At 62.9% G+C, this 55805-nt stretch carries 58 protein-coding genes (1 of these 58 running past the window's edge); 31 read left to right on the top strand and 27 right to left on the bottom strand.

What is annotated here, in order from left to right; all coding sequences use genetic code 11:
• Window positions 1–198: the 5' portion of a DUF2934 domain-containing protein gene (locus LB543_RS00290; protein WP_224612055.1), read on the bottom strand. The gene continues 75 nt to the left of window position 1, outside the view; the window shows 198 of its 273 coding nt (coding positions 1–198); its start codon is at window positions 196–198; its stop codon lies off the left edge, out of view.
• 293 nt (window positions 199–491) lie between these two features.
• On the opposite strand from LB543_RS00290, the gene ndk reads away from it, so the two are divergent.
• The gene (ndk, locus tag LB543_RS00285; protein WP_140761984.1) at window positions 492–914 is read left to right on the top strand and encodes a nucleoside-diphosphate kinase; all 423 of its coding nucleotides are present in this window, start codon (window positions 492–494) and stop codon (window positions 912–914) included.
• A gap of 175 nt (window positions 915–1089) precedes the next feature.
• Window positions 1090–1716 (top strand): class I SAM-dependent methyltransferase, encoded by a 627-nt coding sequence (locus LB543_RS00280; protein ID WP_224612053.1) that lies wholly within the window; start codon window positions 1090–1092, stop codon window positions 1714–1716.
• A 45-nt stretch (window positions 1717–1761) separates the two neighbouring features.
• Here the strand turns inward: LB543_RS00280 and LB543_RS00275 are convergent, their stop codons facing one another.
• From LB543_RS00275 to LB543_RS00250, 6 genes are all read right to left on the bottom strand, one after another.
• Window positions 1762–2526, bottom strand: coding sequence for a YbaY family lipoprotein (locus LB543_RS00275; RefSeq protein WP_224612051.1), 765 nt, complete (start codon window positions 2524–2526; stop codon window positions 1762–1764).
• Between the two features lie 78 nt (window positions 2527–2604).
• On the bottom strand, window positions 2605–3087 hold the full coding sequence (locus LB543_RS00270) for a molybdenum cofactor biosynthesis protein MoaE (protein ID WP_224612049.1): 483 nt from the start codon (window positions 3085–3087) through the stop codon (window positions 2605–2607).
• A gap of 5 nt (window positions 3088–3092) precedes the next feature.
• Entirely contained in the window at window positions 3093–3350 is a 258-nt protein-coding gene (gene moaD, locus LB543_RS00265; protein ID WP_027144520.1) for a molybdopterin converting factor subunit 1, read from the bottom strand.
• 1 nt (window position 3351) lies between these two features.
• On the bottom strand, window positions 3352–3948 hold the full coding sequence (gene pgsA, locus LB543_RS00260) for a CDP-diacylglycerol--glycerol-3-phosphate 3-phosphatidyltransferase (RefSeq protein ID WP_140761997.1): 597 nt from the start codon (window positions 3946–3948) through the stop codon (window positions 3352–3354).
• 97 nt (window positions 3949–4045) lie between these two features.
• Window positions 4046–6130, bottom strand: a complete 2085-nt coding sequence (gene uvrC / locus LB543_RS00255) for an excinuclease ABC subunit UvrC (RefSeq protein ID WP_224612047.1) — start codon at window positions 6128–6130, stop codon at window positions 4046–4048.
• Complete coding sequence (locus tag LB543_RS00250; protein ID WP_224612045.1) at window positions 6127–6891, bottom strand: SDR family oxidoreductase; 765 nt, start codon at window positions 6889–6891, stop codon at window positions 6127–6129. Before LB543_RS00250 ends, uvrC begins: the two co-directional genes overlap by 4 nt.
• A 413-nt stretch (window positions 6892–7304) precedes the next feature.
• Here LB543_RS00250 and LB543_RS00245 point away from each other — a divergent pair, with 413 nt between their 5' ends.
• Window positions 7305–7961 (top strand): outer membrane protein, encoded by a 657-nt coding sequence (locus tag LB543_RS00245; RefSeq protein ID WP_224612042.1) that lies wholly within the window; start codon window positions 7305–7307, stop codon window positions 7959–7961.
• Window positions 7962–8049: 88 nt separating this feature from the next.
• On the opposite strand, the gene LB543_RS00240 is transcribed toward LB543_RS00245, so the two are convergent.
• Both LB543_RS00240 and LB543_RS00235 read right to left on the bottom strand, forming a co-directional pair.
• Entirely contained in the window at window positions 8050–8646 is a 597-nt protein-coding gene (locus tag LB543_RS00240) for a glutathione S-transferase family protein (protein ID WP_140812555.1), read from the bottom strand.
• A 436-nt stretch (window positions 8647–9082) separates the two neighbouring features.
• A complete protein-coding gene (locus LB543_RS00235) occupies window positions 9083–9571 on the bottom strand; it encodes a histone (RefSeq protein WP_140762010.1) in 489 nt (162 codons plus the stop codon).
• Between the two features lie 549 nt (window positions 9572–10120).
• Here LB543_RS00235 and LB543_RS00230 point away from each other — a divergent pair.
• Window positions 10121–10432: a transcriptional regulator gene (locus LB543_RS00230; protein ID WP_140762013.1), complete on the top strand. Its 312-nt coding sequence runs from the start codon at window positions 10121–10123 to the stop codon at window positions 10430–10432.
• Window positions 10433–10526: 94 nt separating this feature from the next.
• Here the strand turns inward: LB543_RS00230 and LB543_RS00225 are convergent, their stop codons facing one another.
• The 4 genes from LB543_RS00225 to LB543_RS00210 all read right to left on the bottom strand — a co-directional run bounded on the left by LB543_RS00225 (window position 10527) and on the right by LB543_RS00210 (window position 13299).
• A complete protein-coding gene (locus tag LB543_RS00225) occupies window positions 10527–10979 on the bottom strand; it encodes a hypothetical protein (RefSeq protein WP_140762016.1) in 453 nt (150 codons plus the stop codon).
• A gap of 184 nt (window positions 10980–11163) precedes the next feature.
• Entirely contained in the window at window positions 11164–12030 is an 867-nt protein-coding gene (locus LB543_RS00220) for a 23S rRNA (adenine(2030)-N(6))-methyltransferase RlmJ (protein ID WP_224590493.1), read from the bottom strand.
• Window positions 12027–12638 (bottom strand): hypothetical protein, encoded by a 612-nt coding sequence (locus tag LB543_RS00215; protein WP_224590494.1) that lies wholly within the window; start codon window positions 12636–12638, stop codon window positions 12027–12029. Before LB543_RS00215 ends, LB543_RS00220 begins: the two co-directional genes overlap by 4 nt.
• Window positions 12639–12657: 19 nt before the next feature.
• A complete protein-coding gene (locus tag LB543_RS00210; protein ID WP_224590495.1) occupies window positions 12658–13299 on the bottom strand; it encodes a TetR/AcrR family transcriptional regulator in 642 nt (213 codons plus the stop codon).
• 136 nt (window positions 13300–13435) lie between these two features.
• Here LB543_RS00210 and LB543_RS00205 point away from each other — a divergent pair, with 136 nt between their 5' ends.
• Window positions 13436–13906, top strand: a complete 471-nt coding sequence (locus tag LB543_RS00205; RefSeq protein ID WP_224590496.1) for a carboxymuconolactone decarboxylase family protein — start codon at window positions 13436–13438, stop codon at window positions 13904–13906.
• Between the two features lie 140 nt (window positions 13907–14046).
• Here the strand turns inward: LB543_RS00205 and LB543_RS00200 are convergent, their stop codons facing one another.
• A complete protein-coding gene (locus LB543_RS00200; protein ID WP_224590497.1) occupies window positions 14047–14496 on the bottom strand; it encodes a DNA polymerase III subunit chi in 450 nt (149 codons plus the stop codon).
• Window positions 14497–14505: 9 nt separating this feature from the next.
• A complete protein-coding gene (locus LB543_RS00195; protein WP_224612041.1) occupies window positions 14506–16026 on the bottom strand; it encodes a leucyl aminopeptidase in 1521 nt (506 codons plus the stop codon).
• A gap of 362 nt (window positions 16027–16388) precedes the next feature.
• On the opposite strand from LB543_RS00195, the gene lptF reads away from it, so the two are divergent.
• From lptF to LB543_RS00160, 7 genes are all read left to right on the top strand, one after another.
• Window positions 16389–17591, top strand: a complete 1203-nt coding sequence (gene lptF, locus LB543_RS00190) for an LPS export ABC transporter permease LptF (protein ID WP_224612039.1) — start codon at window positions 16389–16391, stop codon at window positions 17589–17591.
• Complete coding sequence (lptG, locus tag LB543_RS00185) at window positions 17588–18673, top strand: LPS export ABC transporter permease LptG (RefSeq protein WP_181178731.1); 1086 nt, start codon at window positions 17588–17590, stop codon at window positions 18671–18673. The genes lptF and lptG overlap by 4 nt, the downstream gene beginning before the upstream one ends.
• On the top strand, window positions 18673–21093 hold the full coding sequence (locus LB543_RS00180; protein ID WP_224612037.1) for an LPS-assembly protein LptD: 2421 nt from the start codon (window positions 18673–18675) through the stop codon (window positions 21091–21093). Before lptG ends, LB543_RS00180 begins: the two co-directional genes overlap by 1 nt.
• An 88-nt stretch (window positions 21094–21181) precedes the next feature.
• Complete coding sequence (locus LB543_RS00175; protein ID WP_181183028.1) at window positions 21182–22114, top strand: peptidylprolyl isomerase; 933 nt, start codon at window positions 21182–21184, stop codon at window positions 22112–22114.
• A 13-nt stretch (window positions 22115–22127) separates the two neighbouring features.
• Window positions 22128–23144, top strand: a complete 1017-nt coding sequence (gene pdxA / locus LB543_RS00170; protein WP_224612036.1) for a 4-hydroxythreonine-4-phosphate dehydrogenase PdxA — start codon at window positions 22128–22130, stop codon at window positions 23142–23144.
• Between the two features lie 25 nt (window positions 23145–23169).
• The gene (gene rsmA / locus LB543_RS00165) at window positions 23170–24003 is read left to right on the top strand and encodes a 16S rRNA (adenine(1518)-N(6)/adenine(1519)-N(6))-dimethyltransferase RsmA (protein ID WP_224612034.1); all 834 of its coding nucleotides are present in this window, start codon (window positions 23170–23172) and stop codon (window positions 24001–24003) included.
• A gap of 68 nt (window positions 24004–24071) precedes the next feature.
• Window positions 24072–24365 (top strand): DUF1330 domain-containing protein, encoded by a 294-nt coding sequence (locus LB543_RS00160; RefSeq protein ID WP_224612032.1) that lies wholly within the window; start codon window positions 24072–24074, stop codon window positions 24363–24365.
• Between the two features lie 6 nt (window positions 24366–24371).
• Here LB543_RS00160 and gmk read toward each other — a convergent pair whose 3' ends face one another.
• The 3 genes from gmk to mltG all read right to left on the bottom strand — a co-directional run bounded on the left by gmk (window position 24372) and on the right by mltG (window position 27210).
• Window positions 24372–25028: a guanylate kinase gene (gene gmk, locus LB543_RS00155; protein WP_224612836.1), complete on the bottom strand. Its 657-nt coding sequence runs from the start codon at window positions 25026–25028 to the stop codon at window positions 24372–24374.
• Between the two features lie 21 nt (window positions 25029–25049).
• Complete coding sequence (locus LB543_RS00150; protein WP_140762051.1) at window positions 25050–25940, bottom strand: YicC/YloC family endoribonuclease; 891 nt, start codon at window positions 25938–25940, stop codon at window positions 25050–25052.
• 154 nt (window positions 25941–26094) lie between these two features.
• Complete coding sequence (gene mltG / locus LB543_RS00145; RefSeq protein ID WP_224612030.1) at window positions 26095–27210, bottom strand: endolytic transglycosylase MltG; 1116 nt, start codon at window positions 27208–27210, stop codon at window positions 26095–26097.
• Between mltG and LB543_RS00140 the strand changes: the two genes are divergently transcribed.
• Window positions 27209–27478 (top strand): hypothetical protein, encoded by a 270-nt coding sequence (locus LB543_RS00140; protein WP_224612028.1) that lies wholly within the window; start codon window positions 27209–27211, stop codon window positions 27476–27478. The genes mltG and LB543_RS00140 overlap by 2 nt on opposite strands.
• On the opposite strand, the gene fabF is transcribed toward LB543_RS00140, so the two are convergent.
• The 4 genes from fabF to fabD all read right to left on the bottom strand — a co-directional run bounded on the left by fabF (window position 27466) and on the right by fabD (window position 30947).
• Entirely contained in the window at window positions 27466–28728 is a 1263-nt protein-coding gene (gene fabF, locus LB543_RS00135; protein ID WP_224590500.1) for a beta-ketoacyl-ACP synthase II, read from the bottom strand. The genes LB543_RS00140 and fabF overlap by 13 nt on opposite strands.
• A 34-nt stretch (window positions 28729–28762) precedes the next feature.
• Window positions 28763–28999: an acyl carrier protein gene (locus LB543_RS00130; protein WP_006203723.1), complete on the bottom strand. Its 237-nt coding sequence runs from the start codon at window positions 28997–28999 to the stop codon at window positions 28763–28765.
• A 211-nt stretch (window positions 29000–29210) separates the two neighbouring features.
• Window positions 29211–29948 (bottom strand): 3-oxoacyl-[acyl-carrier-protein] reductase, encoded by a 738-nt coding sequence (fabG, locus tag LB543_RS00125; protein ID WP_140762058.1) that lies wholly within the window; start codon window positions 29946–29948, stop codon window positions 29211–29213.
• A gap of 57 nt (window positions 29949–30005) precedes the next feature.
• A complete protein-coding gene (gene fabD, locus LB543_RS00120; RefSeq protein WP_224612027.1) occupies window positions 30006–30947 on the bottom strand; it encodes an ACP S-malonyltransferase in 942 nt (313 codons plus the stop codon).
• Window positions 30948–31190: 243 nt separating this feature from the next.
• On the opposite strand from fabD, the gene LB543_RS00115 reads away from it, so the two are divergent.
• On the top strand, window positions 31191–33152 hold the full coding sequence (locus tag LB543_RS00115; RefSeq protein ID WP_140762064.1) for an LTA synthase family protein: 1962 nt from the start codon (window positions 31191–31193) through the stop codon (window positions 33150–33152).
• Between the two features lie 46 nt (window positions 33153–33198).
• On the opposite strand, the gene LB543_RS00110 is transcribed toward LB543_RS00115, so the two are convergent.
• Window positions 33199–34842: a pilus assembly protein gene (locus LB543_RS00110; RefSeq protein WP_224612025.1), complete on the bottom strand. Its 1644-nt coding sequence runs from the start codon at window positions 34840–34842 to the stop codon at window positions 33199–33201.
• Between the two features lie 465 nt (window positions 34843–35307).
• On the opposite strand from LB543_RS00110, the gene rpsF reads away from it, so the two are divergent.
• The 12 genes from rpsF to LB543_RS00050 all read left to right on the top strand — a co-directional run bounded on the left by rpsF (window position 35308) and on the right by LB543_RS00050 (window position 46453).
• A complete protein-coding gene (gene rpsF, locus LB543_RS00105; RefSeq protein WP_015318508.1) occupies window positions 35308–35796 on the top strand; it encodes a 30S ribosomal protein S6 in 489 nt (162 codons plus the stop codon).
• The gene (rpsR, locus tag LB543_RS00100; protein WP_006203718.1) at window positions 35796–36044 is read left to right on the top strand and encodes a 30S ribosomal protein S18; all 249 of its coding nucleotides are present in this window, start codon (window positions 35796–35798) and stop codon (window positions 36042–36044) included. The genes rpsF and rpsR overlap by 1 nt, the downstream gene beginning before the upstream one ends.
• A 215-nt stretch (window positions 36045–36259) precedes the next feature.
• Window positions 36260–36844 (top strand): 50S ribosomal protein L9, encoded by a 585-nt coding sequence (gene rplI / locus LB543_RS00095; protein WP_140765429.1) that lies wholly within the window; start codon window positions 36260–36262, stop codon window positions 36842–36844.
• 152 nt (window positions 36845–36996) lie between these two features.
• Window positions 36997–38307 (top strand): SAM-dependent methyltransferase, encoded by a 1311-nt coding sequence (locus tag LB543_RS00090; RefSeq protein ID WP_140812535.1) that lies wholly within the window; start codon window positions 36997–36999, stop codon window positions 38305–38307.
• A gap of 89 nt (window positions 38308–38396) precedes the next feature.
• Window positions 38397–38720 (top strand): YnfA family protein, encoded by a 324-nt coding sequence (locus LB543_RS00085; RefSeq protein ID WP_140509840.1) that lies wholly within the window; start codon window positions 38397–38399, stop codon window positions 38718–38720.
• Between the two features lie 3 nt (window positions 38721–38723).
• Entirely contained in the window at window positions 38724–39689 is a 966-nt protein-coding gene (locus tag LB543_RS00080; protein ID WP_224612023.1) for a small ribosomal subunit Rsm22 family protein, read from the top strand.
• 244 nt (window positions 39690–39933) lie between these two features.
• On the top strand, window positions 39934–41424 hold the full coding sequence (locus LB543_RS00075) for a replicative DNA helicase (protein WP_127871426.1): 1491 nt from the start codon (window positions 39934–39936) through the stop codon (window positions 41422–41424).
• Window positions 41425–41508: 84 nt separating this feature from the next.
• Window positions 41509–42912: a DNA repair protein RadA gene (gene radA, locus LB543_RS00070; RefSeq protein ID WP_140812534.1), complete on the top strand. Its 1404-nt coding sequence runs from the start codon at window positions 41509–41511 to the stop codon at window positions 42910–42912.
• A 47-nt stretch (window positions 42913–42959) separates the two neighbouring features.
• The gene (locus LB543_RS00065; RefSeq protein ID WP_224612021.1) at window positions 42960–43622 is read left to right on the top strand and encodes a CvpA family protein; all 663 of its coding nucleotides are present in this window, start codon (window positions 42960–42962) and stop codon (window positions 43620–43622) included.
• 105 nt (window positions 43623–43727) lie between these two features.
• Window positions 43728–45197 (top strand): amidophosphoribosyltransferase, encoded by a 1470-nt coding sequence (gene purF / locus LB543_RS00060; RefSeq protein ID WP_140765443.1) that lies wholly within the window; start codon window positions 43728–43730, stop codon window positions 45195–45197.
• A 48-nt stretch (window positions 45198–45245) separates the two neighbouring features.
• Window positions 45246–45986: an SDR family NAD(P)-dependent oxidoreductase gene (locus LB543_RS00055; protein ID WP_224612019.1), complete on the top strand. Its 741-nt coding sequence runs from the start codon at window positions 45246–45248 to the stop codon at window positions 45984–45986.
• 248 nt (window positions 45987–46234) lie between these two features.
• The gene (locus LB543_RS00050) at window positions 46235–46453 is read left to right on the top strand and encodes a hypothetical protein (RefSeq protein ID WP_140765447.1); all 219 of its coding nucleotides are present in this window, start codon (window positions 46235–46237) and stop codon (window positions 46451–46453) included.
• Between the two features lie 50 nt (window positions 46454–46503).
• Here the strand turns inward: LB543_RS00050 and LB543_RS00045 are convergent, their stop codons facing one another.
• Window positions 46504–47007 carry an OsmC family protein gene (locus LB543_RS00045; protein WP_140812531.1) on the bottom strand — a complete coding sequence of 168 codons (504 nt, stop codon included), beginning with the start codon at window positions 47005–47007 and terminating at the stop codon, window positions 46504–46506.
• 191 nt (window positions 47008–47198) lie between these two features.
• On the opposite strand from LB543_RS00045, the gene LB543_RS00040 reads away from it, so the two are divergent.
• The 3 genes from LB543_RS00040 (at window position 47199) to LB543_RS00030 (ending at window position 51181) form a co-directional block, all read left to right on the top strand.
• Window positions 47199–48716, top strand: a complete 1518-nt coding sequence (locus LB543_RS00040; RefSeq protein ID WP_224612017.1) for a S10 family peptidase — start codon at window positions 47199–47201, stop codon at window positions 48714–48716.
• A 181-nt stretch (window positions 48717–48897) separates the two neighbouring features.
• A complete protein-coding gene (gene aguA / locus LB543_RS00035) occupies window positions 48898–50004 on the top strand; it encodes an agmatine deiminase (RefSeq protein ID WP_224612015.1) in 1107 nt (368 codons plus the stop codon).
• A gap of 73 nt (window positions 50005–50077) precedes the next feature.
• Window positions 50078–51181 carry a polyamine ABC transporter substrate-binding protein gene (locus LB543_RS00030; protein WP_224612013.1) on the top strand — a complete coding sequence of 368 codons (1104 nt, stop codon included), beginning with the start codon at window positions 50078–50080 and terminating at the stop codon, window positions 51179–51181.
• 13 nt (window positions 51182–51194) lie between these two features.
• On the opposite strand, the gene LB543_RS00025 is transcribed toward LB543_RS00030, so the two are convergent.
• The 3 genes from LB543_RS00025 to LB543_RS00015 form a co-directional block, all read right to left on the bottom strand.
• Complete coding sequence (locus tag LB543_RS00025) at window positions 51195–51902, bottom strand: response regulator transcription factor (RefSeq protein WP_224612011.1); 708 nt, start codon at window positions 51900–51902, stop codon at window positions 51195–51197.
• Between the two features lie 164 nt (window positions 51903–52066).
• A complete protein-coding gene (locus LB543_RS00020) occupies window positions 52067–52927 on the bottom strand; it encodes a glutathione S-transferase family protein (RefSeq protein WP_224612008.1) in 861 nt (286 codons plus the stop codon).
• Window positions 52928–52954: 27 nt separating this feature from the next.
• Window positions 52955–53536, bottom strand: a complete 582-nt coding sequence (locus LB543_RS00015; RefSeq protein ID WP_224612006.1) for a VOC family protein — start codon at window positions 53534–53536, stop codon at window positions 52955–52957.
• A 337-nt stretch (window positions 53537–53873) separates the two neighbouring features.
• Here LB543_RS00015 and LB543_RS00010 point away from each other — a divergent pair, with 337 nt between their 5' ends.
• Together LB543_RS00010 and LB543_RS00005 are read left to right on the top strand one after the other, a co-directional pair.
• Complete coding sequence (locus LB543_RS00010) at window positions 53874–54761, top strand: DMT family transporter (RefSeq protein WP_224612004.1); 888 nt, start codon at window positions 53874–53876, stop codon at window positions 54759–54761.
• Window positions 54762–54815: 54 nt separating this feature from the next.
• Window positions 54816–55724 carry a DMT family transporter gene (locus LB543_RS00005; RefSeq protein WP_140765465.1) on the top strand — a complete coding sequence of 303 codons (909 nt, stop codon included), beginning with the start codon at window positions 54816–54818 and terminating at the stop codon, window positions 55722–55724.
• The last annotated feature ends 81 nt before the right edge of the window (window positions 55725–55805 follow it).

The raw sequence follows: 55805 nt of genomic DNA, 5'->3' as shown, positions 1-55805 counted from the left end.
GGCTTTTGCCTTGCCGGCGCCAGATGCCTTCTTGGCTGGCTTCTTGTCCGCCGACGGCTTCCCCGCGTCCTCCCGATCGACGTCGGCCGCCGCCTGGTGCCAGTGGCGTTCGTGGTGACCGGCCGGTTGCCCTTCCTCCTGCCAGATCTGATGTGCACGGTTGCGAATGCGCTCCTGACGATCGTCTGCCATGGTCATTTTGTCTCCATTCGGGCCGACTTCAGCGCGGCGCCGACCGAGCGACTATAGCAAGCAAACCGTTGCTTTACAGCCGTCTGATCTCGCTTCCCCGGCGCCGATCAGCCACGGAAGCACGCACCTTCCGACCCCTCGCCATCGCTCCGGACATTCATCGCTCGAAAAGCCAAGCAATCGGCTTTCTGCCCGCTTGGCGGCCGTTCCTCACCCCGCTCCTCACCCCTCTTGGCAATCAGCCGGGCGGCTTGTATAGAGCCCGCCACTCTCAATTCGAATTCAGACAAGGACGACCCATGGCGCTCGAACGCACTTTTTCCATGATCAAGCCGGACGCAACGCGGCGCAACCTCACCGGCGCCATCACCAAGATGCTGGAAGACGCCGGCCTGCGCGTCATCGCCTCGCGCCGGGTGTGGATGAGCCGCCGTGAGGCCGAAGGCTTCTACGCCGTCCACAAGGAGCGGCCGTTCTTCGGCGAGCTGGTGGAATCCATGTCCTCGGGCCCGACCATCGTGCAGGTGCTGGAAGGCGAGAGCGCCATTATCAAGAACCGCGACGTGATGGGCGCTACCAACCCGGCCAACGCCGCCGAAGGCACCATCCGCAAGGTGCATGCGCTGTCGATCGGCGAGAACTCGGTGCACGGCTCCGACGCGCCGGAAACGGCCGCGCAGGAGATCAAGTACTGGTTCTCGGACACCGAGATCGTCGGCTGAGCCGACAGTCCATATCTCACATGCAAGAAAGGCCGGCGAAATGTCGGCCTTTTTTTGTATAGGACATGGTCTCAGGCTCCGCGGCATCTCACATGATGCGAGCCGCCGCAAAGTCCGGCAAAGTACGAGATGCGTGAATAGACTGGAGCTCCGTCGCGATGGAGTCGACCCGACCATGACCAGCGCCATTCCAGGGTTCTTCCAGGGCACCGATATGCCGACCAGCGGATGGTGGGAGGCGCTGTGGCCCGACCCGGCGGCAGTGCTTGCGGCCACCGGGATCAAGCCGGGTATGGACGTGATCGATCTCTGCTCCGGCGATGGCTGGTTCACATTGCGGATTGCCAGGGTCGCGCGTCATGTCACCGCCATCGATATCGACGCCGACTTGCTCGAAGTCGCGCGCCGGCGCCTGACTGAAAATGGCCTGTCGAATTGCGACTTCGTGGCGGGCGACGCCTATGAAATTGCCAGCCTGGCAGCCCGACCCGCCGATTTCGTCTTCATGGCAAATGCCTTTCATGGTGTTCCGGATCAGCTCCGCCTGGCCCGCGCGGTCCGTGCGACACTTGGCCCGTCAGGTCGTTTTGCCATAGTCAACTGGCATCGGACGCCGCGCGAGCGAACGGTGGTGCTGGGCGAGCCTCGCGGACCGAAGACCGAGTTGAGACTGTCGCCGGAACAGACCATCGCCGCCGTCGAGCCGGCCGGTTTCAAGCTGGCTGAAATGGTTGACTTGCCGCCTTATCACTACGGCGTCATCCTTGTCCCATCGTCTGCGGCAATTCCAGGAAAAGTGTGAAACGGTTTTCCCGGGGAAAGCGCGTAGCAATTTCCCCGGAATTGCTCAGCTCGCGGCGCTGAAGCGCAGGATTTCGCGGCCGTCCTTGCCGGATATGGCGAGCTTGCCGGAATCGACCTTGTATGACGCCGCCTTGGCCAATGCATCGAACAAGGCTTTTTCCTCGGCCATCAGATCGGGCGCGCAGGCTTTGTAGGTCGAACCGATATCGCTGATCGCGATTGCCGGGCCCTCGACCTTCGCCGTGGCAAAATAGGTGTTGCAGGGACCGCTGCCACCGGCCTTGCCGTCCCCGCTGACCCTGAACGTCGCCTGCGGCGCGGTGATGGCGCCAATGCCATCGACATAGTCGACCACCCAGAGCTGATCGAAGACGGAAGCCGCTGGCTCCTTGCTGGGTGTGGCCATCTTCAGCACGATGGTCTGTGGCGCGTCGGTCAGCGGATCGAGCTGATGGCGCACATCTGAGATGAACATCAGCCTTCCGTCCACAGTGATCCGGGCCTGCAGCGCGTAGGTCATCCGCGGCCGGATGATAGAGGGGTCGAATTTTATCTCGAAGCTGATCGGCACCTGGCCGGCGGGCTCGATCTTCTGTTGCCCGATGATCTTGGCCGGCGCGTCGGCCAACGAGACGTCGGCAAGCTCGACGGAAAGCACGGCGCTGGGCGGCAAGGCGATGCGCTCGCGATAGATCACTTCCCCTTTCACCGCCTTTTCCGCGGCAACGGACAGCTCCGGCACCGCCAGGATGCCGACGACCAAGGGCACCAAACCGAAGACGAAGAACTCGGCGATCCTGTCCAGCATGACCGTCTCCCTTGCCCAAATCAGTCACGTGAGCAGTTGGCAGAAGGATTGCGGTCGTTCCGTGACGCCTACACGGTATTATTCGGACGGCGGCTGCTTCCAGCGTCGGGCCGCCTCGACGTCGGTTTCCTTGGCGTCGACCCAGCCGCCCTCGGAGCCGTCGGTGCGATGTTCCTTCTTCCAGAAGGGTGCACGAGACTTGAGGTAATCCATGAGGAAGTTCGCCGCCTCGAATGCCGCCTGGCGATGCGCCGAAGCGGCCACCACCAGCACGATGTTCGCCCCCGGCGCGATCTTGCCATGGCGATGTATGACTGTGAGGCCTTGCAGCGGCCAGCGCTCGGTGGCTTCGGTTGCGATGCGGCCGATCTCGGCTTCAGCCATGCCCGGATAGTGCTCGAGCTCAAGTGCCAAGAGTGCGCCCTGCTCGTCGCGGCACAGGCCGGAGAAGGTCACCACCGCGCCAATGTCGGCACGGCCCTGCATCAGCGCGGCGATCTCGGCGGCAACGTCGAAATCCTGGCGCTGGATGCGCACGTTCGGCACCAGGACGGCCGACATGAGTTTCAGCCCCCGGTCATCGGCGGGAACAGTGCGATCTCGCGTGCGCCCGATATCTTCTCGCGGTGATCGACATGTTCCTGGTTGATGGCGACGCGGATCACATCGGGATATTGCAGCGCGTGTTGGTAACCTTCGCCGCGCGACTGTAGCCAGCGCAAAAGGTCAGCGACCGTCTCGATGCCGGCGGGCAGTTCAACATCTTCTTGCGATGTGCCGATCCGTTCGCGAACCCAGGCGAAATAGATGAGACGGGTCGTCATCTCACTCGTCCATGATGTGCTTGAGGCCGGCGCGGAAATAGTCGTAGCCGGTGTAGAGCGTCACGAGGGCCGCGACCCACAGCAGCACGAGGCCGGTCTGCGTTGTCAGCGGAAAGATCTTGTCACCGGCCGGTCCCGCCAGCAGGAAGGCGATGGCGACCATCTGGATGGTGGTCTTCCACTTGGCAAGCTGCGTCACCGGCACCGAGACCTTGAGCGCCGCCAGATATTCGCGCAGGCCCGAAACCAGGATTTCGCGGCACAGGATGATGATCGCCGCCCAGAGCGACCAGCCGGCGATACCGGCGTGACGATCGGTGTCGGCCGCCAGCAGCAAGAGGCAGGTGGCGACCAGCAACTTGTCGGCGATCGGATCGAGCATCTTGCCGATGTTGGAGGTCTGCTGCCAGGCGCGCGCAAAATAGCCGTCGAAGTAGTCGGTGACCGATGCCAGCAGGAAAATGACCAACGCCGACCAGCGGGCGAAGTCGCTCGATTTCAGATGGCCCTCCAGAAAAAAGCACAGCACGACCAGCGGCACCGCGATGATGCGGGCGTAGGTCAGCATGTTGGGCAAGTTGAACGCGCGCTGGGCCATGTCTGGTGGACTCTTTCTGCCTGCGTACTCAAATCAGAAGCGGATGTAGGGGGTCAACAGGCCAGATTCGACTGGCCAGCTGAAAGTGGCGATTTTTTCAGCTCTCGTGGAAATGATTGTAGACCAGTTTCGCGACCTGCTCGGAAATGCCGTCGACTTTCCTCAGATCCTCGATTGCGGCACGGCTGACCGCCTTGGCGGTGCCGAAATGCAAGAGAAGCGCGCGCTTGCGGCCGGGGCCGATGCCGGCGATTTCGTCGAGCGGGCTCTTGACCATTTCCTTCTTGCGACGGGCCCGGTGTGACCCGATGGCGAAGCGGTGGACCTCGTCGCGCAGCCGCTGGACGAAATAGAGTACTGGATCGCGAACGGGCAGCGAAAACGAGTCCCTGCCCTTGACGAAGAAGCGTTCGCGGCCTGCATCGCGGTCCTGCCCCTTGGCGATGCCGATGGCGACGACCCGGTCCTCGATGCCGAGATCCGACAGGATCTTGCGCACCGCCGTCATCTGGCCCTGACCGCCATCGATCAGGATGACATCGGGCCAGGCAGGGAAGCTTCCGGAGAGATCCTCCTCGATATCGTCGCCCGCCTCGGCTGCCATCACCTCGCCCGCTGCCGCATCGTCGGCCAGGACAACATCGCCATGCTCCTTGAGCAATCGCGAAAAACGCCGCTCCATCACTTCGCGCATCATGCCGAAATCGTCGCCCGGCGTGATCTCGGTCGAGCGTATGTTGAATTTCCGGTACTGGTTCTTCACAAAGCCTTCCGGCCCCGCGACGACCATGGCGCCGACGGCGTTGGTGCCCATGATGTGCGAGTTGTCGTAGACCTCGATGCGCACTGGCGGCTTGGCCAGGCCGAAGGTCTCGGCGAAACCGGCAAGCAGCCGCGCTTGCGTCGAGGTTTCGGCCAGCCGGCGGCCGAGCGCCTCACGCGCATTCTGCAAGGCGTTGTCGGTCAGGTCCTTTTTCTCGCCGCGCTGCGGCACCGAGATCGCCACCTTGCGGCCGGCGCGGGTCGAGAGCGCCTCGGCCAGCAGTTCCTGGTCGTCGACGGCCTGCGACAGGAGAATGGCACGCGGTGTCGGCTTGTCGTCATAGAACTGCGCCAGGAACGAGCCTAGTACTTCCGATCCCTCCAGCGCCGGATCGGCCTTCGGGAAATAGGCGCGGTTGCCCCAGTTCTGACCGGTGCGGAAGAAAAACACCTGGATGCAGACCTGGCCGCCTTCCTGATGGATGGCGAAGACATCGGCCTCGTCGACGGTCGCCGGGTTGATGCCCTGATGGCTCTGCACGTGCGACAAGGCGGCCAGCCGGTCGCGATAGATGGCGGCGCGCTCGAAATCGAGGTCTTGCGAAGCCTGCTGCATGGCAGCCGAAATCTCGGTCTTCACCTTCTGGCTGCGACCCGAGAGAAAGTCCTTCGCCTCGGCGACCAGATCGGCATAACCCTGATGCGAGATTTCGCCGGTGCACGGACCGGCGCAGCGCTTGATCTGGTAGAGCAGGCATGGCCGCGTGCGGTTCTCGTAGAAGGAATTGGTGCAGCTTCTGAGCAGGAAGGCGCGCTGCAGGGAATTGATGGTGCGGCCGACGGCGCCGGCCGAGGCAAAGGGGCCGAAATAGTCGCCTTTACGCGAGCGTGCCCCGCGGTGCTTGTAGATGCCGGGCGAGACATGGTCGCCGGTCAAAAGGATATACGGAAACGACTTGTCGTCCCGCATCAGCACATTGAATCGCGGCCGCAAGCGCTTGATAAGATTCGCTTCGAGCAGCAGCGCCTCGATCTCGGTGCGGGTGACGACGAACTCCATCGTCGACGTCTCGCGCACCATGCGGCCGATGCGGTTGGTGTGGAATCTGCCTTGCGCGTAGTTGGTGACACGCTTCTTCAGGCTGCGCGCCTTGCCGACATAGAGCACGTCGCCCGCAGCGTTCATCATCCGGTAGACGCCGGGCGCATTGGGCAGCCGCTTGACCAGCATCTGGATCACCTCGGCGCCGACCATGCCTTCGGCGTCGCCCGCATGCGGCGTCCAGTCGATTGCAGTGAACGCGACATCCGGGCCAACCGGTTCGACGATCTCCTCCAGCGCCTCGTCCTCGAGGTCGATTTCGGGAGGAAGATCATCAGCGCCGCCGCGCGCCTTGTTCTTGTGATCCAAAGGACTCATTCCGCCATGCCTGTCACATCGGGCGTCTGCCATGCAAGATGCTGGCCGCCATCGAGTGCGATCATCTGGCCGGTGACCGAGCGCGCCTGCCAGAGATAACGGATGGTGGCGCCAAATTCCGGCAATTCCGGGCCGCGTCTCAGAATGAGGCCGGCGACCTGCGCGTCAAAATCCGAATCGTCCTGGCGCGCGTTCTTCAGCGTCGGGCCTGGCCCGATCGCATTGACGCGGATGCGGGGGCCGAGCGCCTGCGCCAACATCCGCGTCTGGGTCCAGAGTGCCGATTTCGACAGCGCATAGGAAAAATAACGCGGTGTCGGCCGCCAGACACGCTGGTCGATGATGTTGACGATCAGCCCCTCCTGCCCTTCCGGCAAGGAACGGGCGAAGTTCTGCGCCAAAAGCGCCGGGGTTTTCACGTGAATGGCAAAATGGCGGTCCCAGGCATGCCAGTCGAAATCCTCGACGGAATCATCGACGAAGAGCGAAGCATTGTTGACTAGCAGCGAGATTGGACCCAACGCGGCTTCCGCCTGACCGACGAGGTCGCTGACAGCGTCCATATCGGTCAGATCAGCCGCAACCGCGGCGGCGCGGCCGCCCGACCGGTTGATCGCCGCGGCCAATACATCCGCCTTATCGTGCGAGCGATTGGAATGGATGGCGACCGCAAAACCATGGCTGGCGAGGTCCTCGACGATCGCCTTGCCGATCCGTTTCGCCCCACCGGTCACCAGCGCCACGGCAGTGGCTTTGCTCATCTGCTGTCAATCCTCAATTTCGGCCCGAAAACGCGACGCCGACGAAATATGGCCCGGCATGCGTTAAACGGCGTTCGCACCTGGGGCAACATTGTGGCGAAGTGCCCGGTTCGGCATGCCGAGCCCTCTTGGACTCGGAACCGCCGGACCGCAATATAGGTCGCTGGAGTCCTTGCACCAAGCCGCGTGCAGCGCAGCATGAACTTGCTGCTGACATTTCGCTGTTGCGAAGATGCAACGTCAAGGTTCTGCCTCATTCGTGCCGGGTAATGACCCAAGTTCAGGTTCGGTTCAGCCGCATTTTGACACGACATTCGGAACCGACGAACGCCAGATCCGTTTCACCCCCCGGGCGGGTCGATGGCGATCGTGAGAAACAAGCCTGTGTCCTGTGGCTTAAGGAGTAAAGAACAATGCAAGCCAATCTCAAATTCGCACGGCCGCTGGCTGTCGCGCTCGGGCTCTTCGCCCTCGGCGGTACCGCTTATGCTGCGGACGTCGTCCAGGAAGAGCCGCCGGCACCCGCTCCGGTTGCTGAACTTCCGGTCGCCTCGTGGGCCGGCCCCTATGCCGGTATCAACGTTGGCTACGGCTTCAGCGGCAAGACCAAGGAAAAGGATCTCGGCTTCTCGACCGATACCAAGGGTTTTGTCGGCAGTGTCTTCGGCGGCTATCAGTGGCAGCAGGAGAACTTCGTGTACGGCGGTGAAGCCGAACTCGGCTACGACGGCGTCAAGGGTGACGACAACAGTGTCCACTCCAAGGGCGGCTTCGAGGGCTCGCTGCGTGCCCGTCTCGGTTACGCCGTGACCCCGGAGATCCTGCTCTATGGCACCGGCGGTCTCGCCGGCAGAAGCCTGAAGGTGGAGGACTCCGCCATTCCCGCCAGCGACACCGCCACCATGATCGGCTGGACCGCCGGTCTCGGCACCGACATCAAGCTGACCGACAACGTGTTCGGTCGCGTCGAGTATCGCTACACCGACTTCGGCAGCAAGAGCTTCGACGGCATCGGCAAGGTCAAGGCGACGGACAACCGCGTCACCTTCGGCCTCGGCATGAAGTTCTAAGACGTTCAAGCCACGACACGAAAAGCCGGGCCTCGCGCCCGGCTTTTTTATATCCGGTCGCTCAGGCCGGAACAGCAGATTTGATCGCTCAGGCCGGAACCACGGACTTCAACTCCGGGAATTTTTCGTCGAAGCGCGCCACCCAGCGGGTCAACCGGCTACGCCCTTTCTCCCACTGACCGGCAAAACGCAGCGAGAGATAGCCGAGGCAGGCACGCAACGCCAACTGACCGGCCGTGATTTTCTTCGGCAGCTTGGGCGGATTGGCGTTGAGCAGATCGAGTGCTGCCGTGATCTTCGCCCACTGGCGGTCGAGCCAGGGCTGATAGACCATCTCTTCGGGCCGGGTGCGGCGCTCGTAGACCATCGACAGCGCGCAATCGCAGATACCGTCAGCCAGCGCCTCCAGCACTTCCGCTTCCAGACGCTTGTCGGGGTTGCGTGGAAACAACGCGTTCTTCGAAATCCGGTTGAGGTGCTGGGTGATGGCTCGGCTGTCGTGAATCGAACGGCCATCGTCGAGCACCAGCACCGGGATTTTGCCGAGCGGATTGGCGCCGATCAGTTCGGCCGGCCTGTCCTCGGTCTTGACCGGCACCTCATCGATTGCGATCCCGGCATAGGCCGCGGCCATCCTTACCTTGGAGCTGTAGGGCGAGGCGGACGCGTAGAGCAGCTTCGGCATGATCGGTTTCCTGTTTGCGACCGTCCAGTGTTGACCGGACACACTCTTGCGATCAATCGCCAGAGTGCAAAATACCAACGACCAGAAACCGGCCGCGGTTTTCCATCCTGGCATCATCACAGCCTGAAGCCGGTATGCTGGAAAAGTATTAGCAGGCCTCGACAGCGAACTGCGGGGATTCGAACCTGCATTCACACTTCACAGGCGCCCATACTTCGCAGGCGCCAGGCATCGGGCCGAGATCTTCGCCAACCACGGCGAGGAGCGAAAGAGCGGGCGAGCGAGGCAGCCAACCGGCGCCTCGCTTTGCTTGCCTCTCGGCCCCTTTCCGACGTTCAGCCCAGAGGGCTGAACCCGCTTCCGAACATGCTCCGATCCAGAGCGTCTGAGCGTCCTTGCCGGATCCCGAAGGACAGGTGACGCTCCAACGATCCGTCTACTTCTTGGCCGGAGCTTTCGCTTTCGCCTTCGCAGGCGCTGCCTTTGCCTTCGGCGCCGCGGCTTTCTTCACCGCCGGCTTGGTCGCGGCCGCGGCTGCTTTCATAGCTGGCTTGGCCGCCGGCTTCTTGGCCGGTGCCGCTTTCGCTGCCGGCTTAACCGCGGCTTTCGCGGGCGCTGCCTTCTTCGCTGCCGGCTTCGCCGCGGGTTTGGCGGCCGCCTTGGCTGCCGGCTTCTTGGCCGGTGCCGCTTTCGCTGCGGGCTTCGCCGCGGCCTTCGCGGGCGCTGCCTTCTTCGCTGCCGGCTTCGCGACGGCCTTTGCCGCTACCGCGGGTTTCTTCGCCGGTGCCTTGGCCGCGGCTGCCTTCGGCTTGGCGGCAGGCGCTGCTTTCTTCACTGCCGTTGCGGCCTTCGCCGCGACTGCTTTTGCGGGTGCTTTCTTTGCCGGTGTCTTGGATGCCGGCGCTTTAGATGACTGCTTAGCCATGTCATGCCCCTTCACGTTATGCCGATGGCCGTGAATGACCCCGGCGCGCAATGCATATCTGACTCGCGTCTCGCTAGCCAGCGAAGCAATGATATGATTTTCTCAACTTAAATTTTGGTTGCGATCGACACACAATCACACTCATCATCGGAAAAATCCACTATTGATCTTCCGACGTCGCCAGCAATTTGACACCGGCATTCCCGATGCGAACTCGCTATCAAGCTCCCAAGGTTAGCGGGCAACTTCACGCATGATATTCGGCCGTGAATATCATGGCTCGCCGCCTCATCGAGACGATCATCTTTTGCAAGCGAGCGGTCCGTGCGGATCACGAGCGCGATGCGACGCCCGATCTGAAGATCACCTTGTCAAGCATGTTTCGAGCACCCTCTTTCTGATTGACGGAATACTCTGTATGGCAGAGTATTCTGTCAATCAGTGTGCTTGCGCCTTGGATTTCGGCCATACAAAGGCAGTGACACCAAGGCGGCAGAGATTGCCGAGTCACACGGCGACAGCAAGGCTTTGCCGCATTGGAGCCCATTGATGAGCGCCAACGACATTATCCACCAGAGTACGCGGCTCAGGATCATGGCCGTCCTGAACACGCTGGAAAGGCGCGAGGCCTTGGAGTTCACCCAGTTGAAGGCCATGATCGAAGCCACCGACGGCAATCTCGGGGGACATCTCGATACGCTGGCCAGAGCTGGCTATGTCGACATTGAAAAGCTTTTTGTCGGGCGTCGGCCGCAGACACGGGTCAGAGCCACGACGGCCGGGCGCCGGGCCTTTCGCGGCCACATTGCCTTTCTTCGCAAGATCATCGATCAGGCAGAGGCAACGCGGCGCGGAAAATAGCCCTGCGATTGGACGAACACCTGGCAACGCCGGCGCCAAAGCGCCTGCAACCGCTTCGGGCAGCAGGCGCGAAAAAAGGTCGGGAAAGACGCGTTCAGCGCAGGACGCGGCAACGGCCGTTGTAGACCATCCAGCGATCGAAGCCCGAGACGCAGAACTCGACATTGTCGCCGATCGAGGCAAAACCCTGGCCTTCCTCGATCAGATAGAAGATCGACCGGTCCCGGCCATCCGACAGGCTGACGGTTGCCCGGCAATAGTGACGGCCGATCGGCCATTCCTCGCTCGCCTGCTCATAGCGGTGCTGGCGAATGTCGCGAAAATCGGTGATGGCGACATCGGGCAGATGCGGCACGTGATGCACCTGGTAGGAGAACCGATGCGTGATCTTGCTCAGCACCCATGTCTCGCCACAGACGCTGCCATCGTTCTCGGAATAGACGGCGAGGTCGGCCGCATGGACCGCCTGGGTGATACCGAGAGGCGCGGCAAGGGGCGTGCAGAGCGAAATCAGGGCAGCAAGTGCGGATTTGGCGAAGCGAGTCATGGCAGCCTCTCAAGGTCGATTGCGCGCACTGTGCGGATTCGCTCGGCGGCGGTCAAGCGGTTGCCGAAACAATGGTTTCCAGAAGCCGGCGCCGGGCAGTTGCTGTAAGCAGCAACCCGCAGACAACGGCGAAGTTCCCTGCGGGCGGATCGTGCGGTCGTACGGAGCAGGCGGTCGAAGGCGGCTAGACCTGCGGCGGGGCCTGCTCGCCGGCCAGCCATTCCATCGACCAATGCGCCGGCTTTTCCACGGCAAGCAATTTGTGCAGTGCCGGTAATAGGGTTCGCAGTTCGCCTTCCAGCATGAAGGGCGGATTGACCACCACCATGCCGGTGCCATCGAGGCTGGGTTCCGAAGAGGCCGGCCTGATCTCGAATTCTATGTCGAGGATTTTCGGGATGCCGGATTGCTTCAGCGCTTTCCTGAAGGCGATGATCGCCTTGCGGTTCTTGATCGGATACCACAGCGCGTAGATGCCGCTGGGCCAGCGCCTGTGCGCTTTCGCCAGCCCCTCGACGAGGCGGCCGAACTCACCCTCTTCCTCGAAGGGTGGGTCGATGAGCACCAGGCCGCGCTTTTCCTTGGGCGGCAGGTGCGCCCCGAGCGCAAGCCAGCCGTCAAGTTCCATCACCCTTGTCTGGAAATCGCCGGCGAACTCCGTCTTCAGCTTCGCGGCGTCTTTCGGGTGCAGTTCGATCGCCGACAACCGGTCCTGCTTGCGCAGGAGATTGCGCGTGAGCAGCGGCGACCCCGGATACTTCTTGACACCGCCCTCGGGATTGAGCGAGCGCACCGCCGCCAGATAGGGCGCCAGCAGCGCCGCCGCCTTCGCGTCGAACGAGGCATCGATCAGCCTGCCGATGCCGCCCTGCCACTCACCGGTCTTTTGCGCTTCGAGTGACGACAGGTCGTATCGGCCAATGCCGGCATGGGTGTCCACGACACGAAACGCCTTGTCCTTCTGTTTGAGATAGTCGAGCAGGCGCGTCAGCACGACATGCTTGACGACATCGGCAAAATTTCCGGCATGATAGGCGTGGCGATAGTTCATGTGGGACCCCTGCCCCATCGTGGCGGCGGCGGCTGCGAGTTCGGATTTTCCGGTCGCCCGCCACCAGAACGCAAAGACAGCAGGAATCCGATCAAGCCGACCGCCATCAGCGAGAAGCCTATCGGCCGCGCGCGGCCGTCGATTTCGCCGACGCCGGAGCGCAAGACAAGGTCGACCGCCCGCATCGGTATGTCGTCGGCATCGCCCGGGCCGACGGTGAAGACGTAAGCGCCTGGGCTGACGGTGGCAATCAGGCCGGCTTCGTCGCGAAAGATCTTGTCGGGCAGTTGCGGGCTGGCCTGGCGTGGATTGTCCGCATGGTTGAACTGCAGCGTCGAGGCAAGCATCGTGCGGCCGTTGGTGGCCGCGGTCAGCGTCAGCACCGTACGCTGCTGCGAAACGATGCGTTCGGCCCTCGCGGTCAGGTCCACCAGCACCCGCACCGGCGCATCGCCCGGGGCAAGTTGAACCGTCACCGGTCGGAATTGGCCGCCCTCATAAACGCGGTATGTGCCGACCGCCCTGCCCGAGAAATTGCTCACCGCCCACGGAGAGAAAATGCCGATGGCGGCGCCGGCGATCAGAAGCAGGATGGAGAGAAAGCGCATCGAAAAACCTTGGCTATTTCTACTTCTGCTCGCTATGGCTGCCGCCCTGCGCGGACCTGTCCACGGTAGCAGTGCGGATCCGCTCCATCTCGTCCAGAAGCATCTCCAGGCCAAGATCGAAGGTTTTGTCGAATTCAGCGGTGCCGAAGTAACGTCCCGCGGTGGCGATGTTGGGGAAATCGCGCTCAAGCTGCTCACTGCCGACCGTTGTGACCGCCGACGGACCCTTTGAGTAACCGGCGGTCTCGTCGAGCACCGCCCCCGCCAGATAATACCCGACCGCACGGAACAGCCTTGCGGCCATTTCCTGATCGAAGCCGCCGTCATTGAACAAGCCCACGATGTTATTGATATAGCCAAGGCAAATGGGCGAATTCATGCGGTAGCTGAGAAAATAGCTCGCGAAGGCCGGATGCTCGCGGCCGATACGCCGATAATCCAATACCGCCATGCGCATCCTCTGGCGCCATGGCAGATCCGGATCAGGCATCTTCAACGGACCAATCAGCCTGTCGACCAGCGCCTCAAAGAGATGCGCCTGCGAGGGGAAGTGATGGTAGATGCTCATTGCCTCGCAACCAAGTGCTGCCGCCAGCTTGCGCATCGAAAAGCCGGAAAGGCCCTCCCTCTCGATCACCTCGAAAGCCGCGTCCTCGATCATTTCGCGCGACAGACGTCCGCGCGCTCTCTTTTTCTTGATTGATTGATCCATCGCGCTGCTTGACAACTTACAGTGTAAGGTTCATCTTCGACGTCACCTTACATCGTAAGGCTAACAAAGACCAGAGGAGAAAACCATGTCGTATCATCGCATCGTCAAATCCGTGCAGTCTTCATCCCAACGTGCGTTCCTGATCGCCGCCGCGGCCTGCGTGCTGTCGCTCGGCACCGCGGCGGCCCATGCCGACGACTATGATGCAACCCTCAAGGACATACAGTCCACCATGGGCGGTGTACCAAGCTTTGTGAAACAGTTTCCCAAAACCGGTCTGCCCGGTGCCTGGGCCGAGGTCAAGGCCATCGAACTCAGCGACAAGACGGCGCTGCCGCCCAAGGTCAAGTCGCTGATCTCCCTGGCCGTGGCGGCACAGATCCCTTGCACCTACTGCATCTGGTCGGACACGCAGGACGCCAAGCGCGCCGGCGCAACCGATGAGGAAATACAGGAAGCCGTGGCGATGGCGGCGCTGACCCGCCACTGGAGCACTGTCTTCAACGGCATGCAGGTCGATTTCGATACATTCAAGAAGGAAATGGGCGGGCAGTAAGCCCACCGGCAAGAAGGAAATGGGCGAGCAATAAGCCCGCCGGCAAGAAGGAAATGGCCGGGCAATAAGCCTCAAGTGCTCTACAGAGATGACTCGGCGCGCGGGTCGTCTCTGGTCTGCATCTCGGCTTCGGGTGCTGCCTAAGCCTTGCGCTCCCAGCGGCGGTCCGCGGTCTGCTGCCAGTAGGTCACGGCGTGGCCCGCCTCCTTCATCGTTTTCCAATGCGCCCGGGCCATCTCGACCTGGGCCGCGTCATGGCCATCGAACAGGAACACCGCACGCTCGTAGCCGCCAAGGTCGGGCGCCGCCGCGCCGTCGACCAGGAACCTGATCTTGGCTCCGTTGGGATTGCCGTCGCCGGTGGTCAACAGGATTGGTTGTTCATCTGGATAAGCTTCGCGATCGGTCGCGTGTGCCAGAAAGGAATCATCGCGGAAAGTCCACAGATGCTGGTCCAGCGCGTCGCGCCGCTCCTCGGTGCCGGTCTGCACCACGGCGCGCCAGCCGCGATCGAGGCTGCGCTCGAGCAGGCCTGGCAGCGCATCTTCCAGCGTCGATTCGGTCAGATGGTAAAACAGCACATCGGCCATGGATCGACGTCAGCTCTCGTAGTGATCACGCACCAGCCGGTCCAGCAGCCGCACGCCGAAACCCGAAGCCCATGACTGGTTGATCTCGTTCAATGGCGAGCCCATCGCGGTACCGGCGATGTCGAGATGCGCCCAGGGCGTGTCCTTGACGAAGCGCTGCAGGAACTGCGCGGCGATGATCGCGCCACCATAGCGGCCACCGATGTTCTTCATGTCGGCATTCTTGGAATCGATCAGCTTGTCGTATTCGGCGCCGAGCGGCATGCGCCACAGCCGTTCCTGCGTTGACTGTCCGGCCGCGGTCAGCCTTTGCGCCAGTTCGTCGTTGTTTGAGAACAGGCCGGCATGATGCAGGCCGAGCGCAACCATGATGGCGCCAGTCAGCGTCGCCAAGTTGACCATGAATTTCGGCTGGAAGCGGTCGTTGCAGTACCACAGCGCGTCGGCCAGAACGAGGCGCCCCTCCGCGTCGGTGTTGAGCACCTCGATGGTCTGTCCCGACATCGAGGTGACGATGTCGCCCGGGCGCTGGGCATGACCATCGACCGCGTTTTCGACAAGACCGATGATGCCGACGACATTGGCCTTGGCCTTGCGGGCGGCGAGCGCATGCATCAACCCGGTCACGGCGGCAGCGCCGCCCATGTCGCCTTTCATGTCCTCCATGCCCGACGCCGGCTTGATCGAATTGCCGCCGGTGTCGAACGTGACGCCCTTGCCGATGAAGGCGACCGGGCTGTCCTTGGGCTTGCCGCCGTTCCATTGCATGACCGCCATACGGGCGCCTCGGGGCGAGCCTTGCGCGACACCGAGCAGCGAGCCCATGCCGAGCTTCTTCATTTCCTTCTCGGTCAGGATCTCGACCTTGACGCCGAGCGCCTCGAGGTCCTTGGCGCGGGCGGCGAACTCGACCGGTCCCAGCACGTTTGCCGGTTCATTGACGAGATCGCGCGCCAGAAGCACACCGTCGATCACCGCCTCGGCATCGGCGAAGGCTTTCTTGGCGCCTGCCGGGTCGGCGGTATGGATGGTCACCTTGACCGGCTTTTTCGGGTCGGCTTTACCGCCCCCCTGGCCGTCGTCCTTATCCTTCCTGGTCTTGTACTTGTCGAAGGAATAGCCGCGCAAAAGAATGCCCGCAGCGAGGTTCGCGGCGTCCTTGCCATCGGGCGAGGCACCGGCCAGGTCGAGGACCACGGCGACGTCGGTTGCCTTGCGCAGCGATGCCGCAATGGTGCCGCCGAGCTTCAGCCAGGCATACTCGTCGAGCCCCGACACCCTGCCGGCGCCGACCGCGACCAACCTGTCGAGCAATGTTGCTTCCGGCGCCAGGATTTCGACAGTGCTGGCGAACTTGCCGGCAAACTCGGCGACCGGGAAAGCCCGATCCAGCGTCTTGCCCGGATCGTAAGCCCTGGCCGCATCGCTCAAGCCATCATCCGCCGACAGCACGAAGACCGTGCCCTTTCTGTTCGCCGCCGACTGGGGCGCGGCGAATTTTGCAAAGGCGATCGACGGTCTCGGGTTCATCATGTCCTGCTTTCGGGGATTGCGCGATGATGCGCGAAGCGGTTTGAAGCGATCCGCGACATTTGGTCGTTTTCCGGCATTTGGCAAGACTTTGCCAAAATGGCTACCCATATGAGACACGGAATCGATGGCGATTCGTCGCGGCACGGCCCGCTTCAAGCCGCAACCTATTGTTAACCATCGATGTTCGTCCTTTCTTATCCATTGCCGCCGACACTCCGGCCTACCGCGGCACGCGACGTGGGACGGGAACCGGCTCGCCTGCCAATGCAGCCCAACGGAGCCAGTTGTGCGGGCGTCGCCGGACAGCTACCCTTGGCGTGGTGGCATGATGCCGTTCGAGAAAATCGAGTAAAGCCTTCATGAAGGTCGTTGAACGCTACATCATGCGCCGCGCTTTCGTGGTCTTCCTGGCAGCACTGGTCTGGACGCTGGCCATCGTGTGGACGACGCAAGTACTGGCCAAGATCAACCTGGTCACCGACAGCGGTCAGTCAGCTTTGACCTTCTTCGAGGTCGCGTCTCTTATTCTCCCCTCCATCGTTCCGATCGTCGTGCCTTTCGCGCTCGTGGTGGCCGTCGCCCAGACGCTCAGTGTGATGAATTCGGATTCGGAACTCGCGGTGGTCAACGCATCGGGGGCCTCGCGCTGGACCATCGTGCGGCCGATCATGCTGCTGGCGCTGGCCGCCAGCGTCTTTTCGTTCGCCGTGGACAACGGCATCGACCCCTATGCACGACAGAAAAACCGCGCGCTCGTGGCCGAGTCGCGCGCCGACCTTTTGTCGCTGATCATCCAGGAAGGCACCTTCCGCAAGATCGAGGACGGACTGTTCCTGCAGATTGGCGAGCGGCTTCCCGACAACCGGCTGGGTGGCATCTTCGTCGCCGATTCGCGCGAGGAAGGCGTCAATCTCGTCTATTATGCCAAGACCGGCAGCATTATCGAACGCGGCGGCGAAAAGGTGCTGATGATGAATGACGGCGTCATCCATCGCAAAACGCTGACGGGCGACCTCAGTGTCATCCGGTTCACGTCCTATGCCTTCGACATGTCGGCCTTCATGTCGGCGGCCAACCAGGTGACGCTCCTGCCAAAGGACCAGACGACGCAGTACCTGCTCAATCCAAGCCCCAACGACAAGAACTATCAGCAAAATCCCCAGGAGTACCGGGCCGAGGTCGACCAGCGATTTACGGAATGGACGTACTCCATGGTTTTCGCGCTGATCGCGCTCGCGGTCGCGGGAGACGCGCGTTCGCATCGCGAGGCGCGCGTCAATCCGCTGATCACGGCCATCGCGATATCGCTGTTCGTGCGCTGGCTGGGCTTCTTCGCCGCCAGCAAGGCCGACGAGGTCCCGCAATATTCCTATATGGTCTATGGCGTACCGATCGTGGCTTCCGCGGTGGCGATCTGGTTCATCGTGTCGAACCGGACCATGGAATTGCCGGTCGCCTGGGCGGACTGGATGACAAACCTGGCCAGCCGCATCGGTGACGGCTGGAATGCCATCAAGTTGCGTCTATCCAGGCGCGACACCTCGGGCCAAGGGGCCGGCTGATGGGCTGGACTCTGGGCCGTTACTTCTTCTTCCGCTACGTGGCGATCACGATCTGGTTCTTCCTCGGCCTTCTGGCGCTGGTATTCCTGATCGATTTCACCGAACTGTCGGGCCGCACTACCGGCCTGCCGGGGTTCACCTATGGCACGGCGATGGCCATTTCAGGCCTTCGAATGCCGATGATCATGCTGCAGACGGTGCCGTTTGTCGGCTTGTTCTCGGCGATGGCGACGCTGGTTTCGCTCAACCGACGTTACGAACTCGTCATCGCACGGTCCGCGGGCGTTTCCGCCTGGCAGTTCCTTTTGCCATGCTGCATCGGCGCACTGCTGTTTGGCGCCGTGTCGGTCGGGATCATCAACCCGCTCGCCGCGCACGCCTTCTCCTTGTCCGAACAGATCGAGACCGAGCTGCGCTCCGGCAAATCCAACACGGTTTCGGCCGATGCCGCTCCCTGGATTCGCCAGAAAACCAGTTCCGGCGACACGATCATCGGCGCGCGCGCCATCCTCGGCCAGGGTCTGGAGATGGCCGACGCGGTCTTTTTCATCCTCGACCAGCAGGGCAATATCGTCGAGCGCAAGGATGCGGCGCGTGCCTACCTGCGCGACGGCTATTGGGAATTGCAGGATGTGAAGACCTTCAGGAACGGCACCATCCAGACCGTCGCGAACGATCGTGTGCCGACCAATCTGAAGCCGGAATTCGTGCAGGAGCGGCTGGCGCGCCCGGAGACGATTCCCTTCTATGACCTGCCCGGAAAAATCGAGGTTGCCCGTTCCTTCGGCCTCAAGGCAAATGCCTTTGCCATGCAGTTTGATTCGCTGGTGGCGTTGCCGTTCCTCCTCGTCGCCATGACGCTGATTGCGGCAACAGTTTCAATGCGATTTGCGCGAATGGGGCAGTCGGCAACGATGATTCTAGGTGGCGTCGTTGCCGGGTTTCTGCTTTATGTCGTTTCGGTGCTGGTGAAGGCGTTCGGCGTGGCGGGGTTCGTGCCGACTGCGATAGCCGCCTGGGTGCCGGTCGTGGTAGCTATGTTCTTCGGGGTGACTTTCCTGCTATACAAGGAAGACGGCTAGTGAGGGAGGCGTTTTTGCCCAGCGACAGGCAGGCCCGTTTGGCGCGCCTCTATGCGGCGAGCGCCTTGGCGTGCCTGCTTGCCTGCGGCGTCCCGCTGCCGGCGTTCGCGCAGGATGTCGGCAACATGGCGGCCACGGTTCCGTCAGGCTCGCAGATGCTGCTGGCCGCCGACACGCTGGAATACAACAACGACAACCAGACCGTGACCGCCATCGGCGGCGTGCAGATCGACTATGGCGGCAACCGCCTCGTCGCCCAGAAGGTCGTCTACAACCGCAACACCAAGCGGATGGTCGCCAGTGGCAATGTCGAGATCGTCAACAGCGACGGCACCAAGATCAATTCTCAGCACATCGACATCACCGACGATTTCGCCGACGGTTTCGTCAACGCGCTACGCGTTGAAACCGTCGACAAGGCCTATTTCGCCGCCGAAAGCGCCGAACGCATGGGCGGCGTGCTGACCACCTTCCACAATGGTGTCTACACCGCATGCGAACCGTGCGAGGACAAGCCCGACAAGGCACCGACTTGGCGCGTCAAAGCCAGGAAGATCATCTGGAACGGTGAGAAGAAGACGGTTCGTTTCGAGAATGCGAATTTCGAGTTCTTCGGTTTTCCGCTGGCCTACCTGCCGGCGTTCGAGATCGCCGACCCGACGGTGAAGCGCAAGAGCGGCTTCCTGATCCCCAGCATCGGCTACAACAGCCATCTGGGGTACAGCGTCAAGGTTCCCTACTATTTCGCCCTTTCGCCGACATATGATCTGACGGTGACCGGAAGCGGCTACACCAAGCAGGGCTTCCTCGGCGAAGCCGAATGGCGCCAGCGCTTCAACAACGGCCAATACACTTTTAAGGTCGCCGGCATCCAGCAGCAGAATCCCGACGCCTTCATCGACAGCGCCGGCCGCAATATCGATTCGGGCGCAGTGGGCGATTCCAACAAGTTCCGCGGCATGATGGGCACGCAGGGGCAGTTCGCCATCAATGAACGCTGGAATTTCGGCTGGGACGTGCTGTTGCAGACCGACAAGGATTTCTCGCACACCTACAACATCGCCAAGTACAACGAATACGTTCACCAGTCGTCGGTCTACCTGACCGGTCTCAATGACCGTAACTATTTCGACGTGCGCGCCATGCATTTCGAAGTCCAGGAAAACACGCTCAACAGCAATCCAGCAGCGCGAAGCGGCCAGCAGCCGTGGGTGCTGCCGTCGCTCGACTATGCCTATATCCCCGACACATCGGTCGCCGGCGGCCAGCTGTCGCTCAACGTCAATACACGCGTCATCCGTCGCGAAGATCTCGACGAGACATATTTCGCCCCTTACTACCCCCCGTCAGGTACGCAGCGCGTGCGTGGCATCGAAGGCGAGTCCAGCCGTCTCACCGCCGAGGCCGAGTGGAAGCGCAGCTTTGTCACCGATGACGGGCTGGTGCTGACACCGTTGCTGGCGCTGCAAGGCGATGTCGACTATGTCAGAGCGTCATCGGCCTCGCTCACCGCAATCAACCAGATGGCGACGAATCTGGGCGAGCAGGACGACATGCGCTCGTCCTTTGCCCGTTACATGGCGACCGCCGGGCTCGAGATGAGCTGGCCGCTGTTGTTCTCGCTGGCCAGCGGGTCGAGCCACGTTGTCGAGCCGATGGCACAGGTGTTCCTGCGTCCGAACGAACAATATGTCGGCGGCCTCTCCATTCCGAACGAAGACGCTCAAAGCATGGTGTTCGACGCGACCACGCTGTTCGAACGCGACAAGTTCTCCGGTTATGACCGCATCGAGGGCGGCTCGCGTGCCAATGTCGGGCTGCGCTATTCCGGCTCCTACATCAATGGCTGGGGCACCAATGCGATCTTCGGCCAGTCCTATCAGATTGGCGGCGAAAACTCCTTCGCGGCGCCCGATCTGGTCAATGTCGGCGCAAATTCAGGGCTTGAAACCACCAAGTCCGACTATGTCGGCCTGTTTGGCATAACCAGCCCCAATGGCTTCGCCGCCTCGGTCAGTGGCCGTTTCGACGAACAGAGCTTCGAGATCCGCCGCGCCGAGCTGAAAGCTGCCTATTCCGGCCTGCCGGTGTCGTTGAGCGCCAAGTACGCCTTCATCCAGGCCCAGCCGCTCTATGGTTTCACGACCGACCGTCACGAGGTCACGCTCGGCGCATCGACGCATCTTGCCGAGAATTGGCGCGTGTTCGGGACAGGAACCTACGATTTGCAGGAGGGCCTGCTGGTCAAGGACGGGGTCGGCTTCGCCTACAACGATTCCTGCTTCACCTATCTGATGACGTACGCGCAGTCGCGTGACCTGAACACCAGGGAAGTGACGCAGAGCATCGGATTCAACCTGTCGTTCCGCACCCTCGGCGACTTCGGCTCGTCGACCAACGCAATCGACACCATCCAATAAGCGGCGACATCGTTTCGCCGCATAGGGCTGGCACGGATTCGCGTATCCGGAAGGGGACGGAATTGGGCGGAGCCGGAATGGAATTGGGATGCCAACGATGAGGAAATACCTCTTTTCAGCAGGGTTCGCGCTGCTTGTGGCGGCGACATCCGTGTCGATGACAGTGATGACGCCGCCGGCTTTCGCCAGCGAGATCAAATACGTCGTCAACGACATAGCAATCACCAGTGGTGATATCGCCCATCGTGCCGCCTTCCTGAAGCTGCAGCGCAAGAAGGGCGACGCTGCCCAGGAAATGATCGACCAGACACTGCGCGTCGCCGAGGCCAGACGGCTGGGCATTCGTATCAGCGATGCACAGGTCGCGGCCGCCTACCAGCGCTTTGCCACCAACAACAAGATGCAACTCGCTCAGCTTGATGGCGTCATGGAAAAATCCGGCGTCGGCAAGGATCATTTCAAGGAGTTCATTCGCGCCCAGATGGCATGGAACCAGGCCCTGAGCGCACGTTACCGTTCCGGCGAAGGTGGCAGCGTGACCGAACAGGACGCGGTGCGGCGCATGCTCGACAAGGGCGGAGCAAAGCCGAGCGCCATGGAATACATGCTGCAGCAGGTCATCTTCGTCGTGCCAGCGGCCGAACGCAGCGCGACACTGGCCAAACGCAAGCGCGAGGCCGACGCCATGCGTGCCCGCTTCAACGGCTGCAACACGACGCGCGAGTTCGCCAAGGGCCTGATCGACGTCACCGTTCGCGACCTCGGCCGGGTGCTGGCGCCGCAACTGCCGCCGGACTGGGCCGAGCAGATCAAAGCGACCAAGGTCGGTGGCGCCACCGTCACGCGCGAGACCGAACGCGGCGTCGAATTCATCGGCATCTGCTCGTCGCGCGAAGTGTCCGACGACAAGACGGCCCAGATGGTGTTCCAGAGCGAAGGCTCCAACGACAAGGCCGCCGACGATCTCAGCAAGAAATATGTCGACGAGCTGAAGGCGAAAGCCCGCATCGTCAAGCGCTGACGTGGGCAACGCGATGACCGCGCTGGCGTTGAGCGTCGGCGATCCGTCCGGTATCGGCCCTGAAATCGCCATCGCCGCCTTCCTTGCGCGCAACGCCGTCGGCTTGCCCCCCTTCTACCTGCTGGCCGACCCGGCCGTGGTCGCCTCTCGCGCACGCCACCTTGGCGTCCCGCTGCCTGTCGAGGAAGTGATGCCGGTGCAGGCAATCGAGGTCTTTGGCCGCGCCTTGCCGATCGTTCCCCTGACGGCGCGTTTCATCGACAGCCCCGGCCGACCCGACCCGGCCAATGCCGCGGGCACCATCGAAGCGATCGACCGCGCAGTCGGGGCCTGCCTTGCCGGCGAGGCCGCTGCCGTGGTGACCTGCCCGATAGCCAAGAAACCGCTCTACGATGCCGGCTTCCGTTTTCCCGGCCATACCGAATATCTGGCGCATCTTGCGGCTCGGCACAGCGGCCTCGAGGCGATGCCGGTGATGATGCTGGCAGGTCCCGACTTGCGCACGGTTCCCGTCACCATCCACATCGCTCTGGCCGAGGTGCCGAAGGCCCTGAGCACCGAATTGATCGTCGCGACCGCGCGCATCACCGCGGCCGACCTTGCCAACCGCTTCGGCATCGCCAAGCCGCGGCTCGCCATTGCCGGCCTCAATCCGCATGCCGGCGAAGGCGGCTCCATGGGCCTGGAAGACGAGCATATCGTGCGCCCGGCGGTCGACATCCTGCGCGCTGAAGGCATCGATGCTTTCGGCCCCCTGCCCGCCGACACCTTGTTCCATGCCCGGGCGCGGGCGGGCTACGACGTGGCACTTTGCATGTATCACGACCAGGCATTGATCCCGGCCAAGGCGCTGGCCTTCGACGAGGCGGTCAACGTCACGCTGGGCCTGCCCTTCATCCGCACCTCGCCCGACCACGGCACCGCCTTCGACATCGCCGGCAAGGGCGTGGCGCGACCCGACAGCCTGATCGCGGCGCTGAAGCTCGCCAGAAACCTCGCCGACATCGACGCAAAGGCCGTCGCCGCATGAGTGCTTCCGCTTCCGGTCTTCGCGCATGAGCATCGATGGGCTGCCTCCGTTGCGCGACGTCATCGAGCGCTATGGGCTGCAGGCGAAGAAGGCGCTCGGCCAGAACTTCCTGCTCGATCTCAATTTGACCGGCAAGATCGCACGCAGCGCCGGCGACCTGACAAATGCCACGGTGATCGAGGTCGGGCCTGGGCCTGGAGGGCTGACAAGGGCGCTGCTGTCGAACGGCGCCCGCCGGGTCGTCGCCATCGAGCGCGACGAACGCTGCCTGGCAGCGCTCGCCGAAGTCTCGGCTCATTACCCCGGTCGGCTGGAGGTGATTTCGGGCGACGCGCTGAAGACCGACTTCGCCGCCCTCGCCTCGGGGGCCGACCACGGTCCTGTCCGGATCGTAGCCAATCTGCCCTACAACATCGGCACCGAACTGCTGGTCCGATGGCTGACGGTTCCGGACTGGCCGCCCTTCTACGCCTCGATGACGCTGATGTTCCAGCGTGAGGTCGCCCAGCGCATCGTCGCGGCACCCGACAGCGATGCCTATGGCAGGCTGGGTGTGCTCGCCGGCTGGCGCACGCAGGCCAGAATCGCCTTCGACGTCCCGCCCCAGGCCTTCACGCCACCACCCAAGGTCACCTCTTCGGTGGTGCACCTGGAGCCGCGCACGACACCGCTGCCCGCCGATGTGAAGAAACTCGGCCGGGTCACGGAAGCCGCCTTCGGCCAACGCCGGAAGATGCTGCGGCAGAGCGTGAAAAGCCTCGGCGGCGAGGCCTTGCTCGAACGAGCGGGGATCGACCCGACGCGCAGGGCGGAAACACTCAGCGTCGAGGAGTTCGTGCGGCTGACGAATGCGGTCTAGCGCCGGCAAGTCTGGAATTGCCACGATCAAGACATAGGTAGTCTGGCGAACATGCCGGAGAACCAAGAATGCCCGCCTATGTCATTTCCGATGTCACGGTCCGCGACGAAGAGGCGTTGCGGACATACCGCTCCCGCGCCGCGGCCTCGATCGCCCGGTATGGCGGGCGCTATCTGGTGCGCGGCGGTCAGGTGCAGACGCTGGAAGGTGAGTGGCATCCGGAGCCGCTGATCGTTGTCGAATTTCCTGACATCGAGCAAGCACGGCGCTGGTACGCATCCGCCGAATATGCGGCGGCGCTGGAGGTGCGCGATGCCGCGCTCGACCGACGTCTGATCCTGGTCGACGGCATGGCGCCCTGACGCCAGTCAGACGGTTTTTTCGTCCAACAATCCCGACACGAAATCGAAGAGACCGGGCCGGCGGTCGCGCCGCAGCCGCTCGGCGACGACGATACCGCGCACCTCGGCGAAGGCGCGGTCGAGATCGTCATTGACGATGACGAAATCATATTCCTTCCAGTGCTCGATCTCATTGCAGGCGTTCTTCAGCCGCGTCTCGATCACCGCCTCCTGGTCCTCGGCGCGGCGCTTCAGCCGCGCCTTCAATTCCTTCATGGACGGAGGCAGGATGAAGATCGAGACGATGTCGGCGCGCATCTTCTCCTTGAGCTGCTGAGCGCCCTGCCAGTCGATGTCGAACAGCATGTCGCGCCCCTGGGCCAGCGCCAGTTCGGCCGGCTCGCGCGGTGTCGCATAGCAATTGCCATGCACCTCCGCCCATTCGAGCAGCGAGTCGGAATCGCGCAACCGCTCGAATTCGCGCATCGTGCGGAAATGGTAGTGAACGCCCTCGATTTCCGAGCCGCGGCGCGGCCTCGTGGTGACCGAGACCGACAGTTCGAGGCTTGAATCGCTCTCCAGCAGGTTGCGCGCGATCGTCGACTTGCCGGCACCCGATGGTGACGACAGGACGAGCATCAGCCCTCGGCGGCGGATGCGGGACCCCAAATCCCTGGGAACCATCGGTTCCTTGGCAACCATCGGCTACTCCAGATTCTGGACCTGTTCACGGAACTGGTCGACCACAGCCTTCAATTCCAGCCCAATCGCTGTGACCGCCGCGGCATTCGACTTGGAGCACAGCGTATTTGATTCGCGGTTAAATTCCTGTGCCAGAAAATCGAGTTTGCGGCCGACGGCGCCGCCACCCACGAGCAAGGTCCGGCCAGACGCGACATGCGTCTTCAGCCGGTCTATCTCTTCGCGAATATCGGCCTTGGTGGCAAGGAACGCCGCCTCCATGTGCAGCCGGCTTGCATCCAGATTGGCGGATGCGTCCATCAGCAGCCTGACCTGCTCGGCGATGCGTTCGCGGATCGCCGCCGTATCGCGTGACGGGTCGGCTTCCGCGCGCAGGGTCAGTGTCTCGATGGTGTCGATATGGCCGGACAAAAGCAGGGCCAGCGCGGCGCCCTCGCCTTGGCGGGCCTGTTCCAGACCGTTCAGCGCCGCGTCGAGCGCGCCTATGATGGCGGTGTCGAGCACGGCCCGCACCTCTTCGGTTTCGATGGTTTCGGCAACGTCGAGCACACCACGCAGCGACAGCAATCCATCAGCCGTCGCAGGCGCAACGCCGAACTGTTCCTGCAGCCGCTTGGCCAGGCCGGCGAGATCTTTCAGAAACGCCTCGTTGACGATGGGTTGCGCCTGCGCGCCGGCGGCGCGGCCGATGGTCAGCGTCGCCTGGAAATTGCCGCGCGCGAAACGCTTCTGCAGCGTTTGCCTGACTACAGGCTCCAACCGCTCGAACCCCTGCGGCAGCCGCAGCCGCACCTCGACGCTCTTGCCATTGACGGATTTGACCTCCCAGGCAATCGAGGTGCCGTCATGCTCGGCGACGGCCCGCGCAAAACCGGTCATGCTCTGCAAATTCATGTCGCCTGCACATCCCTGAAGCCTCACCCCAAACCGGTTTTCCGGAGGGGCAAGCGCGGCTTAAAATGACCACGCCGCGAATGCGTCGAAATCGGACGCCTGGCGTTCTTTCAAATGTCAGGCTGTCGCCTTCCAGGCAACGCCTTTCTTCACCTTACTGGGCCGCGCCGGCATCACCGCCGGCATCGCCATTGTCGCCACCGGTACCATCGCTGCCGTCGACAGGCTTATCTGCTACTGCAGGCTTGTCGGCACTGCCGCTGGTACCGGCGGCAGCGGCTGCCTTGGCTGCTTCATCGGCCTGCTTCTTCTGCAGCGCGCGATAGCGGGCGACGTTTTCATTGTGCTCGTTCAGGGTCGACGCAAAGACGTGACCACCCGTGCCGTCGGCGACGAAATAGAGATCGTCGGTCTTCGACGGATTGGCCACGGCCTCGAGGGCCGCGCGGCCGGGATTGGCGATAGGCGTCGGCGGCAGGCCGCTGATCACATAAGTATTGTAAGGCGTCTGCTTCTGGATGTCGGACTGGTAGATGGGGCGGTCCGCCGGCTTGCCCTTGCCGCCAAACAAACCATAGATGATGGTCGGATCGGACTGCAGGCGCATGCCCTTGGCCAACCGGTTCAGGAAGACGGCGGCCACGCGTGAGCGTTCATCGCCCTTGCCGGTTTCCTTCTCGACGATAGAGGCCAGGGTGACAAAGTCCTCGACGTTGGCCAGGGGCAGATCCGGCGCGCGCCGCTGCCAAACCTCATCGACCAGTTTCTTCTGATCGGCGAGCAGCTTGTCGACCATCTGCTGACGCGTCGCGCCACGCGTGAAGCGCAGCGTGTCGGTGGCAAGGCTGCCCTCGGGGGGCGTCTTCGCCGGCATGTCGCCGCTCAGGGCGGGTTCGTCGGCGATACGCTGCAAGGCCTGCTCGACGGTCAGCCCTTCCGGAACCGTCAGCGAGTACATCACCGACTTGCCGCTCTTCAGGAGTTCCATGATGTCGCGCATGGATGCCCTGGGCTTGATCTCGTATTCGCCGGCCTTGAGCGCGGAATCGTTGCCGAAGGCACGCACCCCGAGGCGGAATACGCGCGCGTCGCTGATCAGTCCGCGGCGCTCAAGCTGGTCGGCGATGTCCTGGACGCCGGTGCTGGGCTTGACGAGGAAGGTGTCGCCATTGGCGGATGGGCCGGGTTCGGTAAACTCCTGCTTGCCGAAATAGAGGGCCATGCCCGCCGCCAGAACCATCAGCACCACCAAGGAGATGACGAAGTTCATGAACACGACGATCTGGCTGCGCGAAGCGCGCGACCGTTTCGGAGGCGGCGTTCCGGCCTCCGGCCGCAGCGCCTCGCTGGCTGTCTTCGGCACGATCGGCCCGGTGTTCGCCGGCCTTTGCCCGAATTCTCCGTTGCCTGACGGATTTGTGTTCATTTCGCCCTACCGTTTGATCTCTCAACGAATCCCCTGCGGCAGAGTAGGGGCGAATATGGCAAAATTGACGACACGCCAAAGCATCGCCCGGCAGCTCGGTCAGCCATTATAACGCTGGAAGACGAGCGAAGCGTTGGTGCCGCCGAAGCCGAAGGAATTGGACAGGGCCACGTCGATCTGGCGAGCGCGTGGCTTGTTCGGCACCAGGTCGATCGCGGTTTCGCGCTCGGGATTGTCGAGGTTGATGGTCGCCGGTGCGATATTGTCGCGGATGGCGAGGATCGAAAAGATCGCTTCGGCCGCGCCCGCCGCTCCCAGCAGATGGCCGATCGACGACTTGGTCGACGACATCGAAATCTTGGACGCCGCATTGCCGACCAGCCGCTCGACGGCGCCGAGTTCGATCGTGTCGGCCATGGTCGAGGTGCCGTGCGCATTGATGTAATCGACGTCGGCTGGCGTAAGCTTTGCCCGGTTCAGCGCCGCCGTCATGCAACGGAACGCCCCGTCGCCATCTTCGGCCGGTGCGGTGATGTGATAAGCGTCGCCGGTCAGACCGTAGCCGGTCACCTCGGCATAGATCTTGGCGCCGCGCGCCTTGGCGTGCTCGAGTTCCTCCAGCACGACGACACCGGCGCCCTCGCCCATGACGAAGCCGTCGCGGTCGCGGTCGTAGGGCCGCGAGGCGGTTTGCGGGGCATCGTTGCGTTCGGTCGAGAGTGCCCTGCAGGCGGCGAAGCCGGCGAGCGACAGCCGGGTCACCGGCGATTCGGCGCCGCCAGCCAGCATGATGTCGGCATCGCCGAAGATGATCAACCGGGCGGCGTCGCCAATGGCGTGCGCGCCGGTCGAGCAAGCGGTGACGACAGCGTGGTTGGGGCCTTTCAATCCGTGCCGGATCGAAACCTGGCCCGATACGAGATTGATGATGTTTCCGGGAATGAAGAACGGGCTGATGCGGCGTGGGCCGCGTTCCTTGAGGATGATCGCGTTCTCGGCGATGCCCTCGAGCCCGCCGATGCCGGAGCCGATCAGCACGCCGGTGGCGCAACGCTCCTCTTCGGTTGAAGGCTTCCAGCCGGAATCCTTCAACGCTTCATCGGCGGCCGCGATCCCGTACAGGATGAAGTCGCCGATCTTGCGAAGTTCCTTCGGCTCAAGAATGGCTTCGGGATTGAGCGTGCCGTTGGAGCCGTCGCCACGCGGAATGACGTGGGCGATCTTGCAGGCAAGATCGTCCACCTCGAACTCGGTGACGCGCTTGGCGGCGCTGCGGCCGGTCAGCAGTTCCTTCCAGCCGTGCTCGAAGCCCATACCGAACGGCGAAACCAGGCCAAGGCCCGTTACGACGACACGCCTCATCGCAGGTCCTCCCCGGTGATGACTGCAGAAAGCGTCAGGCCGAAGCCTTGTCGATGTACTTCACCGCATCGCCGACCGTCAGAATGGTCTCGGCTGCGTCGTCCGGGATCTCGACGCCGAATTCTTCTTCGAACGCCATGACGAGTTCAACCGTGTCGAGGCTGTCAGCGCCCAGATCATCGATGAAGCTCGCCTGCTCCGTCACTTTGTCGGCATCGACGCCAAGGTGTTCGATGACGATCTTCTTGACGCGCTCTGCGGTGTCACTCATTTGGGGCATCCTCGTCTTTTGTTTGTCTGTCTTCGTTAGCGGGCGGAATGCCGCTAATCAAGCTGAAAGATGGTCCTGCCGGTAACGCAACGGCCACGGACCGGTTTTGCCCGAACCGCCGGGTTGCGGGCCGCATTACACGAAAAATAGCCGAGGTCCAAGCCGAAATGGTGGGTTTTCACAGCACAGCGATGACGCTGCCGAACCTCGCTCAGATCATCGCCATGCCGCCATTCACGTGAATGGTCTGCCCGGTTACGTAGGCGGCCTCGTTCGAAGCCAGATAGGCAACGGCGGACGCCACTTCGGCACTGGTGCCCATGCGCTTGGTGGGGATCGCCGCCATGATCGCCTCTTTCTGCTTGTCGTTGAGCTTGTCGGTCATCGCCGATTCGATGAAGCCCGGAGCGACGCAGTTGACGGTGATGTTGCGGGTGGCGATCTCCTGCGCCAGCGATTTGGACAAGCCGATCATTCCGGCCTTGGAGGCGCAGTAGTTCGCCTGGCCAGGATTGCCGGTCACCCCGACCACCGAAGTGATGTTGATGATGCGGCCATGGCGGCGGCGCATCATCGGGTGGGTCAGTTCACGGGTCAGCCGGAAAACGGCGGCGAGATTGACCTCCAGCACCGTATCCCAGTCGGCGTCCGACATGCGCACGAACAGGCCGTCCTTGGTGATGCCGGCATTGTTGACCAGGATGTCGACGCCCTCGAGATCGGCCTCCGCCTTCTGGCCGAGTGCCTTGACCTCGTCGCGGTTCGACAGGTTGGCCGGGAACAGCTTGACCCGGTCGCCCAGTTCGGAGGCCAGCGTCTCCAGTTTCTCGACGCGCGTGCCGTGCAGGCCGACGATCGCGCCCTGTGCATGCAGCACCCTGGCGATCGCCTCGCCGATGCCCCCCGATGCGCCGGTGACAAGCGCCTTGCGGCCGGTCAATTCGAACATTTTTGTCTCCAGGTTGAGAAGAGGGCACCCCATATAGGGATGGTATCAAATGGCGTTTTATGCAAGCGCCGCCAATGCCGCCTCGACCTCGGCCGCGGAACCTACAGAGGCGGTGGCGATGTCGCGGTTGATGCGACGAGCCAGTCCCGAAAGCACCTTGCCGGCGCCGATCTCGTAAAGCGTCGAGACACCGTTGGCGCCGAACCATTCCACAGTTTCGCGCCAACGCACGCGACCGGTCACCTGCTCGACCAGACGCCGGGCGATCTCGTCGGGATCGATCGATGGCTGCACCGATACGTTGGAAAGGACGGGAACGACTGGCGCAGTCTTTGCCACGCCGGCAAGAGCCTCGCGCATGACGTTGGCCGCAGGTGCCATCAGCGCAGAATGGAAGGGCGCCGACACCTGCAGCATCAGCGCCCGTTTGGCGCCCTTTTCGGTGCACAGTTTCGCTGCCAGCTCAACCGCGGCCTTCGCACCTGAGATGACCAGCTGGCCGCCGCCATTGTCGTTGGCGATCTGGCAAATCGAGCCCTTTGCGGCCTCGGCACAGGCAGCTTCGACATCGGCCTGCTCCAACCCGATGATCGCCGCCATGGCGCCTTCGCCGGCCGGCACCGCTGCCTGCATGGCGTTGCCGCGAATGCGCAGCAGACGGGCGGCATCGCCAACAGAAACGAAGCCGGCGGCGGCGAGTGCCGAATATTCGCCCAGCGAGTGGCCGGCGACATAGGCGACCTTGTCGTTCAGCGAGAAACCGCGCGCTTCCAGCGCCCTGATCGCCGCCAACGACACCGCCATCAGCGCCGGCTGCGCGTTGGCCGTCAGCGTCAAGGTCTCTTCGGGACCTTCCCAGATCAGCTTCGACAGGTTTTCGCCGAGCGCGTCGTCGACTTCCTGGAAAATCCTACGTGCCTCGGGAAAAGCATCGGCGAGATCCTTGCCCATGCCGACAGCCTGGCTGCCTTGTCCCGGAAAGGTGAATGCAACGGCCATGCGAGGGCTCCCCAGACTGGTTTTGCTTGCCTGATACTACGAATTTTCCCTGCCTGTGGCGCAAGGCAGCCTGCCAAGTCAAGCCACTTCAGCCCATGCCGAACGCCGTATCCGCGCGCGCGTGCCTGTTCCAAAAGGCTTTTTGGCGATCACACCTGATGAAAACCGCTCACGAATCGTTTGCTGGCTCTTCTTATTTCCGCCACAGGCGCTAGCCTTGCGTGACAATTATATGACAATCGAATGACGTGGGTCGTCTTTGGGTGGGAAGTTAAAGTGGCAAAGAGTTTCAAACGTACCGGCAACGCCGCGCCGCAATTCCTGGAAGACGATCCGTCCACGGGCTATCTGCCGGGCCGGAAATGGCCGGTCGTCCGCTACGGACTGATCAGCCTGGCGATCTCGGCTGTCCTGGTGTTCGCCATCGAACTGATCGTGCGGGGTGATGTCGCCGGCACCGTTTCCTTCTTCCTGCAGCCGCTCAAGCCCGGCTGGACCACCATCGTCGTGTTCGCGCTGATCCTGATCGGCCTCGACGCGGTGCTCGGCCGCAGTCATCAAAGCCTGATGATCGTGGCGCCGCTGACCCTGTCGCTGGCCTTTGTCGGCCACCAGAAATCGCATTATCTCGGCGATCCGCTCTACCCGACCGATTTTCTCTATGCCCGCCAGATCTTCGCCCTGCTGCCGCTCCTTGTGCGCGACCGGCCTATGACCGCGCTCGCCATGGTCGTGGGCATCGTCGCCGGCCTGTCCCTGCTGGTCTACGGCTGGCGGCTTTGGCGCCGCAAGGTTCCGGCCCTCAGCCACAAGGGCCGCCTTGCCCGGCTGACGCTGGCGGTGCCGCTGCTCGCCTTCTTCGTCTCGATCATGGACTATGCCACCTTCTCGTGGACGCGGGACCGGCTGCAGATCATCCCGATCATGTGGGACCAGAAGGAAAACTACGCCTCCAATGGCTTTGCGCTCGCCTTCGCGCTCAACGTGCCGATGGCGCACGTCTCGGCCCCGCCAGGCTATTCCGACAAGGCTATTGCGGCCATTGACCGAACCAATGTGACCGCCTCGGTGCCGGCCCAGAAGCCAGACATCATCGTCGTCATGAGCGAATCCTTCTGGGATCCGACCAAGCTGCCCGGCGTCACCATCACCCCCGATCCGATGCCCAATGTGCGGGCGCTTCGCTCGGGTTCGATGTTCTCGCCTGAATTCGGCGGCATGACCGCCAATATCGAATTCGAGGCGCTGACCGGGTTCTCGAACGCCTTCCTGCCGGCCGGCAGCATCCCCTACCAGCAATATGTGCGCACCCCGACACCGTCGATGGCGACCTTCCTGAAGAGCGAAGGCTATAAGGCGCGCGCCATCCATCCAGGCACCAACTGGTTCTGGAATCGCGGCGCGGTCTATGCCGATTTCGGTTTCAACGACTTCAAATCGGAAGAGACGCTGCCGCCCATGCAAAAGCGCGGACCGCTGGCATCCGACGCCGCGATGACCGACGAAATCATCCGCGAAGCCGATGCCAGCGACGACCCCGTGTTTTTCTTCGCGGTCAGCCTGCAGAACCACGGCCCCTATGAACCGAGACGTTATTCCAACCCGACCCACTCGGTGCAAGCCCCGATCAGCCAGTGGGCGCGTGAGTCGCTGCTCTCCTATGCCGAGGGTTCAGCCGACGCGGACCACGGCCTCGAACGGCTGGTCGAATGGGCCAAGACGCGCGAGCGGCCGACGATTGTCGTCTTTTTCGGCGACCATCTGCCGCCACTTGGACCGGTCTATGTCGAGACCGGCTTCCTGAAGGACAACGTCGCGCCCCGCAGGGAACCGACACCGGAGGCGGCTCTCGAACATCACGCGACACCGCTGATCATCTGGTCGAACCGCTCAGGCCCGGTCGAGAATCTGGGGACGGTGAGCCCTGCCTTCCTCCCCTATCATATCCTCACCGCGGCGGGCATCACCCACCCTTACTACACCGGCTTCCTGGGCGAGATGCGGGAGCGCTATCGCGTTGTCGACCGCAACCTGCTGCTCACGCCGACGGGTGAGGCCACGTCCGACTGGGCGCGACAGCAGGAGATCGACCCGGCGATCCGCGATTTCCGGCTGATCCAGTACGACATGATGTTCGGCAAGCGCCATGCGGCGCCCGACTTCTTCCCCGAGACGGTCGGCAAGGTTGTCGCCCATACGAGCTGAGGGTCTCGATCCCCTCAGTAATGCGCGCGCCCCTCGGTGTCGGCGCTCAATTCGTCAGTTGCAGTTTCGAGAACTTGTTGGCGATCTGCTGAAAGACGTTCGGCAGCTTGGCCGGGTCGTTGACGGCATAATAATCGCTCGGGTCGGAAGCGCAGGCGCTGTAAAGCGTGCGGTTGGCGGGGGTCTCGGATTGCAGCACCAGAGTGTAGATTTGCACTCCCTCGTTCTTCAACTGCGTGCAGACGCTCTTGGTCCAGCCGTCGACATTGCGGGCCGCCGTCGCCTGGTTATCCGACCCGAAGCGGCCACCCGCCAGATAGCCATAGGATGTGTAGTCGGACTTCGTCGGCTGTTCATCACTGGCGCCATAGACGACATTCTCACCGTCGGTGAGCAACAGCACGATCTTGCTGATGCCAGGCGTCTTGAACGGCGCACCGCCGGTATAGGGCGCGCCGGGCGAGAGCACCCGCATGCCCCAGGACAGCCCTTCCGACACATTGGTGCCCGAACCATTCCACTCGGTCATCTGGCTTGCCGCCTTGCGCAGCTTGTCGAAATCGTCGGTCAAGGGAACGACAGGGGTAGGGCAGGAACGGTTGGGACCAACGGTGATCGCGGAACCGGTCTCGGTTATGAGTTCCTTAACGGGCGCTACATATTTCGCGACCTCTTCCTTGGTGGATTTGTCGGGATCGCTGTCGAGGCCACTGAAGTCGATGCCGAGCCGGTTGTTGCCTTTCTGTTTGTCCAGCTTGACCGTGTCGCCGGTGTCGGCGAGATAAGAATTGTTGTAGTATTTTGCCTGATTGCCGTAGGAGCTGGACGGCATCTGCGCATCTCCCGGATCATCCGGCGCGAAATAGGGAACGAACAGCGTGTCGGGCTTGGCCGGGTCGGGCGGCGTGTCGGAAATGTTATAGGCGCCGGCCCGCGCCTCCACGCAGCCCTTCCATCCCGTGCCGTTCCATCCGGACTCGGCCCATCCGGTGTCCTTCAGCTGCTTGAACAGCGCCATGTGGTTCGGGCGCTTGCCGTCGATGACGGGGAAATTGATGCCGTTGGTCGAGGATTTGCCGTCCATGTCGATCCAGGACGGGTCGAACCCGTCGCCGTTGACGTTCACGGCCGTGACGAAGGGAACCAGCGAAGCACGGACCTGGCGCGTCGGCGATTTTGTCGATTCGAGAGTGTCGAGCAATGATTTGGTCGCGGCCCTGAGCGCCGTCATGCGGGCGCCGGCCATCGAGCCGGTATTGTCCAGCACCAGCACGACTTCGAGCTGGTTGTTCGATTCGACCGCCGACGCATCGACCACGATGTGCTTGCTCTGGCCGAACAGGAAAGCGAAGTTCAGATTGACGTCGGCCGAGGCGACCGCCTTGGTCTTGATGAAATTGACGCCCTTGTCGACGGTCAGCGTCGCCTGCGCGTTGACGAGTTCGCCATGGCCAACGATGTTGGCCTGGAAATAGCGGTTGAAGGCGTCGGTGCGGGTAATGTCCAGATCGCCAAGATGCGACGAGGCAAGATTTGCCGCATCGAGCGCATTCTGCAGGTTGCTCTTCGCCCGCATCATGGTCGAGACATCGGTCGCGAAGGCCACGGCCGACAGAATGGCTGGCAGCCCCAACCCCATCAGAAGCGCGAAATTGCCGCTCTTCGAGCGCCAGAATCTGTTGAGAAGCATCCTTACCCCCGGAAATGCTTGCCGCTTGATATGCGCGGTTGCCCGGTCTTTTGCATGTTGCATGATGAATCGACCGTTGACGGCCGGACTCAACACGACGCAAGCTGATATTGTGGTTAAGCGCCGGTTGCCGGGAAAATCGCCAGGCCTTGCCGGCGCCGCTACTCGATTTTCCGGTGGCTGCGACATCGGGGACGCCGCTTGCCCTTGCTTTATCAGCGGATTGCTGTAAAGACGCGGCCAATCTGCCGGTCCCAGCTGGGGGCTGAACGGAGGGCCGGAGGTTTTTTCTAGAACCTTTCGTGTGAAGCCAGAAGCGCTTCCGCCTCCCGTGTCTCCGCTCTCGACCGTCTCGTCATGCTCCTTTCTTCCCCGCACCTTTCGAGGCACATGCGGGTCAGAGAAGTTGCAGAGGCTTTTGCCGCCGGGAACCGGGAGAGAAACGAAGAAAGGCACTGATACATAATGGCTCTTTACGAACATGTGTTTCTTGCCCGGCAGGACCTCTCGCAGCAGCAGGTCGATGCGCTTGTCGAACAGTACAAGGGCGTCATCTCAGCAAATGGCGGGTCCGTCGGCCGGGTCGAGAACTGGGGACTGAAGTCCCTCACCTACCGGGTCAACAAGAACCGGAAGGCATACTACACGCTGATGGACCTCACCTGCCCGCCGGCAGCGCTCAACGAGATGGAGCGCCAGATGGGCCTGTCCGAGGACGTGCTGCGTTTCCTGACCATCAAGGTCGAGGCGCATGAGGAAGGCCCTTCGGCCATGATGCAGAAGCGCGAAGAGCGCTCCGAGCGCGGTGGCTTCGGCGATCGCGACCGTGGCGATCGTCCGGCGCGCAGCTTCGGCGACCGCGGCGATCGTGGCCCGCGTTCGTTCGGCGATCGCGAAGGCGGCGACCGTGGTCCGCGCCGTCCGCGCGAAGGTTTTGAAGGGGGTGCAGAATAATGGTCGACATCAACCAGATCCCCACCCGGCGCCCTTTCCATCGCCGCCGCAAGACCTGCCCGTTCTCCGGCGCCAACGCACCGAAGATCGACTACAAGGACGTGCGTCTGCTGCAGCGCTACATTTCCGAGCGCGGCAAGATCGTGCCGTCGCGCATCACCGCCGTCAGCCAGAAGAAGCAGCGCGAGCTCGCCAAGGCGATCAAGCGCGCCCGTTTCCTCGGCCTGCTGCCCTACGTGGTTCGCTAATTCTTCCGAACGGGCGGTTCGCCGTCCGTTCGTTATCACCGGCCATGACGGGCATGACCGGTTAGGCATCAAATCCCGAGTTGAGGTCAAAAACCTCTAACTGCCGCGACAGGCAGGACAGCGACACCGGCGGCAACGCCCTTTGCTTCCTGACCTGTTCCAGAGAATTCGGCGTCGGCCTTGTGGACGGACGCCCAACCAAAAGGAACATAGCCATGGACGTCATTCTTCTCGAACGCGTTTCCCGCCTCGGCCAGATGGGCGATACCGTCAAGGTCAAGGACGGTTTTGCCCGCAACTTCCTGCTGCCGCAAGGCAAGGCGTTGCGCGCCAACGAAGCCAACAAGAAGAAGTTCGAAGGCCAGCGCGCCCAGCTCGAGGCCCGCAACCTCGAGCGCAAGTCGGAAGCGACCCAGGTCGCCGAAAAGCTCGACGGCAAGAGCTTCATCGCGGTGCGTTCGGCCGGTGAGACCGGCCAGCTCTACGGTTCGGTGTCGACCCGCGACATCGCCGACCTGCTGATCGCGGAAGGCTTCACGGTCAACCGCAACCAGATCCAGCTCAACCAGCCGATCAAGACCATCGGCCTCACCAATGTGGCGATCGCGCTGCATCCGGAAGTCGAAGTCACCATCACGCTCAACATCGCCCGAACGGCCGACGAGGCCGAACGCCAGGCCAAGGGCGAGACGCTGACCACCGCCGAAGCCATTTACGGCGAAGACATCAACGACAATGCGCGGCCGGAAAACTTCTTCGATCCGAACGCCGAGTTCGAAGGCGGCGAAGAAAACGCCTGATCGCACAGGTCCTCGGACCCGCTCTCCAGCCATTTCTGGACCAATGCCCGGGCCTCTCGCCCGGGCATTTTTGTGCCAAAAGGAACTTTTCGAAACCCTATATATTGATGCACAGTAGGACAGTCTGTCTGACCGTGAGGGGACATCGGACCATGAATATTCTGTTGAAGCGCGTTCTCGACCGCCTGGTGCGCACGGGCAGTCTCAGTGTAACCGGGCCGAAAGGCTCGACATTCGTCTTCGGCGACGGCAGCGGCGAGCCGGTGCATATGCACATCAAGACCCGGCATGCCGAGCGCGCCATCGCCTTCGATCCGATGCTGGCGGTGCCAGAATCCTACATGGACGGCGAGCTCGACATTCTTGAAGGCGGCGTGCTCGGACTGATGCGCATTGCCTTCCAGAACATGGGCAGCGGCGGTATCGACGCCACCTGGTCGAAGGCGATCGAGGGCCTGCGCCATGCCTTCCGCCGCCTGCAGCAGATCAACACCGCCTCGCGCTCGCGCCGCAACGTGCAGCGTCACTACGATCTATCGGGCGAACTCTACCGGCTCTTCCTCGATGAGGACATGCAGTATTCCTGCGCCTATTTCGAGCAACCGGACATGACGCTGGACGAGGCTCAGGCAGCCAAGAAGCGCCATATCGCCGCCAAGCTCCGGCTGAAGGCCGGCCAGACGGTGCTCGACATCGGCTCCGGCTGGGGCGGGCTCGGCCTGTATCTCGCCAAGGCTTTCGACGTCGACGTGCAGGGCGTGACGCTGTCGACCGAACAGCATGGCGTCGCCACCGACCGGGCGCACGCGCAAGGGCTGGAAAACCACGTCCATTTCGAACTGAAGGATTATCGCGAACTCAACGAACGCTTCGACCGCATCGTCTCGGTCGGCATGTTCGAGCATGTCGGCGTCAACCATTACCGCACCTTCTTCGACAAGGCGGCGACATTGCTCAAGCCTGACGGCGTCATGCTTCTGCACACGATCGGCCGCTCCGGCGTGCCGTGGGCGACCAGCGCCTTCATCCGCAAGTATATTTTCCCGGGCGGCTACATCCCGGCGATGTCAGAGGTGCTGCCGGCGATCGAGAAGTCCGGCCTCGTCGTCACCGACGTCGAGATCCTGAGGCTCCACTATGCCGACACGCTGAAGCACTGGGGCCAGCGCTTCGCCGCCAACCGCGACAAGGCCAAGGCTATCTATGACGAACGCTTCTGCCGCATGTGGGAGTTCTATCTGGCCGCCTCGGAAGCCGCCTTCCGTTGGCAGGACCTGGTGATTTTCCAGTTTCAGATCGCCAAGAAGAACGACACGCTGCCGGTGGCGCGCGACTATATGGCCAAATGCGAAAAGGCGCTGGAAATGCGCGACATGGCGCACCGTGAAGATATGGGCCATCGCGAGGCGGCTCCGGTCGAGAAGCCCGCCAAGGCCGCCCGCCGACGCAAGGTGGCGGAATAGGAACGGCGCTGTCAGGCGCATTATTGGCGCTTGCCATTGCAGGCTCCTGCCCCGAAAAAGGCCTCGTGAATCGTCGCGAGGCTTTTTTCATGACCTATCTCCTCTACACAGCCGCGGCGCTGGCCGAGATCGCCGGCTGCTTTTCGGTGTGGGCGTGGTGGCGGCTGGAGAAGTCGCCGCTCTGGCTGCTGCCGGGCTTTGCCTCGCTGCTTGTGTTCGCCTGGCTTCTGGCATTGGTCGACATCAGTGCGGCCGGCCGCGCCTATGCCGCTTATGGCGGTATCTACATCGCTGCCTCGCTCGCCTGGTTGTGGCTGGTTGAGGGTGTGCGGCCCGATCGCTGGGACCTTGCCGGCGCGGCGCTCTGCATGGCCGGCGCCTCGATCATCCTGCTTGCGCCGAGAGGGGCATAGGCCGTGGAACTGCCGGCCACACTTCGACAGGCTGTCGATCGTATTTTGGAAAGGGTGCCGCTGCCGGACCTGAAGCAGGCCGCGAAAATCCTGTCCGACCGCTACCGCGCCGAACTGCGCGACGGCCGCCTGCACATGGCGCAGGACATGGCGGTCAAAGCCTATCTGACGACACGGATGCCTGCGACCTATGCGGCGGTCCGCGCCAGCCTCGATGCGCTCGCCGAAGCCCGGCCGGATTTCACGCCCGCGACCTTGCTCGACGTTGGCGCCGGCCCTGGTACGGTACTTTGGGCCACCAGCGACCTCTGGCCCGAACTGGAATTGGCCACATTGCTGGAGGCGAGTGCCGCGGTGCGCAAGATCGGCGAGACGCTTGCCGCCGATGCAATCGCGGCCCGGACCGTCTGGCGGGCCGGCGATGTCACGACAGACCTTGGCGACCTGCAACCGGCCGATCTCGTCACATGCGCCTATGTGCTGGACGAGGTCGTGCCGGCATCCCTGCCCAAAATGGTCGACCGGCTGTGGCAACTCACGACCGACACGTTGCTGGTCGTCGAGCCGGGCACGCCGGCGGGCTGGCTGCGAATTCTGGCGGTGCGCCAGCAGTTGATCGATGCCGGCGCGTATGTGCTGGCGCCTTGTCCGCACGAAGCACCCTGCCCGCTCAATCCGCCCGACTGGTGCCACTTTTCCCGCCGCGTCGCCCGCTCGCGCCTGCACCGGCTAGCCAAAGAGGCGGAGGTACCGTGGGAGGACGAGAAATTCATCTATGTCGCCGCTTCGCGCCAGCCGGCAGCCTCCCGCGCCGCAAGGGTGATCGCGCCGCCGAAGTCAGGCTCGGGCAAGATTGCGCTGAAACTCTGCGAGGCGGACGGCAGCGCCAACGAAAAGCTCTTCACCAAACGCGACGGCGACGCCTTCAAGGTAGCGCGGCGGCTGGACTGGGGCGATGCGCTGACATGAGAGGAAACGAATACGATCGCTCCGCAAACCGGTGTCCCGTAGCTCCAGTTTCCTGTTTTGTTCTCTTTCGAGAAACGCTAAACTCGCAACCCTCGATTCGAGTCAATTGCGATTCTTTCCACGGAAAAATTTTGGCTGTGAATCGCGAGTATCAAAGTCGCTTCGACACGGGCTGTTGCAGATAAGTCAGCACCGACTTGTCCAGTTCTGATATCCAAAGGCCGGGATTTAAATCGGGGACATCATGGCAGAGGCAGCGCGAAAATTCGGCGTCGCGGAGCAACCGCTCTATCGCGAATCGCCCAACAACATCGAGGCCGAGCAGGCGCTGCTTGGCGCCATCCTCGTCAACAACGATGCCTTCTACCGAGTGTCCGACTTCCTGAAGTCCGGCCATTTCCACGAACCCCTGCACCGCAAGATCTTCGACGTCGCGGCCGAGTTGATCCGCATGGGCAAGGCGGCGACGCCGATCACGCTGAAGACCTTCCTGCCCGCCGACGAAAAGGTCGGCGACATGACGGTGGCGCAATATGTCGTGCGGCTGGCGGTGGAAGCCGTCACCGTCGTCAACGCCACCGATTACGGCCGCGCCATCTATGACCTGGCGACGCGCCGGGCGTTGATCACGGTCGGCGAGGACATGGTCAACATCGCCTATGACGCACCTGTCGACATGTCGCCTTCCGAACAGATCGAGGACGCCGAGCGCCGCCTGTTCGAATTGGCCGAAACCGGGCGCTATGACGGCGGCTTCGAGAGCTTCACCGACGCGGTCAAGACCGCGGTCGACATGGCCAATGCCGCCTATATGCGCGACGGCGGTCTGTCGGGCCTCGCCACCGGCATGCGCGATCTCGACCGCCGCATGGGCGGCCTGCAGCCCTCCGATCTGATCGTGCTTGCCGGCCGTCCGGGCATGGGCAAAACCTCGCTCGCCACCAACATCGCCTTCAACGTCGCCGAGGCCTATGTGCCGGCACAACAAGCCGACGGCTCGTTCAAGGCGGCCAATGGCGGCGTCGTCGGGTTTTTCTCGCTCGAAATGTCGTCCGAACAGCTCGCGACCCGTATCATTTCCGAACAGACGGAAATCTCCTCATCGAAGATCCGCCGCGGCGAAATCAGCGAAATGGATTTCGAAAAACTGGTCGCCTGTTCGCAGACCATGCAAAAGATCCCGCTGTTCATCGACCAGACCGGCGGTATTTCCATTGCTCAGTTGTCTGCCCGCGCGCGTCGCCTGAAGCGCCAGCGTGGCCTCGACCTGATCGTCATCGACTATATCCAGCTGATGCAGGGCTCATCTGCCAAGTCCTCGCAGAACCGCGTGCAGGAAATCACCGAGATCACCACGGGCCTGAAAGCCCTGGCCAAGGAACTGACCGTGCCGATCATCGCGCTGTCGCAGCTCTCGCGTCAGGTCGAAAGCCGCGACGACAAGCGCCCGCAGCTCTCCGATCTGCGCGAATCCGGTTCGATCGAGCAGGACGCCGACGTCGTCATCTTCGTCTACCGCGAGGAATATTACCTCAAGAACCGCGAGCCGAAGCTCGGCACCGAGGAATACGTCAAGTGGGAAAACGAGATGAACGAGATGCGCGGCAAGGCCGAGGTGATCGTGGCCAAGCAACGCCACGGGCCGACGGGCACGGTCACGCTCGCCTTCCACGGCGAGTTCACCCGCTTCTCGGATCTCGCGGAAGAACACCACATCGCGGAGAGGTTTGAGTGATCTCTTGAGAAAAGCCTCGTTCCGCCACGCTGTCCCGCCAACCCTGAGATCGCTTGCAATGGCCAAATACGCAGGCCGCGCCTGATGGCCAAGTCCCGCGTCCAGTTCATCTGCCAGAATTGCGGTTCGGTGCATCAGCGCTGGGCCGGCAAATGCGACGCCTGCGGCGAGTGGAACACGCTGGTCGAGGAAGGCACATCAGGAGGCATCGGTTCGGGGCCGGCCAACACGCGCAATGCCCGCAAGGGCCGGGCCGTGGTGCTGACCACGCTTTCGGGCGACATCGAGGACGCACCGCGCATCGTCTCGGGCATCGGCGAACTCGACCGCGCCACCGGTGGCGGTTTCGTACGCGGCTCTGCACTTCTGGTCGGCGGCGATCCCGGCATCGGCAAGTCGACGCTGCTCACGCAGGCGGCGGCCGCTCTTGCCTCCAAGGGCCATCGCATCGTCTATGTCTCGGGCGAAGAGGCGGTTGCCCAGATCAGGCTGCGCGCGCAGAGGCTCGGCGTCGCGTCGTCGCCCGTGGAACTGGCGGCCGAGACCAATGTCGAGGACATCCTCGCCACGATCGCCGACGGCAAGCGGCCGGATCTGGTCATCCTCGATTCGATCCAGACGCTGTGGACGGACCTTGCCGATTCGGCGCCGGGCACGGTGACCCAGGTACGCGCCGCCGCCCAGGCAATGATCCGCTATGCGAAATCCACGGGGGCCGCGATCGTGCTGGTCGGCCACGTCACCAAGGAAGGCCAGATCGCCGGTCCGCGCGTGGTCGAGCACATGGTCGACGGCGTGCTCTATTTCGAGGGCGAAGGCGGCCACCACTTCCGCATCCTGCGCACGGTGAAGAACCGCTTCGGACCGACGGACGAGATCGGCGTCTTCGAAATGTCGGACAAGGGTCTGCGCGAGGTCTCCAACCCGTCCGAACTTTTTCTTGGCGAACGGCACGCGAAATCGCCGGGAGCGGCGGTTTTCGCCGGCATGGAAGGCACAAGGCCCGTTCTGGTCGAGATCCAGGCATTGGTCGCACCCTCCTCGCTCGGCACGCCGCGCCGGGCGGTGGTCGGCTGGGACGGCGCGCGGCTGTCGATGGTGCTGGCGGTGCTGGAGGCGCATTGCGGTGTCCGTTTCGGGCAGCATGACGTCTATCTCAACGTCGCCGGCGGCTATCGCATCAGCGAGCCGGCGGCCGATCTCGCGGTCGCCGCCGCACTGGTTTCCTCGCTCACCGGCCTTGCCCTTCCCGCCGATTGCGTCTATTTCGGCGAAATCAGCCTTTCGGGCGCGGTGAGGCCGGTTGCGCATGCGCAGCAGCGCCTCAAGGAAGCCGAAAAGCTGGGTTTTGGTAGCGCGGTTCTGCCCTTGGGCAGCGAGGAACTTGCTGGGGGGATCGGGGCCGGCGCTTTCCAGCCCACCGAGCTTGCCGACCTCGTGGCGCGCATAGCCGGCTCACGGCGCAGCCGTGCCGACGATGAAGAATGACGCGGCTCGCCGAGCCGTGAAAATGAGATCGGAGTGGGGCCAAAGACATGCCGATTACGCTGCTTGACGGAATTCTGGTCGGCTTCACCCTGGTCTCGGCGATGCTCGCCATGGTTCGCGGCTTTTCACGCGAGGTCCTGTCGGTTGTTTCGTGGGCGGCGGCAGCGGCGGCGGCCTTCTTCTTTTACAAACCGGTCCTGCCCTACCTGAAGCCCTATATCGACAATGAGAAGATCGCCATGGCGGCTGCCGCCGGCGTGGTCTTCATCGTCGCATTGATCGTCGTCTCGGTCATCACCATGAAGCTCGCCGACTGGATCATCGATTCGCGCATCGGCGCGCTCGACCGCACGCTCGGCTTCCTCTACGGTGCCGCGCGCGGCATCCTGGTCGTCGCTGTGGCGCTGCTGTTCTTCAACTGGCTGGCCGGTGCCAAGGCCCCGGTCTGGGTGACGGAAGCCAAGTCGCGGCCGCTGCTGGAACAGATCGGCGCCAAGATTGAGAGTCTGCTGCCCGCCGACACCGAGAACGCAATCCTCAAGAAGCTCAGCCCGAAAACAGCCGAAACCCCGGCTGCCCCGGATGCGCCAGCGGCGGATGCGCCGGCAACGGGTGACGATGCCAATGCGCCGGCGCCTGACGACAACGAAACGGCGCCGGCCGACAACGCCCCGGCTCCAGCCAATCCGACGCCTGCGCCGGCGAACTGAGGCAGCAAACTGGGCGTCGGACGATCGATCCATGTGAACGATCGCACGCAGTGCGTTGCTTTCGACGGGCGACAGCCTTATATGGCGATTTTAGCGGAGCTTAAAATGGCAGACGCAGACGACGTGCTTTCCGCCGAGGCTGACGATCATTTCCATGACGAATGCGGAGTCTTCGGCATCTTTGGCCGGCAGGATGCGGCAGCCATCGTCACACTCGGCCTGCATGCGCTGCAGCATCGCGGCCAGGAAGCGGCCGGCATCGTCTCCTACGACGGCACCCAGTTCCATGTCGAACGCCATGTCGGCCTGATCGGCGACACCTTCACCAAGCAACGCGTCATCGATAGCCTGCAAGGCAACCGCGCGATCGGCCACACGCGTTACGCCACCACTGGCGGCGCCGGCATGCGCAACATCCAGCCCTTCTTCGCCGAATTGGCCGATGGCGGCTTCGCTGTGGCCCACAACGGCAACCTCACCAACGCGATGACCGTGCAACGGGCCTTGCAGAAGCAGGGCGCGATCTTCTCCTCCACCTCCGACACCGAGACGCTTTTGCATCTGGTCGCGACCAGCAAGGAGCGCGACCTCAATTCGCGCTTCATCGACGCGGTGCGCCAGGTCGAGGGCGCCTTCTCGCTGGTGGCGATGACGGCCAAGAAGATGATCGGCTGCCGCGACCCGCTCGGCATCCGTCCGCTGGTGCTGGGCGATCTCGACGGCGCCTGGATCCTGGCCTCCGAGACCTGCGCGCTCGACATCATCGGCGCCCGCTTCGTGCGCGACCTGAAGCCCGGCGAGATGGTCGTCGTCACTTCCAAGGGCATCGAGAGCCTGTTCCCATTCGAACCGCAGAAGACCCGATTCTGCATCTTCGAATATGTCTATTTTGCCCGGCCCGACTCTTCGGTCGAGGGCCGCAATGTCTATGAGGTGCGCAAGCGCATCGGCGCCGAACTGGCGCAGGAGAATCCGGTCGAGGCCGACATCGTCGTGCCGGTGCCGGACTCGGGCACGCCGGCGGCAATCGGCTTCAGCCAGGCGGCGGGCATTCCCTTCGAACTCGGCATCATCCGCAACCACTATGTCGGCCGCACCTTCATCCAGCCCGGCGATTCGATCCGCCACATGGGCGTCAAGCTCAAGCACAACGCCAATCGCCGCATGATCGAGGGCAAGCGCGTGGTGCTGGTCGACGATTCCATCGTGCGCGGCACCACCAGCCAGAAGATCGTGCAGATGGTGCGCGACGCCGGCGCCAAGGAAGTGCACATGCGCATCGCCTCGCCGCCGACCAGCGCGTCGTGCTTCTACGGCGTCGACACGCCGGAGAAGTCGAAGCTGCTGGCATCGCGCATGTCGGTGGAAGAAATGGCCGAGTTCATCCGCGTCGATTCGCTCGGCTTCCTGTCGATCAACGGGCTCTACCGAGCCGTCGGCGAGGCCAGCCGCGACGACGAACAGCCGCAGTTCTGCGATGCGTGCTTCACCGGCCAGTACCCGACCCGCCTGCTCGACTTCGAAGGCCACGACAATGTGCGCACGCTGTCGCTGCTGGCGACGAGCGGGGCGTAGGATTGCCGGACCGTCACCAGCGCTAGTTAGATTTCCGGAAGCCATCGCATGACACTCGATCTTACCGGCCGCGTTGCGGTCGTCACCGGCGCCTCGCGCGGCATCGGCTATTTCATCGCCAGGGAACTGGCGGCCGCCGGTGCGCACGTCATCGCGGTTGCCCGCACCGTCGGTGGACTGGAAGAGCTCGACGACCAGATCAAGGCGGCCGGCGGCCAGGCGACGCTGGTCCCGCTCGATCTCGCAGACATGGCCGGCATCGACCGGCTGGGCGGCGCCATCCATGAGCGCTGGGGCAAGCTCGACATCCTCGTCGCCAATGCCGGCGTGCTCGGCGTCATCTCGCCGATCGGCCATGTCGAGGCCAAGACCTTCGAAAAGGTGATGACCATCAACGTCACCTCGTCCTGGCGGCTGATCCGCTCCGTCGACCCGCTGCTGCGGCTTTCGGATGCCGGCCGGGCGATTATTCTGTCTTCGAACGTCGCGCATTCGGCGCGCGCCTTCTGGGGGCCTTACGCTGCATCGAAGGCGGCAGTGGAGACCATGATGCGCTCCTGGGCGCATGAGACGCAAAACCTGCCGCTGCGCGTCAATGCCGCCGACCCCGGCGCCACCCGCACCGCGATGCGCGCGCAAGCCGTGCCCGGTGAAGATCCCGAGACATTGCCGCACCCCTCCGAGATCGCCAAACGCATCGTGCCGCTGGCCAGCCCGGACCTCAAAGAGACCGGGCTGATCTTCCAGGCCAAGCACAACCGCTTCGTCGCCTACCGGCAACCGGAATAAAACTCGAGCCTTTGACGGTGCCGAAGAGGCGGCCATGACGGGTCATCACGGCCGCACAGTTCTCGATGCTCCATTGCTTTGCGACCGATTGAATTGTGGCGGTTGCAACACGCCCAGCCCGAAAACCTGCCGAATCATGACGCGCCTGTGATCTAAGGCGGTGGTCATGCTTTCGTCATTTCCGAGGAGTTGTTAGCATTGGACGACTCCCACACCAAGCGCCCTGCTGGGCAGACAAGGAAAACTCCATGGCTACGACCGCAGCATTGGTCTGGTATCTGGTAATCGCCGGCCCGCAGGGCGGCATGGTCGTGCTGCCCAGCACCTTCGACAAGCGCGAACAATGCACCGCCGCCATCACCGAGTATCAGAAGCAGCCGACACCCGCCGGCTGGTCCGTGCAGTGCGTGCCGAGCGCCTCGCCCTTCACCGACGAAGGCGACGCCGAAGCACCGTCAGCTCAGTAAACATCAGGAATCACAAGGCCCGCGGCCTCCGCCGCGGGCCTTGTGATTCATCACCGCGCGCTCACCGTCAGGTCCGGCTTCTGGTTTATGGTCTGGAACACCACGCAATAGCGCTCGGTCAGCTTCAGCAGCGAATCGATCCGCTCCTGCGGCTCATCCGTGTCGAGATCGAAATTGAGCCGGATGGCGCGAAAGCCTACCGGCGCGTCCCTGGCGACGCCGAGCGTGCCGCGAAAATCAAGGTCGCCTTCGGCCTCAACGGTCGCGGCGCCGAGCTTGAATTCGAGTGCCGTCGCCACCGCTTTCAACGTCACCCCGGCGCACGCCACCAACGCCTCGAGCAGCATGTCGCCGGAGCACAGTTCGAGCCCCGAACCGCCTGTTGCCGGATGGAGGCCGGCGATTGCCAACGCCCTGCCCGTCTCGACCTTGCAGGCCACCGACTGTTCGTCGATCGAGCCCTTCGCCCTCAGCGTGATCAGTGCTTGCGCGGCGTCGTCGCGGTAGGCCTGCTTCAGCGGCGCCTGGATGGCCTTGAGCTCGGTTGCGTCCATTTTCGTTCCTTTCGAACGGCTTTCTGCCTTGATAGCACGGTCGTGCAAGACGTGTGAGCCAATCCGAGCAGGGCGACCCGAGCTATCAGTAACTGGTGTCGGCGGGACAGCAGAGGGCTCGCCATCCCTATTCTCTTTGACTTCATTCGCCTCGGCCATACCTATGCGGGAGTCGTTCCCGCGGAGGCCTCATGCATTCCAAGCTGAAACTCGTCCCCCTTGCCCTCTTCCTGCTTGCCGGCTTCGTGCAGCCACTCGTGGCCGAAACGCCAGAGCGGTCGGCACCCGCGGGCGGCGTGCTGTCGCTGCTGCCGCCGCCCGCGATCACCGACCATTCGATCACCATTGCCGGGCGCAGTCTGCAGTACCAGGCAAAGGCTGGCACGCTTCCGCTGCTCTCCGGCAAGGGCGAGGTCACGGCGGAGATCTTCTATGCTGCCTATACGCTGAAACCGCGGGAGAGCGTCGCGACGGTAGCGCCGCGGCCAATCACCTTCGTGTTCAACGGCGGCCCGGGTGCCGCTTCAGCCTATCTGCATCTCGGCGCGCTCGGACCGCGCATCGTGGCGACCGGAGCCGACGGGGAATTCCTCCCCTCGCCGCAAAGGCTCATCGACAATCCCGACAGCTGGCTCGACATGACCGATCTCGTCTTCGTTGACCCGGTGGGAACTGGCTACAGTCGCGAGGCGCCTGGCCAAGATACGCACGACTTCTGGGGCGTCAGCCAGGACGCCAGTTCGATCGGCGCCTTCATCCGGCTCTATCTCGCCCAAAACGGCCGCACGGGATCTCCGCTGTTCCTCGCCGGTGAGAGCTATGGCGGGTTCCGGGCCGCGCTGCTTGCCAGGACGCTGCAGGAAGATATCGGCATCAGCCCGAGCGGCATCGTGCTGATCTCGCCGGCGCTGGAATTCACCCTCGTCCAGCCCGACGAATTCGAGCCGCTTCATTGGGCTCTCGAACTCCCCTCGCTCGCCGCGGTCCGCCTGCGCAGCGAGGGTGTCAGCGGCGATACACTGCGGGAAAAGCTCGCCGGGATCGAGCATTATGCACTTGGCGAGTACCTTACCGCGCTCAGCAGTGGGCTGGAGCAAGGGGGGCGGCTGGCGAGCGATCGCGTCGCCGAGATCACCGGCCTGCCGCCCGATCTCGTTCACCGCAACTTCGCCCGCGTCCCGACCTCGCTCTTCGCAAGGGAGTTTGCCCGTGCCACGGGCAAGGTGCTCAGCCCCTATGACGGCATGATCGCGACGGCGGACATCGCTCCCCAGAGCCCCCGCATCGCCGGTCCCGATCCGGTACTGGACCGCAGTGTGCCGGCGCTGACCTCGGCCTTTGTCGGCTACGCGCGCGATGAGCTGAACTTTCGCACCGACGTCAGCTACCGCTTGCTGAACGGCGATATCAGCCACAACTGGGACTATGGCACGAGCGGCTCGCGCCAAGGCTATGCCGGCGTGATGGACGATTTGCAGCGGGCGCGCTCCTTGAATCCTGCGCTGGGCGTCGTCATCGTCAACGGCTACACCGATCTCGTCACTCCCTACCTGGCGTCGCGTTATCTGGTCAGCCAGATCCCCTCGCTCGCCGGCGCCAGGCCGATCCGCCTCGACGTCGTTGAAGGTGGGCACATGATGTATCTGAGGCCGGACGGACGGCGCGCGCTGAAAGAGGCCGCTTCGGAGCTTTATCAGGCGACGCAGTAAACGATAGCGCATCGCACTTGCGGGCAACCAAGGCAGGCGCCAATGGTGCTCGCCCCAGCCGAACGCAGGTCCAGTGGCTGGCGCAGTGATCAAGCTATCCCAAATGGGACATTGACGGACAAGGCCCCAAAACCGTCTGATCCGGGAAAGTTTCGTCGTTCCATTTTTCCGGCAGTTCACAATGTCACATACGCTCTCGACCACACCGAGACAGGATGGGTTTCGCGCCCCTGGCGAATTCGAACCCAAATCAGGCTGTTGGCTGATCTGGCCGGAACGGCCGGACACCTGGCGTCTGGGCGCCAAGCCGGCGCAGAAGCTATTCGCCAACGTCGCCGCCGCGATCGCACAAAGCGAGCCGGTGACGGTGGCGGCATCCAGCCGCCAGTGGCAGAACGCAAGAGCGCGATTGCCCAGCCATGTGCGCGTCGTGGAGATGTCCACCAACGATTCCTGGCTCCGGGACAGTGGCCCCAATTTCGTCGTCAATGACCACGGCGGCGTGCGCGGCGTCGACTGGATCTTCAACGCTTATGGCGGTTTCGACGGCGGCCTCTATTCGCCCTGGGATCTGGACGACCTCGCTGCACAAAAAGTACTCGAGGTCGAGAGAATGGATCGCTACCGCGCGCCGCTGATCGCCGAAGGTGGTGGTTTGCAATGCGATGGCCAAGGTACGCTCATCACGACCGAGCAGTGCCTGCTCAATCGCAATCGTAATGCCCATCTCGGCAAGGCTGAGGTGGAAAGCCGGCTTGGCGACTATCTCGGCGTCGATCACGTCATCTGGCTGCCGCGTGGTTTTGCCTTCGACGAGACGGATGGCCATGTCGACGACCTCTGCTGCTTCGTGCGCCCTGGCGTGGTCGCGCTGAGCTGGACCGAAGACCGGGACGACCCGCAATATGAGATCGTGCGCGAAGCCGAAGAGGTGCTGCGCTCGGCCCGTGATGCGCGGGGCCGCAGCCTGGAGGTGCATCGGCTGCATCATCCCCTGCCGATCGAGACGACGATGGAAGAGAGCGAGAGCGTGGACCGGGTCGATTCGACCTGGGCGCGGCCGGCCGGCAACAGGATCGCGGCGAGTTACATCAACTATTATCCAGGCAACAGCGTCGTGGTCGTGCCGGAGTTCGGCTGCGATCTCGACCGGCAGGCAAAGCAGCAGCTGGCCACGCTGTTCCCCGACCACAAGGTGGTCGGCATCGAGAACTCCCGCGAAATCCTGCTCGGCGGCGGCAACGTCGCCTGTATCACCTTACCCGTTTATGCGCCGCAGCGGCGTTGAGCGGCAAGCGTGCCGAAAGTGAAACTTGGAACGGTGCGCCGCATCGGCCGCCGCCAGCGAAAGGAGGCCCCCCATGCGCGCTCTGCTCTTCCCAATCCTGACTGTTGCGCTTGCCTGCGACATCTGCTTCGGCGTCGCTCGGGCGGACGATGAGAAGGTGGTCAACGTCTACAACTGGTCCGACTATATCGCGCCGGACACGGCCGAGAAATTCGAGAAGGAGACAGGTATCAAGGTCCGCTACGATGTCTATGACGGCAACGAGGTCCTTGAAACGAAGCTGCTCACCGGCGGCTCGGGATATGACGTGGTCTATCCCTCGGCCTTCCCGTTCCTGAAGAACCAGGTGAAGGCGGGCGTTTTCCTGCAGCTCGACAGATCGAAGCTTTCAAACCACTCGAAAATCGATCCGCAAGCCCTGTCGCTGATCGCGGGCGCGGACCCGCAGAACCTGCACGCCGTGCCTTACATGGCCGTCACAGACGGCATCGGCTACAATGTCGCTGCCGTCAAGCAACGGATGCCGGACGCGCCGACAGATTCCTTCGCCATGGTCTTCGACGTCGACGTCGTCAAGAAATTCTCCGATTGCGGCGTCGCCATGATCGATGCTCCGGCGGAGATCATTCCAATGGCTATGAACTATCTCCACATCGATCCCAGGTCGACCAGTCCGGACGACCTCGCCAAGGTCGAGGACTTGATGGGCAAGGTGCGGCCCTATATCCGTTACTTCCACTCGTCGAAATACATCAACGACCTGGCGAATGGCGACATCTGTGTCGTGCTGGGGTGGTCGGGCGACATATTGCAGGCCAAGACCCGTGCGGCGGAATCCGCGAAGAAGCTGGAGATTGCCTATTCCATTCCCAGGGAAGGCACGCTGATAAACTTCGATACGATGGCGGTGCCGAAGGATGCGCCGCATCCGGAGAATGCCCAGGCCTGGATCGATTTCAACTTGCGGCCCGATATCGCAGCGGCCAATTCCAGTTATGTTTCCTATGCCAATGCGATCCCGGAATCCCTGCCGCTGATGGATCAGGCCGTCGCCAAGGATCCCGGCGTTTTCCCGCCCGATGACGTGAAGGCCAGGCTGTTCGTGGTCGAGAACAACGACGCAAAGTTGCTGCGACTGCAAAACCGCATGTGGACACGCGTCGTGACCGGACAGTGAAGCTGGCGAAACGTCAGTCGCGCGGAGCCTCCCAGCCGGCGGCCAGCAACTCGACCTGGGAGTGCACGCCGAGCTTGCGGTAGACCTGCTTGATGTGGTTGCGCACGGTGCCGGATGAAATCGACAGGTTTCGCGAAATCGTCTTGGCGCTGCCGCCCTCGACCAAGAGCCGTGCGATCTGCCTTTCCCGGCCGCTGAGTTGCGACCCTGCGGCTTCGATTGCGGACCCCTTGTCTCGAAGACGGCACAAATGAAGCAGCCTTTGCAGAATGAGCTTTGTCGCGCTGCTGACGGCGCCGGCCACCGCCAGATCATGCTCGCCAAAACGCGGCGCGCCGTCGCGGCGCAGAAAGGTCACATAGCCGGCGGTCAGTCCGTCGAGGTTGAACACGCCGGTTATTTCATCGAAGCTGCCGGAAAGCCCATAGAATTCGCGATAGTACGGAGTGCGCTGGAAATCGGCGTGGCTGAGAGCCGACAACGGCAGCAGGAAATCCTGTCTGGTGCTGGCGAACTTCTGAAAGAAGGGATCCTGGCGATAGATGCGTGCATCATAGTCGCGGTTCCAGCGATCGGGTCCGGCATCGTCGATGGTCAGGGACGTTATATCGCGACGATAGAATCCAACATAGACACGATCCGAGCCAAGCAGCATGCTTGCCGCCGCGCTGAAGCGGGCCGACAAGTCTTCGGGCGTTGCCGCCAGGGCCGCGGCGGCCACGCCACCGCTCCAACGTTCAAGCCGGTCGAGAGAAAAATTCGACTGCATCCGCACCCAGACTAACGCAAGCCCCGCCAACTTCAAGCTGGCGGGGAACCGCGACGCCACCGGTGAAATCAGTCCTGCGGCCGCCTCCGCAGCTCATGGCCCATCGATGGTTGGAATCACGCCTTGGCCTGCGACCTCACATGGGCGATGTAGCCGCGCACGTCGCCGGCAGGGCCGGCATAGGCCTTGCCGAGCTTTTTCTCCATTGCCGCCATGTATTCGCTCGCCCATTTGGGCAACGCATAGTCGATGACGGCGAGGAACTCGAGGGTCGCTGCCAGGCGGATGTCAGCGATCGACGGGGTCTTGCCGCCGATGAACGGCTTGCCGTCGCGGAAGAAGGAATGGAAGACCTCGAGCGGTTCGGCAATGGCGGCGACCGCCGCCTTCTGCGCCTCCGATTTCCTGTCCGGGTGGGCGTCACTGTGACCGACCTCGCCGGCATATTGCGGGAAGCCGAGCGCCGGATAGGTGGCGCGCGCCACATAGGGATAGAGCGTGCCGATCAGATAGAACATGGCGCTGTCTATCATCGCCCGCTTGGCTGGCGCCTTGGGGTAGAATTTCTCCAACCCATGTTTGTTGGAAAGATATTGCATGATGGCGCAGCTCTCCCAAAGCACGCCGCGCGGCAGGCCCTTGTCCTCGATCATCGGCGTCAGATGGGCCGGATTGCGCGCCATGTATTCCGGCGAGCGCGTGTGTCCCCACGCATCGGTCTCGGCATGGTCGAGCCCGGCGGCGCGGGCAAAGACGCGAACGGTCATGTTGTTGACGCTCGGCTTCAGCATGCTGATGGTCAGTGCCGGTTTCTTTGCCTGTCTCGCCTTGGCCTTGGCCGCGGTCTTGCCGGCGGCTGCCTTCGACGCCGTCTTGGCCGCTGGTTTGGCCGCTGCTTTCGCTGCCGGCTTCGCGGCGGCTTTTGACGCTGGTTTGGCCGCCGGTTTCCTTGCGCTCTTCATCACTGCCTTTGCCACGTATTCCTCCCCTTGCCTGTTCAGTCTTCAGTATGGATTTTTGGGTGCCCGGTCGGCCGACAATGTCGCCCGCGCGCGTTCCACCAGCGCCTGGATGGCGTCAGCCAGATGCACTTCGGCGATGTTATAGTCGCTACGCGACACGCGAAGCTTATGCGCCTCCGTCAGGACGTCGGCATGGGTGAAGCCGGCAGGCGGCTCGAAACGGTAGGAGGCAAGCTCGATCAGCAGGCCGAGCGGATCCTCGAAATAGATCGAATCCATGAAGCCGCGATCCTTGACGCCGCTGTGCTTGATGGCGCGCTCGTCGAGCCGGGCGACCGCCTGCAGGAAGGTGACGCGCGACACCGAAAAGGCGATGTGATGAACGCAGCCCGGGTCGGTCGGGGTGCGACGCTTCTCGGCCGTGCGGGTCTCGTCGGTGAAGATGGTGATCAGGCGGCCGTCGCCCGGATCGAAATACAGATGGCTTTCGGTCGGCTTGTCGAGGTTGGGCTGCTCGAAGATGAAAGGCATGCCCAGCACACCTTCCCAGAAATCGATCGAGGTCTGGCGGCCGGCACCGACCAGCGTGATGTGATGGACGCCTTGCGACTGCAGTTTCTGCATCGGCCTTCTCCCCCGAAATATCCGCTCTGGCAGAGGCGGCCGGCAGGCCGCGCCTGCACATGCTACATCTGGCATGAGCTGGGCGCCAACTCCCTGTCCGTTCCCAGGCGTCTGCGCGCCTGCCCTTCGGCCTTCGCTTTATGCGACGATGCTAAACCAATCAGCCGTGCCGCGCCAGAAGCCGCATCCGGGACAGGCTGTATTTCGCGCCGCCGTTCCCTGTCCCAAACGCAAGCACGGCGCTGGAGCAGCGCCGTGCGGGATTTCGCCCGTATAGCTGGCATGAGCGGAGCCGACTGGGGCTGGAGCCGCCTCCACTCAAGCAGGCGCATGCCTTATGGCCGATATCGCCATTCTCGATACACGCGAAAGGGTTCTCGCCGGCATCTTTTTGACCGGCGCCGCCTACTTGCTGTTTTCGACGCAGGATGCCTCGATCAAGCTGCTGGTCACCGGCATGAGCGTCTGGCAGATCATGTTCTTCCGCAGCATCACCATTCTCGGTGCCTGCGCGGCCATCGACGGGCGGACGCTGTTCGCCGACACGGTGCGCTCGCCGATCGTGCGGCCGATGCTGGTGCGCAGTGCCTTCACGCTTGCCGCATGGCTTTGCTATTACAATGCCGCCCGCAGCCTGCAGCTCGCCGAACTGACCACCGTCTATTACGCAGCTCCGATCATCGTCACCGTGCTTTCGGTGGTCCTGCTCGGCGAAAAGGTGCCTGTTCTGCGCTGGCTGGCGGTTCTGATCGGCTTTGCCGGCGTCTTCGTCGCCTGCGACCCCACCCATCTCGGCCTGTCCGTGCCGGTGGTGCTTGTGCTGACGGCGGCCTTCCTGTGGGGCATCGCCATCGTGCTCCTGCGCAAGACCGCGCTTGCCGAGCGCTCGATGATCCAGCTGCTCCTCAATAATTTCTATTTCCTGGTGTTTTCGGCGGTGCCGGCTTTGTTGTGGTGGCATACGCCGGACCCGACGCAATTGCTGCTTCTTGCCGGCGTCGGTGCACTCGGCGGCATGGCGCAATATCTTCTTTTCGAGGGCATGAAGCGCACGCCGGCATCGATCCTGGCGCCACTCGAATACACTTCACTGCTGTGGGCGTTCGCGCTCGGCTTCGCGATCTGGGGCGACGTGCCGCGTCGCGAGGTCTTTCTGGGTGCTGCCCTTATCGTCGCCGCCGGCCTGCTGATCGTCGGTGGCGAGCATTTCCGCAAGCGGCTTTGATGTTCATTATTGCTGACGCTACGATGTCAGGATGGAGTGGCGTAGTCTTGCGGCATGACTGATCTGACAGCCACCACCGACACTGTCGCCGAGCGCACGCTGGGCATCATTCTCGTGTCATCCTCGGCGGCTGTATTCGGCCTGACCGGCGTGCTGACCAAGTCGATCCATGCCGATCCGCTGACGATCACCTGCTGGCGCGGCTTTGTCGGCGCGATCCTGATCAGCCTCTACGTGCTGTGGCGCCGCCGCCGTGCCGGCAACCGCGAACCGCTGCGGCTTGGCTGGCGCGGCTGGCTGCTGGCGGTAGAAGGCGCGCTGGCCAGCATCGCCTTCATTTCGGCTTTCAAGTTTACTTTCGTCGCCAATGTCGCGGTGATCTACGCGACCTCGCCCTTCATTGCCGCCGTACTGGCCTGGATGCTGGTGCGCGAGCCTTTCCGCCTGCAAACGATGGTGGCCGCGGCCGTGTCGCTGTGCGGGGTCGCCATCATGGTGTGGTCGGGTTTCGGCACCGGCAACCTGTTCGGCGACGGGCTGGCGCTGCTGATGACGGCCGGCAGTGCGCTCTACATGATCATGGTGCGCGCCTTCCGCGACACGCCCGTGGTGTGGGCCGGCGCGGTTTCGGCCTTCCTGTTGTTCATACTCGGCTGGTTCGTCACCGATCCCCTGGCGGTCTCAGCAAGGGACTCGGTTCTGCTTGCCACGTTCGGCGCGTCCTTCGCGCTGGCTTCCATCCTGTGGACGGAAGGCTCGCGGCTTATCCCGGCGCCTGAATCCGGCCTGCTCGGCTCGGCGGAAGTTCCGTTCGCGATCTTGTTTGCATTTCTGTTCCTGGCCGAAATACCGCCGATGGCCAGCATGGTCGGCGGCGCGATCGTGCTCTGCGCGGTCTTTGCCCACGCCGGCCGCGACTGGCTGATGGCACGCTCCCGGCAAGCGTCGTCAGATATTTCTTAAAAAATTTCGGAAGTCACGGAACCATCACCTTGCCCGGACATTGTTGGTGCGACGGGCCACCCCCCAAGTCCCCCCAAACCC

It is taken from the genome of Mesorhizobium sp. ESP7-2, assembly GCF_020164715.1.
In the GTDB taxonomy this organism is placed as follows: Bacteria; Pseudomonadota; Alphaproteobacteria; order Rhizobiales; family Rhizobiaceae; genus Mesorhizobium.
The sequence above is the reverse complement of the archived record's forward strand: the minus strand, read 5'-3'. Positions and strand labels throughout refer to the sequence as shown.

Coding starts and splice junctions, on each gene's coding strand:
- rpsR (WP_006203718.1), top strand. CDS start 35,796: ATGGTCGACATCAACCAGATCCCCACCCGGCGCCCTTTCCATCGCCGC.
- LB543_RS00005 (WP_140765465.1), top strand. CDS start 54,816: ATGACTGATCTGACAGCCACCACCGACACTGTCGCCGAGCGCACGCTG.
- LB543_RS00110 (WP_224612025.1), bottom strand. CDS start 34,842: ATGCTTCTCAACAGATTCTGGCGCTCGAAGAGCGGCAATTTCGCGCTT.
- LB543_RS00050 (WP_140765447.1), top strand. CDS start 46,235: ATGGCTACGACCGCAGCATTGGTCTGGTATCTGGTAATCGCCGGCCCG.
- fabD (WP_224612027.1), bottom strand. CDS start 30,947: ATGGCCGTTGCATTCACCTTTCCGGGACAAGGCAGCCAGGCTGTCGGC.
- fabG (WP_140762058.1), bottom strand. CDS start 29,948: ATGTTCGAATTGACCGGCCGCAAGGCGCTTGTCACCGGCGCATCGGGG.
- LB543_RS00085 (WP_140509840.1), top strand. CDS start 38,397: ATGACCTATCTCCTCTACACAGCCGCGGCGCTGGCCGAGATCGCCGGC.
- LB543_RS00150 (WP_140762051.1), bottom strand. CDS start 25,940: ATGAATTTGCAGAGCATGACCGGTTTTGCGCGGGCCGTCGCCGAGCAT.
- uvrC (WP_224612047.1), bottom strand. CDS start 6,130: ATGAGTCCTTTGGATCACAAGAACAAGGCGCGCGGCGGCGCTGATGAT.
- pgsA (WP_140761997.1), bottom strand. CDS start 3,948: ATGGCCCAGCGCGCGTTCAACTTGCCCAACATGCTGACCTACGCCCGC.
- LB543_RS00175 (WP_181183028.1), top strand. CDS start 21,182: ATGCCAACGATGAGGAAATACCTCTTTTCAGCAGGGTTCGCGCTGCTT.
- LB543_RS00140 (WP_224612028.1), top strand. CDS start 27,209: ATGAACACGACGATCTGGCTGCGCGAAGCGCGCGACCGTTTCGGAGGC.
- LB543_RS00215 (WP_224590494.1), bottom strand. CDS start 12,638: ATGCGCTTTCTCTCCATCCTGCTTCTGATCGCCGGCGCCGCCATCGGC.
- LB543_RS00270 (WP_224612049.1), bottom strand. CDS start 3,087: ATGTCGGCCGTCCTGGTGCCGAACGTGCGCATCCAGCGCCAGGATTTC.
- rsmA (WP_224612034.1), top strand. CDS start 23,170: ATGAGCATCGATGGGCTGCCTCCGTTGCGCGACGTCATCGAGCGCTAT.
- LB543_RS00115 (WP_140762064.1), top strand. CDS start 31,191: ATGACGTGGGTCGTCTTTGGGTGGGAAGTTAAAGTGGCAAAGAGTTTC.
- LB543_RS00200 (WP_224590497.1), bottom strand. CDS start 14,496: ATGGCCGATGTGCTGTTTTACCATCTGACCGAATCGACGCTGGAAGAT.
- pdxA (WP_224612036.1), top strand. CDS start 22,128: ATGACCGCGCTGGCGTTGAGCGTCGGCGATCCGTCCGGTATCGGCCCT.
- LB543_RS00205 (WP_224590496.1), top strand. CDS start 13,436: ATGTCGTATCATCGCATCGTCAAATCCGTGCAGTCTTCATCCCAACGT.
- LB543_RS00065 (WP_224612021.1), top strand. CDS start 42,960: ATGCCGATTACGCTGCTTGACGGAATTCTGGTCGGCTTCACCCTGGTC.
- LB543_RS00130 (WP_006203723.1), bottom strand. CDS start 28,999: ATGAGTGACACCGCAGAGCGCGTCAAGAAGATCGTCATCGAACACCTT.
- LB543_RS00240 (WP_140812555.1), bottom strand. CDS start 8,646: ATGCCGAAGCTGCTCTACGCGTCCGCCTCGCCCTACAGCTCCAAGGTA.
- LB543_RS00225 (WP_140762016.1), bottom strand. CDS start 10,979: ATGACTCGCTTCGCCAAATCCGCACTTGCTGCCCTGATTTCGCTCTGC.
- gmk (WP_224612836.1), bottom strand. CDS start 25,028: ATGGTTCCCAGGGATTTGGGGTCCCGCATCCGCCGCCGAGGGCTGATG.
- LB543_RS00195 (WP_224612041.1), bottom strand. CDS start 16,026: ATGAACCCGAGACCGTCGATCGCCTTTGCAAAATTCGCCGCGCCCCAG.
- LB543_RS00220 (WP_224590493.1), bottom strand. CDS start 12,030: ATGAACTATCGCCACGCCTATCATGCCGGAAATTTTGCCGATGTCGTC.
- moaD (WP_027144520.1), bottom strand. CDS start 3,350: ATGACGACCCGTCTCATCTATTTCGCCTGGGTTCGCGAACGGATCGGC.
- mltG (WP_224612030.1), bottom strand. CDS start 27,210: ATGAACTTCGTCATCTCCTTGGTGGTGCTGATGGTTCTGGCGGCGGGC.
- LB543_RS00030 (WP_224612013.1), top strand. CDS start 50,078: ATGCGCGCTCTGCTCTTCCCAATCCTGACTGTTGCGCTTGCCTGCGAC.
- aguA (WP_224612015.1), top strand. CDS start 48,898: ATGTCACATACGCTCTCGACCACACCGAGACAGGATGGGTTTCGCGCC.
- fabF (WP_224590500.1), bottom strand. CDS start 28,728: ATGAGGCGTGTCGTCGTAACGGGCCTTGGCCTGGTTTCGCCGTTCGGT.
- LB543_RS00245 (WP_224612042.1), top strand. CDS start 7,305: ATGCAAGCCAATCTCAAATTCGCACGGCCGCTGGCTGTCGCGCTCGGG.
- LB543_RS00160 (WP_224612032.1), top strand. CDS start 24,072: ATGCCCGCCTATGTCATTTCCGATGTCACGGTCCGCGACGAAGAGGCG.
- rpsF (WP_015318508.1), top strand. CDS start 35,308: ATGGCTCTTTACGAACATGTGTTTCTTGCCCGGCAGGACCTCTCGCAG.
- lptF (WP_224612039.1), top strand. CDS start 16,389: ATGAAGGTCGTTGAACGCTACATCATGCGCCGCGCTTTCGTGGTCTTC.
- ndk (WP_140761984.1), top strand. CDS start 492: ATGGCGCTCGAACGCACTTTTTCCATGATCAAGCCGGACGCAACGCGG.
- LB543_RS00275 (WP_224612051.1), bottom strand. CDS start 2,526: ATGCTGGACAGGATCGCCGAGTTCTTCGTCTTCGGTTTGGTGCCCTTG.
- LB543_RS00075 (WP_127871426.1), top strand. CDS start 39,934: ATGGCAGAGGCAGCGCGAAAATTCGGCGTCGCGGAGCAACCGCTCTAT.
- LB543_RS00280 (WP_224612053.1), top strand. CDS start 1,090: ATGACCAGCGCCATTCCAGGGTTCTTCCAGGGCACCGATATGCCGACC.
- LB543_RS00045 (WP_140812531.1), bottom strand. CDS start 47,007: ATGGACGCAACCGAGCTCAAGGCCATCCAGGCGCCGCTGAAGCAGGCC.
- LB543_RS00210 (WP_224590495.1), bottom strand. CDS start 13,299: ATGATCGAGGACGCGGCTTTCGAGGTGATCGAGAGGGAGGGCCTTTCC.
- LB543_RS00230 (WP_140762013.1), top strand. CDS start 10,121: ATGAGCGCCAACGACATTATCCACCAGAGTACGCGGCTCAGGATCATG.
- LB543_RS00055 (WP_224612019.1), top strand. CDS start 45,246: ATGACACTCGATCTTACCGGCCGCGTTGCGGTCGTCACCGGCGCCTCG.
- rplI (WP_140765429.1), top strand. CDS start 36,260: ATGGACGTCATTCTTCTCGAACGCGTTTCCCGCCTCGGCCAGATGGGC.
- LB543_RS00040 (WP_224612017.1), top strand. CDS start 47,199: ATGCATTCCAAGCTGAAACTCGTCCCCCTTGCCCTCTTCCTGCTTGCC.
- radA (WP_140812534.1), top strand. CDS start 41,509: ATGGCCAAGTCCCGCGTCCAGTTCATCTGCCAGAATTGCGGTTCGGTG.
- LB543_RS00250 (WP_224612045.1), bottom strand. CDS start 6,891: ATGAGCAAAGCCACTGCCGTGGCGCTGGTGACCGGTGGGGCGAAACGG.
- LB543_RS00235 (WP_140762010.1), bottom strand. CDS start 9,571: ATGGCTAAGCAGTCATCTAAAGCGCCGGCATCCAAGACACCGGCAAAG.
- LB543_RS00090 (WP_140812535.1), top strand. CDS start 36,997: ATGAATATTCTGTTGAAGCGCGTTCTCGACCGCCTGGTGCGCACGGGC.
- purF (WP_140765443.1), top strand. CDS start 43,728: ATGGCAGACGCAGACGACGTGCTTTCCGCCGAGGCTGACGATCATTTC.
- LB543_RS00015 (WP_224612006.1), bottom strand. CDS start 53,536: ATGCAGAAACTGCAGTCGCAAGGCGTCCATCACATCACGCTGGTCGGT.
- LB543_RS00010 (WP_224612004.1), top strand. CDS start 53,874: ATGGCCGATATCGCCATTCTCGATACACGCGAAAGGGTTCTCGCCGGC.